The sequence below is a fragment of the Kitasatospora sp. NPDC015121 genome, from assembly GCF_055562955.1.
On the sequence record NZ_JBVHEH010000042.1, the window covers coordinates 1 to 46224 of the forward strand.

42 protein-coding genes are annotated in these 46224 nt (G+C 76.3%); 18 read left to right on the forward strand and 24 right to left on the reverse strand.

Annotated features, from left to right (window positions below; genetic code table 11):
* Nucleotides 1–139 precede the first annotated feature (139 nt).
* Together katG and ACZ3J7_RS36905 are read right to left on the reverse strand one after the other, a co-directional pair.
* Nucleotides 140–2395: a catalase/peroxidase HPI gene (katG, locus tag ACZ3J7_RS36900; protein ID WP_465627635.1), complete on the reverse strand. Its 2256-nt coding sequence runs from the start codon at nt 2393–2395 to the stop codon at nt 140–142.
* Between the two features lie 319 nt (nt 2396–2714).
* Nucleotides 2715–3542 carry an alpha/beta fold hydrolase gene (locus tag ACZ3J7_RS36905; RefSeq protein ID WP_465627636.1) on the reverse strand — a complete coding sequence of 276 codons (828 nt, stop codon included), beginning with the start codon at nt 3540–3542 and terminating at the stop codon, nt 2715–2717.
* 486 nt (nt 3543–4028) lie between these two features.
* Here ACZ3J7_RS36905 and ACZ3J7_RS36910 point away from each other — a divergent pair, with 486 nt between their 5' ends.
* From ACZ3J7_RS36910 to ACZ3J7_RS36940, 7 genes are all read left to right on the forward strand, one after another.
* Nucleotides 4029–5285, forward strand: coding sequence for a hypothetical protein (locus tag ACZ3J7_RS36910; protein ID WP_465627637.1), 1257 nt, complete (start codon nt 4029–4031; stop codon nt 5283–5285).
* A 30-nt stretch (nt 5286–5315) separates the two neighbouring features.
* Nucleotides 5316–6383 (forward strand): hypothetical protein, encoded by a 1068-nt coding sequence (locus ACZ3J7_RS36915; RefSeq protein WP_465627638.1) that lies wholly within the window; start codon nt 5316–5318, stop codon nt 6381–6383.
* Between the two features lie 704 nt (nt 6384–7087).
* Nucleotides 7088–7234 carry a hypothetical protein gene (locus ACZ3J7_RS36920; RefSeq protein WP_465627639.1) on the forward strand — a complete coding sequence of 49 codons (147 nt, stop codon included), beginning with the start codon at nt 7088–7090 and terminating at the stop codon, nt 7232–7234.
* Between the two features lie 152 nt (nt 7235–7386).
* Nucleotides 7387–8652 carry a beta-ketoacyl-[acyl-carrier-protein] synthase family protein gene (locus ACZ3J7_RS36925; RefSeq protein WP_465627640.1) on the forward strand — a complete coding sequence of 422 codons (1266 nt, stop codon included), beginning with the start codon at nt 7387–7389 and terminating at the stop codon, nt 8650–8652.
* On the forward strand, nt 8649–10298 hold the full coding sequence (locus ACZ3J7_RS36930; protein ID WP_465627641.1) for a CoA transferase subunit A: 1650 nt from the start codon (nt 8649–8651) through the stop codon (nt 10296–10298). The genes ACZ3J7_RS36925 and ACZ3J7_RS36930 overlap by 4 nt, the downstream gene beginning before the upstream one ends.
* Nucleotides 10295–11086, forward strand: a complete 792-nt coding sequence (locus tag ACZ3J7_RS36935) for an enoyl-CoA hydratase/isomerase family protein (protein WP_465627642.1) — start codon at nt 10295–10297, stop codon at nt 11084–11086. The genes ACZ3J7_RS36930 and ACZ3J7_RS36935 overlap by 4 nt, the downstream gene beginning before the upstream one ends.
* Nucleotides 11083–11886, forward strand: a complete 804-nt coding sequence (locus ACZ3J7_RS36940; RefSeq protein WP_465627643.1) for an SDR family NAD(P)-dependent oxidoreductase — start codon at nt 11083–11085, stop codon at nt 11884–11886. The genes ACZ3J7_RS36935 and ACZ3J7_RS36940 overlap by 4 nt, the downstream gene beginning before the upstream one ends.
* 559 nt (nt 11887–12445) lie before the next feature.
* On the opposite strand, the gene ACZ3J7_RS36945 is transcribed toward ACZ3J7_RS36940, so the two are convergent.
* A complete protein-coding gene (locus ACZ3J7_RS36945; RefSeq protein WP_465627644.1) occupies nt 12446–12982 on the reverse strand; it encodes a hypothetical protein in 537 nt (178 codons plus the stop codon).
* A 993-nt stretch (nt 12983–13975) separates the two neighbouring features.
* Here ACZ3J7_RS36945 and ACZ3J7_RS36950 point away from each other — a divergent pair.
* Nucleotides 13976–15070 carry a hypothetical protein gene (locus ACZ3J7_RS36950; RefSeq protein WP_465627645.1) on the forward strand — a complete coding sequence of 365 codons (1095 nt, stop codon included), beginning with the start codon at nt 13976–13978 and terminating at the stop codon, nt 15068–15070.
* 32 nt (nt 15071–15102) lie between these two features.
* On the opposite strand, the gene ACZ3J7_RS36955 is transcribed toward ACZ3J7_RS36950, so the two are convergent.
* The gene (locus ACZ3J7_RS36955; protein WP_465627646.1) at nt 15103–16446 is read right to left on the reverse strand and encodes a tetratricopeptide repeat protein; all 1344 of its coding nucleotides are present in this window, start codon (nt 16444–16446) and stop codon (nt 15103–15105) included.
* Nucleotides 16447–17013: 567 nt separating this feature from the next.
* On the opposite strand from ACZ3J7_RS36955, the gene ACZ3J7_RS36960 reads away from it, so the two are divergent.
* Together ACZ3J7_RS36960 and ACZ3J7_RS36965 are read left to right on the forward strand one after the other, a co-directional pair.
* The gene (locus ACZ3J7_RS36960) at nt 17014–17619 is read left to right on the forward strand and encodes a TIGR03086 family metal-binding protein (RefSeq protein ID WP_465627647.1); all 606 of its coding nucleotides are present in this window, start codon (nt 17014–17016) and stop codon (nt 17617–17619) included.
* Nucleotides 17620–17796: 177 nt separating this feature from the next.
* Complete coding sequence (locus tag ACZ3J7_RS36965) at nt 17797–18240, forward strand: hypothetical protein (RefSeq protein WP_465627648.1); 444 nt, start codon at nt 17797–17799, stop codon at nt 18238–18240.
* Nucleotides 18241–18378: 138 nt separating this feature from the next.
* Here ACZ3J7_RS36965 and ACZ3J7_RS36970 read toward each other — a convergent pair whose 3' ends face one another.
* The 11 genes from ACZ3J7_RS36970 to ACZ3J7_RS37020 form a co-directional block, all read right to left on the reverse strand.
* Nucleotides 18379–19158, reverse strand: coding sequence for an SDR family oxidoreductase (locus ACZ3J7_RS36970; protein WP_465627649.1), 780 nt, complete (start codon nt 19156–19158; stop codon nt 18379–18381).
* Complete coding sequence (locus ACZ3J7_RS36975) at nt 19155–19388, reverse strand: acyl carrier protein (protein WP_465627650.1); 234 nt, start codon at nt 19386–19388, stop codon at nt 19155–19157. The genes ACZ3J7_RS36970 and ACZ3J7_RS36975 overlap by 4 nt, the downstream gene beginning before the upstream one ends.
* A 16-nt stretch (nt 19389–19404) precedes the next feature.
* Nucleotides 19405–19671 (reverse strand): MoaD/ThiS family protein, encoded by a 267-nt coding sequence (locus ACZ3J7_RS36980; protein ID WP_465627651.1) that lies wholly within the window; start codon nt 19669–19671, stop codon nt 19405–19407.
* Nucleotides 19668–20513: a hypothetical protein gene (locus tag ACZ3J7_RS36985; RefSeq protein WP_465627652.1), complete on the reverse strand. Its 846-nt coding sequence runs from the start codon at nt 20511–20513 to the stop codon at nt 19668–19670. Before ACZ3J7_RS36985 ends, ACZ3J7_RS36980 begins: the two co-directional genes overlap by 4 nt.
* A gap of 18 nt (nt 20514–20531) precedes the next feature.
* Nucleotides 20532–21518, reverse strand: coding sequence for an HpcH/HpaI aldolase/citrate lyase family protein (locus ACZ3J7_RS36990; RefSeq protein ID WP_465627653.1), 987 nt, complete (start codon nt 21516–21518; stop codon nt 20532–20534).
* A complete protein-coding gene (locus ACZ3J7_RS36995; RefSeq protein WP_465627654.1) occupies nt 21515–22783 on the reverse strand; it encodes an acyl-CoA reductase in 1269 nt (422 codons plus the stop codon). The genes ACZ3J7_RS36990 and ACZ3J7_RS36995 overlap by 4 nt, the downstream gene beginning before the upstream one ends.
* Nucleotides 22780–23865: a LuxE/PaaK family acyltransferase gene (locus ACZ3J7_RS37000; RefSeq protein WP_465627655.1), complete on the reverse strand. Its 1086-nt coding sequence runs from the start codon at nt 23863–23865 to the stop codon at nt 22780–22782. Before ACZ3J7_RS37000 ends, ACZ3J7_RS36995 begins: the two co-directional genes overlap by 4 nt.
* 88 nt (nt 23866–23953) lie before the next feature.
* Nucleotides 23954–25384: an AMP-binding protein gene (locus ACZ3J7_RS37005; protein WP_465627656.1), complete on the reverse strand. Its 1431-nt coding sequence runs from the start codon at nt 25382–25384 to the stop codon at nt 23954–23956.
* On the reverse strand, nt 25381–26121 hold the full coding sequence (locus ACZ3J7_RS37010) for an SDR family NAD(P)-dependent oxidoreductase (RefSeq protein WP_465627657.1): 741 nt from the start codon (nt 26119–26121) through the stop codon (nt 25381–25383). The genes ACZ3J7_RS37005 and ACZ3J7_RS37010 overlap by 4 nt, the downstream gene beginning before the upstream one ends.
* A gap of 173 nt (nt 26122–26294) precedes the next feature.
* Entirely contained in the window at nt 26295–26927 is a 633-nt protein-coding gene (locus ACZ3J7_RS37015; protein WP_465627658.1) for a helix-turn-helix domain-containing protein, read from the reverse strand.
* Between the two features lie 16 nt (nt 26928–26943).
* Nucleotides 26944–28134, reverse strand: coding sequence for an FAD-dependent monooxygenase (locus ACZ3J7_RS37020; RefSeq protein WP_465627659.1), 1191 nt, complete (start codon nt 28132–28134; stop codon nt 26944–26946).
* Between the two features lie 108 nt (nt 28135–28242).
* Between ACZ3J7_RS37020 and ACZ3J7_RS37025 the strand changes: the two genes are divergently transcribed.
* The 3 genes from ACZ3J7_RS37025 (at nt 28243) to ACZ3J7_RS37035 (ending at nt 29759) form a co-directional block, all read left to right on the forward strand.
* The gene (locus tag ACZ3J7_RS37025; protein ID WP_465627660.1) at nt 28243–28959 is read left to right on the forward strand and encodes a TetR/AcrR family transcriptional regulator; all 717 of its coding nucleotides are present in this window, start codon (nt 28243–28245) and stop codon (nt 28957–28959) included.
* The gene (locus tag ACZ3J7_RS37030) at nt 28956–29126 is read left to right on the forward strand and encodes a hypothetical protein (RefSeq protein ID WP_465627661.1); all 171 of its coding nucleotides are present in this window, start codon (nt 28956–28958) and stop codon (nt 29124–29126) included. Before ACZ3J7_RS37025 ends, ACZ3J7_RS37030 begins: the two co-directional genes overlap by 4 nt.
* Nucleotides 29127–29195: 69 nt before the next feature.
* Nucleotides 29196–29759 (forward strand): DUF4291 domain-containing protein, encoded by a 564-nt coding sequence (locus tag ACZ3J7_RS37035; RefSeq protein WP_465627662.1) that lies wholly within the window; start codon nt 29196–29198, stop codon nt 29757–29759.
* Nucleotides 29760–30084: 325 nt separating this feature from the next.
* Here ACZ3J7_RS37035 and ACZ3J7_RS37040 read toward each other — a convergent pair whose 3' ends face one another.
* From ACZ3J7_RS37040 to ACZ3J7_RS37055, 4 genes are all read right to left on the reverse strand, one after another.
* Entirely contained in the window at nt 30085–30258 is a 174-nt protein-coding gene (locus ACZ3J7_RS37040) for a hypothetical protein (protein WP_465627663.1), read from the reverse strand.
* Nucleotides 30259–30420: 162 nt separating this feature from the next.
* Entirely contained in the window at nt 30421–31206 is a 786-nt protein-coding gene (locus tag ACZ3J7_RS37045; protein WP_465627664.1) for a heme ABC transporter ATP-binding protein, read from the reverse strand.
* Nucleotides 31203–32270, reverse strand: coding sequence for a FecCD family ABC transporter permease (locus tag ACZ3J7_RS37050; RefSeq protein WP_465627676.1), 1068 nt, complete (start codon nt 32268–32270; stop codon nt 31203–31205). The genes ACZ3J7_RS37045 and ACZ3J7_RS37050 overlap by 4 nt, the downstream gene beginning before the upstream one ends.
* Before the next feature lie 8 nt (nt 32271–32278).
* Nucleotides 32279–33298 (reverse strand): heme/hemin ABC transporter substrate-binding protein, encoded by a 1020-nt coding sequence (locus tag ACZ3J7_RS37055; protein WP_465627665.1) that lies wholly within the window; start codon nt 33296–33298, stop codon nt 32279–32281.
* 171 nt (nt 33299–33469) lie between these two features.
* On the opposite strand from ACZ3J7_RS37055, the gene ACZ3J7_RS37060 reads away from it, so the two are divergent.
* Nucleotides 33470–34939: an HtaA domain-containing protein gene (locus ACZ3J7_RS37060; protein WP_465627666.1), complete on the forward strand. Its 1470-nt coding sequence runs from the start codon at nt 33470–33472 to the stop codon at nt 34937–34939.
* Nucleotides 34940–35033: 94 nt separating this feature from the next.
* The gene (locus tag ACZ3J7_RS37065; protein WP_465627667.1) at nt 35034–36638 is read left to right on the forward strand and encodes an HtaA domain-containing protein; all 1605 of its coding nucleotides are present in this window, start codon (nt 35034–35036) and stop codon (nt 36636–36638) included.
* Nucleotides 36639–36714: 76 nt separating this feature from the next.
* On the opposite strand, the gene ACZ3J7_RS37070 is transcribed toward ACZ3J7_RS37065, so the two are convergent.
* Both ACZ3J7_RS37070 and ACZ3J7_RS37075 read right to left on the reverse strand, forming a co-directional pair.
* Nucleotides 36715–37014, reverse strand: coding sequence for a hypothetical protein (locus tag ACZ3J7_RS37070; RefSeq protein ID WP_465627668.1), 300 nt, complete (start codon nt 37012–37014; stop codon nt 36715–36717).
* 134 nt (nt 37015–37148) lie between these two features.
* Nucleotides 37149–37823 (reverse strand): biliverdin-producing heme oxygenase, encoded by a 675-nt coding sequence (locus tag ACZ3J7_RS37075; protein WP_465627669.1) that lies wholly within the window; start codon nt 37821–37823, stop codon nt 37149–37151.
* A gap of 136 nt (nt 37824–37959) precedes the next feature.
* On the opposite strand from ACZ3J7_RS37075, the gene ACZ3J7_RS37080 reads away from it, so the two are divergent.
* A complete protein-coding gene (locus ACZ3J7_RS37080) occupies nt 37960–38772 on the forward strand; it encodes a methyltransferase domain-containing protein (RefSeq protein ID WP_465627670.1) in 813 nt (270 codons plus the stop codon).
* Between the two features lie 112 nt (nt 38773–38884).
* On the forward strand, nt 38885–39679 hold the full coding sequence (locus ACZ3J7_RS37085) for a hypothetical protein (protein ID WP_465627671.1): 795 nt from the start codon (nt 38885–38887) through the stop codon (nt 39677–39679).
* 46 nt (nt 39680–39725) lie between these two features.
* On the opposite strand, the gene ACZ3J7_RS37090 is transcribed toward ACZ3J7_RS37085, so the two are convergent.
* A complete protein-coding gene (locus ACZ3J7_RS37090) occupies nt 39726–40676 on the reverse strand; it encodes a lactonase family protein (RefSeq protein WP_465627672.1) in 951 nt (316 codons plus the stop codon).
* Between the two features lie 123 nt (nt 40677–40799).
* Nucleotides 40800–42980 (reverse strand): M4 family metallopeptidase, encoded by a 2181-nt coding sequence (locus ACZ3J7_RS37095; protein WP_465627673.1) that lies wholly within the window; start codon nt 42978–42980, stop codon nt 40800–40802.
* A gap of 275 nt (nt 42981–43255) precedes the next feature.
* Here ACZ3J7_RS37095 and ACZ3J7_RS37100 point away from each other — a divergent pair, with 275 nt between their 5' ends.
* Nucleotides 43256–45931, forward strand: a complete 2676-nt coding sequence (locus ACZ3J7_RS37100; RefSeq protein WP_465627674.1) for a helix-turn-helix transcriptional regulator — start codon at nt 43256–43258, stop codon at nt 45929–45931.
* Nucleotides 45932–45958: 27 nt separating this feature from the next.
* Here ACZ3J7_RS37100 and ACZ3J7_RS37105 read toward each other — a convergent pair.
* Nucleotides 45959–46224: transaldolase family protein (locus tag ACZ3J7_RS37105; protein ID WP_465627675.1), on the reverse strand; the 266-nt coding region annotated here is incomplete at its 5' end.

Below are 46224 nucleotides of genomic sequence, written 5' to 3' on the forward strand. Positions count from 1 at the left end.
GGGGGGGGGGGGGGGGGGGGGGGGGGGGGGGGGGGGGGGGGGGGGGGGGCGGGGGCGGGGGGGGGGGGGGGGGGGGGGGGGGGGGGGGGGGGGCGGGGGGGGGGGGGGCCCCCCCCCCACGCCGGGATCGTGCCGCCGCTCAGGCGCTGCGGTGTGCGGGGAGGTCGAAGCGGTCGAGGTCCATGACCTTGGCCCAGGCGGCGGCGAAGTCGGCGACGAACTGCCCGGCCCCGTCGGCGCTGGCGTAGACCTCGGCGAGGGCGCGCAGTTCGGCGTGGGAGCCGAAGACCAGGTCGGTGCGGCTGGCGGTCCAGCGGACCGTCCCGGTGGCGTCGCGGCCCTCGAAGAGCGCCGGGTCGTGGGCGGCGGGGGTCCAGGTGGTGCCCTGGTCGAGGAGGTTGACGAACCAGTCGTTGGTCAGCACGCCGGGGGTGCGGGTGAGCACGCCCAGCGGGGCGTTCTGGTAGGTCGCGCCGAGCGTGCGCAGGCCGCCGACCAGGACGGTCAGCTCCTGGGGGCTGAGCCCGAGCAGGTCGGCCCGGTCGACGAGGCGGTACTCGGCGGGCAGGGTGTCGTCCTTGCCGAGGTGGTTGCGGAAGCCGTCGGCGGACGGCTCCAGGTAGGAGAACCCCTCCACGTCGGTGTGCTCCTGCGTCGCGTCGACCCGGCCGGGCGTGAAGGGCACCCGGACCTCGTGCCCGGCGTCGGCGGCGGCCTTCTCCACCGCGGCGGTGCCCGCGAGCACGATCAGATCGGCCAGCGAGACACCGTGCCCGGCGGGGCGGGAGGAGCCGAACGCCTCGCGGATGCCCTCCAGTTGGCCCAGGAGGGCGGAGAGCCGGTAGGGCTCGTTGACGGCCCAGCCGTTCTGCGGCTCCAACCGGATCCGGGCGCCGTTCGCGCCGCCGCGCTTGTCGCTGCGCCGGTAGGTGGACGCGGAGGACCAGGCGAGCCACACCAGGTCGGCCAGCGGGATCCCGGCGGCCAGCACGCGCGACTTGAGCTGTTCGACGGCGTCGCCGTCGAGCGGGGCCTCGGTGGGCTCGGGCAGCGGGTCCTGCCAGAGGAGCTGCTCGGCGGCGACCTCGGGGCCCAGGTAGCGGGTGACCGGGCCCATGTCGCGGTGGGTGAGCTTGTACCAGGCGCGGGCGAAGGCGTCGGCGAACTCCTCGGGGTGCTCCAGGAAGCGCCGGCAGATCCGGGCGTAGTCGGGGTCGACCCGCATGGCGACGTCGGTGGTGAGCATGGCGGGGGTGCGGCGCCTGGCGGGGTCGTGCGGGTCGGGGACGGTGTCCTTGCCCGCGTCGCCCTTGGGCCGCCACTGGTGGGCGCCACCGGGGCTGGTGGTCGGCTCCCACTCGTAGCCCAGCAGGATCTCGAAGTAGCGGTTGTCCCAGCGGGTGGGGGTGTCGGTCCAGATCACCTCCAGGCCGGAGGTGATGGTGTCGTTGCCGTGGCCGGTGCCGAAGTCGCTCTTCCAGCCCAGGCCCTGCTGTTCGAGCGGCGCGGCCTCCGGCTCGGGGCCGAGGTGCTCGGAGCCGGCGGCGCCGTGGGTCTTGCCGAAGGTGTGGCCGCCCGCGCACAGCGCCACGGTCTCCTCGTCGTTCATCGCCATCCGGGCGAAGGTCTCGCGGATGTCGGTGGCGGACGCCATCGGGTCCGGGTTGCCGCGCGGGCCTTCGGGGTTGACGTAGATCAGGCCCATGGTGTCGGCGGCCAGCGGCGCCAGGAGCTCGCCGTCGTCCTTGTGCCGCTCGTCGGTCAGCCAGACCGTCTCCGGGCCCCAGTAGACCGCCTCGTCCGGGCCCCAGACCTCCTCGCGCCCGCCGCCGAAGCCGAAGGTGGCGAAGCCCATCGACTCCAGCGCCACGTTGCCGGACAGCACCATCAGGTCCGCCCAGGACAGCGCCCTGCCGTACTTCTGCTTCACCGGCCACAGCAGGCGCCGGGCCTTGTCCAGGTTGACGTTGTCGGGCCAGGAGTTGACGGGCGCGAAGCGCTGCAGCCCGGCCCCGTTGCCGCCCCGGCCGTCGGTGACCCGGTAGGTGCCCGACAGGTGCCAGGCCATCCGGATGACGAACGGGCCGTAGTGGCCGAAGTCGGCGGGCCACCAGTCCTGCGAGGTCGTCAGCACCTGCTCGATGTCGCGCTTGACCGCCGCCAGGTCGAGCGCGCCGAACGCGGCGGCGTAGTCGAAACCGTCCCCGTGGGGGCCGCGGGTCGCGGCGTGGCGGCGCAGCACGTCGAGGTTCAGCCGCTCGGGCCACCACTGGTGGATGCCGTCGCCCTTCATCGGGTCAGCGGCGCTGTCCTTCACGGGACAGCCCTCGGCGGCCGGGTTCGTGTTCTCGGGGAACGCGTTGGTGACCTGTTGCACGTCGTCGTTGTCGGGCACGGGAGGGGCCTTCCTGGTGAGGTGGTCGAAGGAGCCGGACGGGCGGGCGCCGGACGGGACACGGGGGCGCCCGCGACCGCGGGGGTCGGCCAGGTCGACAGCGCACCGCACGCGCCGACCGCGACCGGGGCCTGCACCCGCGCCCGCAACGTGCCGCGTCTCCAGGGCGACGCCCAGCAGCAGGCAGGCGAGGACGCTGACGGCGAACGTGCCGACCGGGAAGGGCCTCCCGCCGGTCGACCTGCCCCGCACCCCGGCCCGGAAGCACGGCGGCGGGAGGAGCGGGGCGGGCACGCCCGGCGGGGCGGGGCCCGGGGGGTCAGGACTTGAGGAACTCGATCAGGTCCTGGTTGAACTTCTCCTTGTCGCCGGGCACCAGCGCGATGCCGTGCGAGCCGCCCTCGTAGACCTTGAGCTGCGCGCCGGGGACGAGGGCGGCGGTCTTGCGGCCGGTGGCGTCGATCGGGACGACCTGGTCGTCGTCGCCGTGGACGACCAGCAGCGGGACGTCGAACTTCTTCAGGTCCTCGTGGAAGTCGGTGTGCGCGAAGGCGTCCACGCAGGCGACGCCGCCCTCGATGGTCTCGGCCATCGCCATGTACCAGAAGGCGTCCTTGTTGCCCTCGGTGACCTTGTTGCCGGGGCGGTTCGCGGAGAAGAACCCGACCGCGGTGTCCTTCCAGAACTGCGAGCGCTCCTTGAGGATGCCCGCCTTGATGCCGTCGAAGACGGACTGCGGGACGCCCTCGGGGTTGTCCGGGCCCTGCAGCATCAGCGGCGGGATCGCGGAGAGCAGCACCGCGGACTTGATCCGCCCGGTGCCGTGCCTGCCGATGTAGCGGGCCAGTTCGCCGCCGCCCATCGAGTGCGCGACGAGCGTGACGTCGCGCAGGTCGAGGCTGGTGAGCAGGTCGTTCAGGTCGTCGGCGAAGGTGTCGAAGTCGTAGCCGTCCCAGACCGGGGTGGAGCGGCCGTGGCCGCGCCGGTCGTGGGCGATGCCGCGGAAGCCCGCGTCGGCGACGGCCTTCAGCTGGTCCTGCCAGGCGTCGCCGTTCAGCGGCCAGCCGTGGATGAAGACGACCGGGCGGCCGCTCCCCCAGTCCTTGTAGAAGATCTCCACACCGTCACGGGTGGTGCAGTAGGGCATGAGTGACTCCAGACGCTGCTTCAGGGGACAAGCCGGACGCTCCGCCGGCCCGAGGAACGCACCGGCTGCCGTACGGGGCAACCGACAGCCTCACCGGCGCCCGTGCGGCACGGGGGCGGGACGGCGCCCGGTGCGGGCACCAGCCAACAGCAGGGTCACCGCGCTCCGCATCCGACACACCGTGCCGCTGGACCGAGCAGGTGACCCCCGGACCGGAGCGGCTACCCTCGCGCCCGGGCCTCCTCGCGCGGGTCACGGGCCCGGCGGGGCCCCGCCGGGCTCGGGGGCGTGCGCACCGCGTTTCGCGCACCCCGGCGCGCGACCTCGGCTCGGCCGTCACCCCGCGCGCCCGCAACCGGTCGGGACCGCGCACCGAACAGCACGAGGGTCACCGCATCGGAGCCGGGCGGTGGGAGACACCGATCCCGGTCTTTTCGGGAGGACGGCGTGCAGACGCATCGGCGGAGCAACCCTCAGCTGAGACGGTTGATCGACGAGACAGGGCTGAACGGAGAGCAGTTTGCCAGCGAACTCAATGCGGTGGCGGCGGAGAACGGGGTCCGCCTGCACTACCAGCGGGCTTCGGTCAGCCAGTGGCTCCACGGGGTGAGGCCCAGGCGTCCCGCGCCCGCGTTCATCGCCGAGGTGCTCTCCCGCAGGCTGGGGAGGACCGTGACGCCGCAGGACGCCGGCCTGGCGGACGAGGGTGCCGGCCGCGAGGCGGCCGACGGCGATGCACCCGGTGCCGCCCTCTCCGTCCTGCTGCGCCAGGACGCCGTCTACGTCCTGGCCGGGGACGGAGGAGCCCTGTCGGACCGTTCCCGGCCGGCGGGCGTTCCGCGGCCGCGCGAGGGGTCCGCTCCGCGGGCCGGCCGGGCCGAAGTCGGGTGCATCCGCGAGCTCACCGCCCACCTGTCCCGCAGCGACCACTTCAACGGTTCCAGCAGCGCCCTGCCGTCCCTGACGGGTTTCACCACCGTCGTCGCCCTGCCGATGCTGCACCGGGCTTCGACTCCTTCGGTGCGCCGGTCCCTGCTGTCGGCCTGCTCCCACCTGGTGGGACTGGGCGGGTTCCTCCACCTGGACCAGGGCCGTCACGGACAGGCGCAGCGCTGGTACGAGTGGGCGGTGCGCCTGGCCCGGGAGAGCGGTGACCCGGCCGCCGCGGCCGTGTCCATGCGCGCCCTCAGCGTCCAGGCCCACGCCCTCGGACACCACCGCCAGGCGCTGGTCCTCGCCCGGGAGGCCGCGCGTCTCTGCGACCACGGGGAGGAGCGCCTGCGCGCCCACGTCGGAGGGCAGCTGGCGCTGGCGCTGGCCGCGAACGGCGACGGCCCGGCGGGGCTGCGGGCGATCCGCGCCGCCGAGCGGCACCTGGAGGGCTGCGCGGGCCCGCCGCCCGCGCTCGGCGCCTACCACCAGGCCGCCCTCGCCTACCAGCGGGCCGAGGTCCGCCAGTACCTGGGCGACGTCCGGGGCGCTCTGGAGGACCTGCGGCTCGCGACACGGCTGCGGCCCGAGAACGAGCGGCGCGGGCAGGCACTGGTGCTGGCCCGCACCGGAGAGCTCAACCTGGCCGCGGGGCGGCTCGACGCGGCGTGCGCGGCCTGGGAGCGGTTCCTGGAACTGCGCCGCACCATCGGCTCGCGCCGCGTCGACGACGCCTACCGGACCATGCGCACCGCTCTGGCCCCCCGTCGCAAGGACCGTTTCGTGTCCCACCTGCTCACCCCCGACGTGTAGCCACCGGCCTCCACCAGGAGAGGGAGAACCATGCACCGATCGCGACGCACAGAAGCCTTCCGCGCCACGGCCCACGACGGCCTGCGGGTGGCGTCGTCCTTCGACCACCCCGGCCGGGGCAGAGTGGAGTGCCCGGCGGCCCCGCTGGTCTCCGCGTGGCTGGACGCCCGGGGAATGCCGAACACCGTCGGTCCGCTGACGGGCGCGCCGGGGGGCACGGGTCCCGCCGGTGCGAGCGAGGGGCGACTGACCGCCACGACCTACCTCGACCTCGACGGCCGGGCGGTGGGAATCGCCGTCCTGGCCCCCTTGCTGCTCGCGGACAGGGCCGCCGCGGCCGTCTCCGTGTGGACGGCGTGCGTACGCACCCGGCGCCTGCTCGTTCCCCTCCTCACCGACCGGTGCGAGGAGTCCCCCACCGCCCTCCCCGGGACCGGGCGCTCCCGGGCCGGCTCGCCCCCGGGCGGGGCGGAGTGCCGGGCACCGGCCCGGGCCCGCGAAGCGGTGCTCCGCTACCGGCGTGAGCGCCAGACGGTCCTGCTGGTCGGCGTGTCGCCCTCCCGGCCGGACGACCCGGCGGCAGGGGTCCCGGAGGGCGTCGTACCGGTGCGCGACGAGGACGAGGCCGCGAAGGTCTCCGTCGAGGACCCGCGCAACGTCGCCTTCGCGGTCGCGCCCTGCGCCGACACCCTGGCCGTGGCGTCCGTTCTGGCGGTCCTGCGGGACCGCTTCCCCCTGCTGCGCGGGCAGCATCCCGACCAGTGGTGCTACCGGAGCACGGACAACCGCCACGCCGTCGAGGCCGCCGTGCGCCACAGCGACCTCGCGCTGTCCGTCGAGGGCGCACCGACCGGCGTCCGGCGGGCGGGCCGCGTGGTCGCCGTGGACGGCTTCGGTGATCTGCGGCCCGCGGACATCGCCGGGGCCGCCACAATCTCCCTCATCGGACCACCGGTACCGCGGCGGGACGCCACGGGTCCGCAGGTCACCGACCTGATCGAGGTCCTGTCGGGCCTGGGACCGGCCAGTGTCGTCCAGCAGCGCTTCCTCAGCGACGTCCGCACGAATGTCCTCGCCGGGGTCCCCCGGGAGCGGTGAGCACCCGCCCGAACCGCGCCGTACGCAAGTGGAACGGTGGGGAGACCCGCGGCCTCCGCGTCAAGGATCGGCGGCGAGGAGCAGGCCCCTCCCCTCCCGCTCTCCGGCCCCTGCTCCGGAAAAGCCCCTGGCAGCGAGCGGGTCGGGGCCCGCCCCGAGCGGGAGGAGGACGGAACGGCAAAGCGCGGCGCCCTCACCCCGGGGAGTGAGGGCGCGTGGACACTCCGAGCCGGGCGGCGCAGGCTTCACGGGTACCCGCCCCGCTCCGGGCCGCAGGCGCACGCACCCGCATCGCGGGCGCCCCGTCTCCTTGCCCCCTCAATCGCACGGGTGCGGCTCCCCACGGCCCGTCAACCCGGCCCCCATCGGCGGACGGAGCGTTCCGCACCGCCCGCCCTCTTCCCTCCGGAGGAACGCATGACCACCCGCGCCGCCCCCGACTCGCCCTGACGGTCGCCGCCACGCCGGCCGCCGCCCTGCTCGTCCCCGTGGCGCCGGCGCACGCGAGACCGTCCGGGTCGTCTGCGGCGGTGACCAGACCACCGCCTACGGCCCCGGCCTGACCCGCACCCCGCAGACCGTCCAGCGCTCGGGCACCCACATCCACACCCCCGCGTCTCCACCCAGCCCAGCCCCCGTGTGCGTTCTCCGGCGTCAACACCTGCACCTACGACCGCACCGTCAGCAACGTCCGGGGCCAGACCGTGGTCACCCCCACCGGCACCATCACCACCGGCGACTTCGCCGGTGCCGACGCCGTGGAGACCGTCACCACCGGCACCCTCGACCTCACCGCCTGCGCCACCCCCAGGGCGTCACCTCCGCCCACGGCTCCTCCGAACCGGACATGACCGGCCCGTGACCGGTCGGACGCGCACGGCACCGCGGGCCGGGAGGACCCGGGCGCCGTACGTCGGCGACGGCCCCCACGAACGAACGGGCCAGGTGGTGGCGCGTTTCCGGCTGGGGCCCACCACGGCCCCACGACCACGAGGCAGCACACATGGAAGCAGTGCACGCACCGGTGCTGATCACCGGCATCGGCGCCGAACTCGCCGGGGCGTCGGGCTCCGGGCAGCTGTGGCGGCGGCTGCGGGCGGGCCTGTCCGCGGCCCGCAGCGTGACCGGTGACGAACGGTTCCACGGCATCGACAACGCGATGGCCGCCCTCGTCGCGGACCACCGCCTGGTCGGCCGCCTCCCGCGCCTCGACCCGCACCGGGCGCCGTCCTACTCGGACGAGACCCTGGTCACCATGGCGGCCATCGAACAGGCCCGTACAGACGCCGGGTTGGAGGAGGGTACCGTCGACCCGCGCCGCGTCGACATCGTGGCCTCCTCCTCCCGGGGCCCCCTCGCCTGGTGGTTCGGTCCCGGCAGCCCGTTCCTCCCCGGTTCCGACCGCCCGGTGTCCAGGGGCGCGGCCCTGTGGAGCCTGGCCGGCACGCCGGCAGCGCTCTACGCCGGGTACGGGAGGGTGCACGGCCAGGTGACCACGCTGAGCGCCGCGTGCGTGGGCGGACACCAGGCCCTCGGGCTGGCGCTCGACCGGCTGCGGACGGCCGCCGCCGACGCCGTGATCGTCGTCGGCCACGAGTTCCCGGTCGTCCCCGCGCTGCTGCGCAGCTACAACGCGCTGGGCGTGCTCAGCCGACGGAAGGAGGACCCGGCCAGCGCCTGCCGCCCGTACGCCGACGACCGGGACGGGTTCGTGCTGGGGGAGGGCGCGGTCGCCCTCGTCCTGGAGCGGAAGGCCGACGCCGACCGGCGCCCGGCCCGCGGGTACGCGGAGGTGCTGGGGCAGCGCTCGGAGAACGAGGCGGGCCACCCCACCCGGATGGACCCGACCGGGAGCAGCGCCGCCGGCCTGATGGCCAGGCTGCTCGCGGACTGCCGCCGGGGCGCGGCCGACCTGTCGTACGTCTGCGGGCACGCCTCGGGCACCGTGCTCAACGACCTGGCCGAGTGCCGGGCGCTGCGCCTGCTCTGCGCCGACCGGCCGGTGCGGGCCTGGCCGCCGATCGGCGGCAACAAGGCGGTGGTCGGCCACACCCTCGGCGCCTCGGGCGTCGTCAACGCCGCCGCCGGTGCGCTGATGATCCACCACCAGGAACTCGCCCGCACGGTCATCCACGGCACCGTCGACCCCGAGTGCGCCCTGGACCATGTCGCGGAAGGACCGCGCAGCACCCCGGTCGGCCACGTCCTGTCGCTCTCCTTCGCGCTGGGCGGCCAGACCTCGGCGCTCCTGCTCGGAGCGCCCGCGTGAGCGCGCCCCGGGTCTTCCCCGACCCCGACACGATGGTGGCGGCCGAGGTGCGTCCCGGGGCGCACCTGCACCTCGCGGCCACGCCCGCCCGCCCCAACGCCCTGCTCCACGCGCTGGCCCGGACCCGCCGCCACCGGCGCGACCTCACGGTCAGCGTCGCGGCCGTCCACTCCAGCGCGCACGCCCTCGTCCTCTCGGGCGCCGTCCGGCACCTGATCACCGGCTTCGTGGGCGACACCTACCCGCTGCCGCGGGCCAACCCGCTGTACGCCCGACTGGCCGCGGGCGATCCCTGCACCGTCGAGATCTGGCCGCTGCGGACGCTCCTGCAGCGCCTGCACGCGGCCGGCACCGGCTGCCCCGCCGCCGTCACCCGCGACCTGGTCGGGACCACCCTCCGCCTGGAGCTGGCCCCCTCCCTGACACCCGTCCGGCTCCCCGACGGCGAGGCCGACCTGCTGCCTCCCCTGCACCCCGACCTGACCCTCGTCCACGCCGTGGTCGCCGACCGGCGCGGCAACCTCGTCCTCGGCACCCCGAGCGGCGAGGGCCCGTGGTCCGCGTACGCCGCGCGGGGCGGAGTGCTGGCCAGCGCCGAGCGGATCGTCGACCGGCTCCCGCCGGAGGCGTCCGGCCTCGCCACCGTCCCCGGCCACCTCGTCCGCGCCCTGTGCCCCGCCGAGCGCGGCGCCCATCCCCAGGCGCTGCCCACGCCGCCGCTGGCCGGGGTGAGCGGCTACGACGACGACTACCGCTCCCTCGCGGAGATCACCGACCGCTGCCGGGCCGGCGACGCAGGGGGGTGGCTGCGCGAGTGGATCACCGGGGTCGCCGACCACCGCGCGTACCTCCGGCGCCTCGACGCCCGCCCCGTCCCGCCCCGCCCCGCCCCCTCCCGGCAGCCCGGGGACGCCACGCCCCGCGAGACGATGACCGTGATCGGCGCCCGCACCGTCGCGGAGCTCGCCGCCGCCCGGGGCACCCGGACCCTGCTCGCGGGGATCGGCCACTCCCACCTGGCGGCCTGGCTGGCCCGGCTGCTGCTGGCCGCACGCGGCGTCGAGGTCCGGGTCTGCGCCGAACTCGGCTTCTACGACATGCGGCCGCGCGACGGCGAGGTCTTCCTGTTCGCCCGCCCGCACCTGCGGCTGCCCGTGGTGGCCGGCAGCACGGCCGAGATCCTCGGCGGAGTGGCCGCCGCGGGCCGGGGCGACTGCCTCGGGGTGCTGTCCGCCGCCGAGATCGACCCCACCGGCGCCCTCAACACCTGCCTGCTGCCGGACGGCCGCTGGCTCACCGGCCCCGGCGGCGCCCCGTCCATCGCCGGCGGCGCCGACTGCGTCGTGCTCGCCCCCGCGGCCCCGCACCGCTACGTCCCGCAGGTCCGCCACCGCACCAGTACCGGCGACCGGATCGTCGCCTGCGCCACCCAGTACGGCCGCTTCGAACGGCTCGCGCCCGACGGCCCGTTCACCCTCACCCGCTGGCTGCCGCCCGCCGACGCCCCCGACACCGATCCCGCCGCGCACGTCGCCCGCACCACCCGGTGGCCCGGCACCCCCGTCGCCCCCCGGCCCGAACCCGCGCCCACCCCGGCCGAACTGTCCGCGCTGCGCGCCCTCGACCCGTACGGGGTCTACCGGTGAGCGCCCCGACCGCCGACGGGCGGGAAAGCCTGCTGGTGCGGCGCGAGGGCGCCGTCCTGGTCCTGACCCTGCACCGGCCGCACCGCCGCAACGCGCTCGACGCGCACCTCGCCGCCGCGCTCCTGGCCGAGCTGGACCCCGCGCCCGGTCCGCGCGGTGTGCGCTGCGTGCTGCTCACCGGTGCGGGCACGGCCTTCTGCTCCGGCGACGACCGCGCCGCCGCCGGGCCGTGGCGGGCGGGCGACTACAGCGGCACGCCCAACGACCCCCGCACCCACGAGCACCTGTACCTCTCGCTGTGCCGCCGGATGCTGGAACTGCCCGTCCCGGTCGTCGTCGCGGTCAACGGACCCGCGGTCGGCGCCGGACTCTCCCTGGTCTGCGCGGCGGACTTCCGGATCGCCGCCGCCGGGGCGACCTTCGCCACTCCCGCCCTGCGCCAGGGCCACGTCGGCGACGCCGCCCTGCTGGCGCGCGCCGTCGGTCCCTCCCGGGCGACCGCCCTGTACCTCTCCGGCCGCCCGCTGGACGCCCGGGAGGCCGCCGTCGCCGGCCTGCTCGACCTGATCGTCCCGGACGGCGAACTCGCCTCCACCGCAATGGAGTTCGCCACCGAACTGGCCACCGCGCCCACCCACTGCGTCGCCGCGTTCAAAGCCCTGCGCGAACGCGTCTGGCACGCCCCCACCGACACCGCCCTGCTGTTCCAAGACCGGGCCCACCACCACGCGCACGCGGCCGCCGACCGGCACCCGGACCCGCTGGAGACCCCGGAGGACGCCCCGTGAACACCCCCGCCCCCGCGACCCGCCCGCACGCCGTCCTCGTCACCGGGGCGAGCGGCGGCATCGGCGGCGCGATCGCCGCCCGCCTGGCCGCCCACGGGGCCCGCGTCCTGCTCTGCGGCCGCGACCACCGGCGGACGGCGGAGCGCGCCGCCCCGCTCGACGCGCCCTGGCTCACCGGCGACCTGAGCGCTCCCGGGGTCGCGGAGCGGGCCGTCCGCACGGCGGTCGCCGAGTTCGGCCGACTGGACGCCGTGGTGGCGGCCGCCGGGAGCCGCGGCCGCACCACCGACCTCGCCGACCCCGTTCCCGGCGAGTACGACCGGGTCCTGGCGGACAACCTGGGCACCATGGCCCGGACCCTCACCGCCGCCCTCCCCGCCCTCGGCGCCACGGGCGGCACCTTCCTCGGCATCTCCTCGCTCGCCGCCCTCACCGGCTACCCGCGCTACCCGCTCTACTGCGCGGCCAAGTCCGCGGCCGTCGGCCTGCTGCGCGCCGCCGCCCCCACGGCGCGCCGCGAGGGAGTCCGGGTGCGGGTGCTCTGCACCTGGTTCACCGACACCCCGCTCATCGCCGACTTCGTCGACGGGCTCCACGCCCGCGGCGTTCCGGTCCACCGTCCCGAGGACGTCGCCGCCGACGCGCTGGCCGTGCTCACGACCGATGCCCCGCACACCGTGTGGACGACCGTCCCGGGGCGTCCCGCCCTCCCGTACCTCCACCCGTCGCCGCCGGAACCGCCGGCCCGGGCCGCCGCGCCGGGACGAGGAGGCGCGCGGCCCGGCCCGGAGCGTACGTGACCTTCGGCACGAGGTGACTCCCCCGTGCCGGCGGTCCATGATGTCGCACCGGATCCGCAGGAGGGCCGCGCCCGAGGCCCCAAGCGGCCGACAGGTGGCGGTCGGAGACGTAGTCGGACACCAGCACCCCCTCGGGTGACAGGGACCGGGCGAGCGCGTCGAGGAACTGCCGGTGGCCCGCCGGGCCTCGCGCACGTCACCCCGGTACGCGACGACCCGGCCGCGCAGATCGCCGGGGACGTTACGGTCGAGCCCCCGGGAGAGGCTCGCCTCGGACGGGTCGACCGGGACGACCTGCCGTGCGCCTTCCTCCAGGAGCGGCGCGGCGTGACGCAGGCTTCCGGCGCACGGCGTGTGCACGAGATCCGGGAGCGGGCCACCGTAACACCCGCCGGACGGCCCGGACTTCGGCCCGGCTGAGCTCGGCGTCGAAGTGGATCTCACCGGCGACGTCCCGGAGCCCGGGCGACCGGCCGGAGCCTGACGACCGCGCCCCCGGACGGTGGGTCCCCGGAACCCGGGTTGTCGTCGTCCGGGTCCGGGCGGGTGGTCCCGGTGGTCACGGGCCGGTGATGGTCAGTTCGGAGACGCCGTAGGTGGAGGTGATGCCCTGGGGGGTGGCGCAGGCGGTGAGGTCGAGGTTGACGCTGGTGATGGTCTCGACGGCGGTGGCGCCGGTGAAGTCGCCGGCGGTGATGGTGCCGGTGAGGGTGACGACGGTCTGGCCCTGAGCGATGGTGACGGTGCGGTCGTAGGTGAAGGTGCTGGTGCGGCCGGTGGACCAGGCGATGACGTCGGTGCCGGTGTTGGCGGCGGTGAGGCTGAGGCAGGAGAGCGTGGTGGTGGAGGTGAAGCTGGTGGAGCCGGAGAGCGCGTACGGGGGCTGGGTGGAGACGCAGGGGGTGTGGTTGTTGGTGCCGGCGCGCTGCACGGTCTGCGGGGTGTTGGTCAGGCCGGGGCTGTAGGTGGTGGTCTGGTTGCCGCCGCAGACGACCTGGACGGTCTCGGCGTGCGCGGGTGCGGCGGGCACGAGCAGGGCGGCCGCGACCAGGGCGGCGGCCGGCAGGGCGAGGCGGGTGACGGTGCGGGCGGTCATGCGGTCCTCCGGTGGGAGCGTGCGGGGCGGGTGGGTTCGTGGTCCGCGGGCGGGGTGGCGGGGCCCTCCCGCGTTCTGGTCGCGTCAGTCCGTGAAGGTGCGGCACCGGCCCGGGGAAGCAGGGGTCTCGCCGGCGGCGGGGGTGGTGGGCGCGGACAGGGCGGGGGGCGAGTCGACGCACGGGTGTCCTCCGAAGCGTGGAGAGCCGGCGTGGTGGCGGCCCGTGGTGAGGAGGCCGCACGGCCGGGGACCACCGGTCGCCGGGGGCGTCGGCGCGGAAGGGCCGGAGGTCACCCCGGCCGGGGCGGGGCCGGCGGCGCGGTGCGCGTCCGCTTCGGTCCATTGTCGTGGACCGCGTTCCCGTCCCGTCCCCCGCGGACGGGCACCGGCACGTCAAATCCGCTGCGCCGTCAAGAACTCCGCTCCGGTGGCACCGGGCGGCTGGGGAGGCGGCGCACGGGCGGAGGACCGACCTGGACCGCCGGCACGTCGGCCGACGGCCGGTTCCTTCGGCCCCGGCCCCCGCGTGCGCCCGGTGCGCGGTGCGGGGGCCGTTCTGCGGACCGTCCCCGAACGGTGCGGCCGGAGGCAGGATCGTCCGGGGGCGGACGGGACGATCCGGCCAACCTCGCGCGGGGCGTTCCCCGGGGCGTCGCGGGGCGGTGTCCGTCTCCCCCGGTCCGTCCGCCGCCCGCGCCTGCCAGCAGCGGCGTGACCCTCCCGTGCCGAGGACGGGATCCCCCCGCCCCACGGGTCGACACGAGCCGGGCAGCGGCCGAACGCACCGGTCGCAAAGCGCACCGGAACGAGCACCGGCGATCATCCTTCCGGGAACGAAATCGGCTCCGGACGGTCACCGACGAGCCCCGGCGGCAGAGCCGGGTGACCGAAAAACGCCCGGCCCGCTCCGACCCGGCCGACCGATCCCGGCCCCGCGACGAAAAACGGACGAGTTCGGTGAGGACGCCGACCCGAAGAAGGAGACCGACAGCCGTGGTTGCGCGATCGAGGATGACCTGCGAGTTCCCGACGGGACTCGTCCTGAACGACAGGGTGGTGACGCTGTCCGACTTCTGGCACCCCGACAGGGGCCGGGTGCACTGCCCGGCCGCGCCCCTGCTCCAGGCGCACCTGGAGAACGCGGGTGTTCCCTGCGCACTGGGGACGGCCGACCGCGGGGACGTGGGGCAGGCGCCCCCGGCGGGGACGGCGGGGTCGGCGACGCTGGTCGCCACCACCTTCACGACGCCGGGCGGCCAAGCCCTGGGCTTCGCCGTCGCCGCTCCCGCGCGCTGGATCGGCCCGGTGCGGCGGACGGTCTCCGACTGGTCGGCCGCCGTGCGTACGCGCCGACTGTTCGTCCCGGCCGTCGCCCCCGGCTGCGGGGAGGGGAGGAGGGCGGCACCGGGCCCGCTCCCGCGCCCCGCCCGTGGTGGACAGCAGGCGTGTCCGAAGCTGCACCGGGTCGAATCGGCCGCGCGGGCCTTCGCCTCGGACGGCGACACCGTGCTGCTCGTCGGCCCCCCGGAACCGTCCCTCCCCTGTGCCCCGGGCGGCCCCGGGCTGCCGGGGTCCACCGTCCGGTGGGTGCGGGTGCCGGACGTGGAGACGGCACGGCGGATGGCGCTCCCCCCGAACGGCGCGGCGGCGTTCGTCCTGGCGCCGTGCACCTCGGTGCGCGGCGCCTCCGAGATCCTCGCCGTCCTGCGCGCGCGCCTTCCCCGCCTGCGCGGTGTGCACCCCGACCAGTGGTGCTACCGGACGGACGACAACCGCGCCGCGACCGCGGGAGCCGTGGCGGCGAGTGACCTCGTCCTGGACCTGGGGGCCGGGGCCGCCCCGCGGGCAGGGGCCGGCCGGCCCGTGGTCGCCCTGCGGAGCTGGAAGGACCTGGCACCGGAACGACTGCGCGACGCCTCGACCGTCACGGTGCTCAACGCCGAACCGTTCGCTCCCGGCGGGCTCCCGTTGGCCGAGGTCGAGGAGGTCCTGGCCGGGCTGGGGCCGCTCGCCGTGGTCAACCACCGGGTGGTCACCGAGACGCACCTCCACCTCACGGCCGCGACCTCGAAGAGCCCGGCGGCGTGACCGGCTCCCGACGCCCCGCCGCCGCCCCTCCGTCAGCGGGGCGCCGAGGACGACGCGCCGGGTCGCGACGCGGTCTCCCGGTCGAGTTCCAGCACCCGCGCCGCCCAGCGGCGGTTGCGGTACGGAAGCAGGGCCTTGACCATGCCCTCCCCCGCGCGGGCCAGCCGCTGGGACTGCGTGCCGGCCCGGAGCCGGACGAACCCCTCCCACGCCTCGCAGGCCGCGTCGAACGCCCCCTGCGCCATCAGCAGTTCTCCCAGCTCGGCCAGCACCAGGGCCCGGGTGCGGCGCTCCGCCTCCGGCCTGAGCTTCGAGGACAACCGCAGGTCGGCGACCGCGCCCCTGGTGTCACCCAGCTGGAGACGGATCCGCGCCCGCTGGTGGACGAAACCCGCCGGATGGTAGTAGCCGACGGAGGTGGGCGCGGCCGGAGTCGACCGCATGCGCGACTCGGCGTCCCGGAGCGCGCCCAGCGCCTCCGGCCGACGCCCGGCGGCGGCCCGCACCTGGGCCAGCTGTCCCAGCAGGAGGGCCGACGTCGCCGGGTCGCACCCCCCGGACTGGCCGACCGCCCGTTCCGCGAGGCGGACCGCGTGGTCCAGGTGGCCGAGCTCCAGGGCCTGCGCACTCATCGCCCTCAGCGTCACCACCAGCGTCCTGGAGTCCCCGGAGGCCTGCGCGAGCCTCGCGGCCTGGCGGTACCACTGCTGCGCCGCGCCGTGCCTCCGCTGGTCGAGCTGGAGGTACCCGGCGATGTACGCGAACTTGGCGGCCTCGGCCGTCAGGGCGGCGTGGAGCGCCGCGCTGGCCGGCGCCGACAACCAGACGCACACGGCCGAGCGGTAGAAGGAGGTCAGGGCCCTCAGCGAGGAGGAGGACTCGCCCCGGTGGTCCGCGCGGGAGAACTGCTCGGTCATCAGGGCGATGCACGTGACGTGCTCCGGGCCGACCCGGGCCGGTCGCCGCGCGGGGGACCAGGCGGCCCGGTGGAAGTCCTCCCCCAGGACGTCGTCGAGGTCGGCCAGGCTGTAGACGCTGCCCTGCGCCGGTGGACGTGGGAACTCGACGATCCGCGGCTGCTGCGCGGAGGGTTCCGCCCCGCCCGCCTCCGGCGGCCGCTGGCGCGGGAAACCCGCGTCGGCGGGCGTCAGGGGCCGACCCAGACGCCGCGAGAGCGCCTCGGCCACGAGCGCGGGCACCGGGTCCCGGGGCGTCGTTCCGTTCGCCCACTGACTCACCGACGCCCGCCGGTAGTTCAGGTCGAGGCCGATCTCGGCCCCCAGGTCGTTCACGGCACGGGCGAGTTCGGCGCCACTGCAGGAGGCCTGAGCGAGCAGCATCCGCAGCCTGCTGTTGACCGTCGGACCGTGTGTCATGGCGTGCCGTCCAGCCTCCCCCGCCCGATGCCCCTCCGTCCGCGGCGGAGAGTCCCCTGGACTCCATTGTCACCGCCGGACGGGGCTTGAGGAGTCGTGACGACCGCGCTCCGGGCGCGAGTGGGAGTGCGCACCCCTCGCGCGCGCCCCCCAGCGGCACGCACAGCGACCCCGCGAAGGCCCGTTCCAGCGGACGCACCGACAAGAATTCTCGGGCGTCAATCGGTGCCGCCCAGAACGACAGGACCGCATGGAAAAGCCAATTGCACTATGAGAAAAGGGAGTTGACTTGCCCATCCTCCCTCTCGCGGCGCTTCCCCGTGCAGCGCCGGCCACCCCCGCACACTTGAGCGCACGCCACCGGGCGGACCACTGTTGACCCACACCGGGATCGCTCGCCGCAGCGAGTGCCGATCGGCTCCCGACCGGACGAATCCGCGGAGGGGAGCCGAGGCGCCCGGCCCGCGGACACCGGCACCGAGCCGGGCCGCCACTACCACCCCGTCGAGCCCCGACGTCCACGTACGACCACCACCCGACGCACTCCCGCGCGGGGAGGAGCACACGTTGTCCCGCTGTTTCCACGAGCCCGGGGAGCACCTCGCCGTCCTGGTGGTGGTCCGCGACCTGTTCACGGCCGTCACCGAACTCGTCGAGGACGTCCCCGCTTCCTCCTGGGACGATCCGACTCCTTGCAGCCGGTGGTCCGTCCGCGACCTGGTGGGGCACATCGCCTCCGAACTGCTGTGGGTGCCCGCGGCGGTGGCCGGAGAGGAAGTGGCGCGGTCGCGCCGGAGGTTCGCCGGGGACGTCCTGGGGACGAACCCCCGCGGGGTCGTGGCGCACGCCGCGACCGCGGCGGTCAAGTCGCTGGGCCGGCCCGGTGCCCTCGACCGGCAACTGCGCCTCCCCTACGGCCTGCGCGACGGACTCGGCTACGCGCGCGAGCTCGCCGCCGACCTCACCGTCCACTGGTGGGACCTCGCCCAGGCGCACCCCCCGCGCACCGACCTCCCCGAACGGGTCGTCACCTCCGCGCTCACCCAGTTCCGGGGGTACCGGGACATCGCGTCGACCGGCCTCTTCTCCGCTCCGCTGCCCTATCCGGCGACCGACGCCGGAACGATCCGCGAGCTGGCGGCCAGAACCGGACGCCGGACCGGCGCGGTCTGAATCGACCCGCACCCCGGGAGCCTCCCGTGGACGACGCGCCCGCCGGCCGAGGAAGCGGGCGAGCCCGGTACCGGGATCGGCTTCGACGGCCGGTTCCCCGCCGACCGGCGCCCTCCCGCCTTCGTGTGAACGGAACCCGTGATGGAAAGCCCTTCCCTGTCCCGACCAGGAGATCCCGTGCCGTCCCGGCGCCCGGGCGTCGAGCCCGCCGCTCCCCCCTCCCCCGACGAGGTCCTGCGCCGAACCGGCGCCGCGCCCGCGGTTCCACGTGCCCTGGCCGGCTACCCCCATCCTGACGCCGTCGGCGAGGGGGCCCACCTGGTGTGCGACTGGATGTTCCGGTTCTTCCCGTTCGACGACTGGTTCGACGGCCCGCTCGGCGAGGAGCCGGACACCGTGCGGGCCGTCCACGACGTCACCACGCACCTGTTCACCTACTACTCGGAGGCCGTCATGCGTCGCGACCGGGAAGCGGGCGGACTGCGGCACGTGGTCGAGGCGCGCCGCAACGCGACCGGCTACCTGGCCACCATGCGGGCCTGGATCAGCGGCAACAACGCCTGGAGCCAGGAGACTCCGCGCTACGCCGCTCCGGTCGGCGCGGCCGACACCGCCGGGTGATCGAGCGGGACGGGCACACCGTCCTGAAGCCCCTGGTACGAACGGAGTCGTTCCCTCCGGGAGGGCGCGACGCGGTGTCGGTGGCGCCGTCGGTGCAGGGGCTCTGGTGGGGCGCGACGGTGACGGTGAGGGCGGGGGTCAGGGGGCGGTGCCGGTGGCGTGGGCGCCTCCGTCGACGTGGAGGATCTGGCCGGTGGTGGCGGGCAGCAGGTCGGAGAGCAGGGCGACGCAGGCCAGGCCGACCGGGTGGGGGTCCTGGGGGTTCCAGGAGAGCGGGGCGCGGGCGGTGAAGTCGGCGGCGATGGCGGCGAAGTGGGGTTCGCCGGCGGCGGCGACGGTGCGCAGCGGGCCGGCGGCGACGAGGTTGACCCGGATGCGGCGGGGGCCGAGTTCGGCGGCGAGGTAGCGGGCGGCGGCTTCGAGGCCGGCTTTGGCGACGCCCATCCAGTCGTAGCCGGGCCAGGTGCGGGTGGCGTCGAAGTCGAGGGCGACGATCGAGCCGGGGCCGGTCATCAGCGGCAGGACGGCGTGGGTGACGGCGGGCAGGGTGTGGGTGGAGGCGTGCAGGACGGGACCGGCGTGGGCCCAGGGCGCGGCGGCGAAGCCGGGGTAGTCGGGGCCGCGGGGGGCCCAGCCGATGGCGTGGACGAGTCCGTCGATCCGGTCGGTGTGGCAGGACAACTCCTGTGCGAGGGAGGCTAGTTGGGTGGGGTCGGTGGCGTCGAGCGGGACGGTCGGCGGGACCGGGTCGAGCCGTTCGGCGGCCCGCCGGACGGAGGAGTGGCGGGCGTGCGAGGTGAGGACGACGCGGGCGCCGGCCTGCTGGGCGGCGCGGGCGGCGGCCCAGCCCAGGGAGGACTCGTTGAGGACGCCGGTGACCAGGACGGTGCGGTCGGCCAGCAGCGGCGGGGCGGTCATCCGGCGGTCCGGTCGCGGACCAGTGCGAGGGCCCCGTCCCAGGTGTCCATGGCGAGGGAGTCGTCGAGGGGGATCTCGATGCCGAACTCGTTCTCGATGGAGGAGACGAGCAGGATGTGCCCGAGGGAGTCCCAGGTGGGGGTGGTCTGGTAGGCGCTGTCCTCGGGGTGCTGGTCGGGGCGCAGGTCGAGGGCGGCGGTGAAGACCCGGCGCAGGCGTTCTTCGAGCACGGGGGTCCTTTCGGGGTCAGCCGCCGGCTACGGCGGTGAGCAGTTCGACGGTGGTGTCGGCGGCGAGCGGGACGTCGGCGGGGTCGGTGCGGGTCAGTTCGCCGTCGACGCTGAAGCGGACGGTGCGGCGCAGGCGTCCTTCGGCGTCGGTGAGGACGGGGCGCAGTCCGGGGTGGTCGGTCATGAGGCGTTCGAGGGCGTCGGCGAGGTCGGGGGCGTCGTAGCCGTGCCGGCGCTGGTAGGCGGCGTGGCGCAGCAGGAAGCCGGAGAGCTGGAAGTTCACGGGTGCTCCTGGCGGGGGTGGAGGACCTCGGTGGCGCGGCCGGCGGTGCGGCCGTGGGTGTCGAGGAGTTCGTGGTGGGCGTGCAGGCGGCCGTCGAGGGTGCGGGCGGTGGTGCGGACCCGGCCGCGGTCGAGGACGTTGAAGGGGCGGGCGAGGCCGTACTCGACCGAGGCGATCGGGTGGGCGAGGGCGGGCAGCAGGGCGGGGACGCGCTCCAGGTGGGTGGCGGCCAGCGACTCGCGGGCGGCGCCGAGCAGGTCGGGGACGGATGCGAAGTACCACTGGTCGCCGATCTCGCACATGCCGCGGTGGACGGTGAACTCGTGCAGGTGGCCCTCGTGGACGAGGGTGCCGTCGGCCGGCGGCGGGGTGCGGGCCGGGTAGGCGGGCGGGGGCTGGCCGGCCAGGGTGGGGTCGAGCAGGAGCGGGGCGAGCGCCGGGTCGAGGTCGCCGGGCAGGGCGGCCAGGCTGGCGTCGGACTCGATGCGCACGCCGATCTGCTGGAGCGTCACGTGCGCCAGGTCGGTGCCGTGGGCGGTGATCCGGGCCTCGGTCCGCTGGCTGGTGGGGAAGCGGCGGGGCTGCCAGGTGGTGACGGTGGTGGTGACGGTCAGGGTGTCGCCGTCCAGGAAGTCGTACGGCCGCAGGTAGTCGACGCGGACGCCGACGGGGATGAAGCCGGTGCGGTGGCGGGTGATGAGGGTGGCGTGGCTGAGGCCGTGCTCGATCAGCCAGTGGGCCCAGCCGGTGAAGGCGAGGTGCACGGCGGTGCGGGGCTTGAGCTGGAGGGCGGTGAACATGCCGCTGGTGTAGGGGATCCGGTAGGTGGTGGCCTCGGGCACGGTGGCCTCCGGGTGGGGTCAGGGCCGGCGGTCGGTGCCGGCGGTGCGGGTGGTGAGGTCGCGGTCGGGGTCGAAGGCGGTGGTGCGGGCGAGGCCGGCGGCGCGGCCCTTGGCGGCGGTGCGGGCGGCGGCCTTGCGGACGGCCTCGTCGATCATCAGGGCGCCGAGCACGGCGGTGCCGCGGCCGAGTGCCGTGGTGCTGTGGGCGTGGGCGTCGAGGACGAGTTCGGCGTGGTCGTACTGGTGCTGGGTGGGGGTGAAGGCGGTGTTGGCGGGTTCGACCTGGTCGGGGTGGAGGACGACTTTGCCGTCCATGCCGAGGGCGGCGGCGCTGTCGGCGGCGCGGCGGAAGCCGTCGTGGTCGCGGACGGCGAAGTGGGCGCCGTCGATGGCGTGCAGTCCGGCGGCGCGGGCGGCCAGGAGCAGGACGGTGCGCGGCAGGTGGTAGGGGTCGGGCCCCGGGTGGTCGGGGTGGTGGTCGAGGTCGGGGCCGGGCATGCCGGTGGCGGCGGCGTAGTCGGCGGTGCCGAGGACCAGGGCCTGCAGGCGGGGGCTGGCGGTGGCGACGGCGGCGGCGTTGAGGATGCCGGCGGGGGTTTCGAGGTGCGCTTCGATGCCGATGCGGCCCGGCTCCAGGCCGTGGGCGTGTTCGAGTTGGGTGAGGGTCAGGTCGAGCCAGGCGATGTGGCCGGGGTGCTCGGTCTTGGGCAGCATGACGGCGTCCAGTCGGTGGCCGGCGTGCTCGACGAGGTGGAGCAGGTCGGGCAGGGCGAACGGGCCGGTGGGGTCGTTGATGCGGACGGCGGCGACCTTGGTGCTCCAGTCGTCGGCGGCGAGGGTGCGGGCGACCAGGGCGCGGGCGCGGGCCTTGAGGTCGGGGGCGACGGAGTCCTCCAGGTCGAGGAAGACGTGGTCGCAGGGTGCGGTGCGGGCCTTGGCGAGGAAGCGCTCGCTGCTGCCGGGGACGGCGAGGCAGGAGCGGCGCGGGCGCTGCGGGGTGGTCACGGCGGCTCCGGTGCGGTGGGTGCGGTGGCCGGGCGGGCGGTGACCGTGACCGTGCGGGTGTACTCGCGGATCAGGTCGTGGCCGTCCCAGACGGCGGAGAAGGCGAGGGCGTCGCCCAGCGGGACGATGCGGTCGACGCCGAGCGGGGCCAGCCGGTCGGCGAGGTCGGCGAGCTGGCCGGGGGTGAGGCCGTGGTGGGTGAGGGTCTGGTCGACGGGGGTGATCAGGTCGTCGAGCCGGTCGAGCGTCTCAAGGCGCAGGTGGGGGAAGGTGCCGGCGCCGAGCCAGGAGCGCGGGAGCGGGTGGCCGGGGTCGAGGTCGGCGAAGGCCAGCAGTGGCGGGTGGTGGCGCAGTGCGGTGGCGCGCGGGCGGGCCGGGTGGTCGGCGGCGGCCAGCGCGTAGGTGGCGGTGCGCTGGTGCAGGGTCAGGGCGGGGTCGGGGGCGGGGTGGCGGTGGGTCAGGCGGAGCAGGCGGCGTTCGAGGTCGGCGGTGGCGCGGGCGTACTGGGCGGGGGTGGCGAGCCAGAGCACGGCGCGCGGGGAGGCGCAGGCGGCCTGGTCGAACCAGAGCGCGTCGCGCAGCAGGGCCCGGGCGGTGCCGTCCCGGTCGGCGGGGGCGGCGTCCAGGTAGGGGGCGGCGGCGATCAGGGCGTGGGAGGAGCGGTCGGGGAAGGTCAGGTCGCGGGCCCGGGGCGGCAGCGGGTGGGCGCGCAGGGCGGTGACGGTGTCGTCGCCGCCCCACAGGACGCGCAGGTCGCAGGCGGCGGAGAAGGCGGCGGTGACGTCGTCGCGGTGGCCCCAGGCGAGCAGGTGCTGGGTGGCGGCGACGGCGGGGTGGGCGGTGGCCAGGCAGCGGCGGACGTGGTCCAGCAGGGCGGTGGCGGCGGGCCCGGCCCGGGTGGGCAGGCGGACCAGGTTGCGGTTGCCGCAGGCCGCGGCGAGCGCCCAGCCGTAGACGAACAGCGTGTCGACGTTGGCCGGGGGGACGTGCAGGACGGTGCCGCGCGGGGCGAGCCGGCCGGGTGCGGCGGCGGCGCGGTCGGCGAGTTCGCGCTCCAGCCGGGGGCGGCGCAGGAAGGCGCCGAGCGGGGCGAGTTCGGGGTGGGCGCGGGCCGCGTGCGGTTGCAGCAGGGTGAGGGCGAGACGGTCCAGGGCGTCCAGGACCCTGGGGTCGGCGTAGCGCAGCGGCCCGCCGGGCGGGAGCTCCGCCAGCCGGGCGGCCGTCTGGCGGGCGTGGTCGGCGTCGCGGATCTCGGGAGGGGTCACGACGGGTCTCCTGCGGTCTGCGCCGGTGCGGGCGAGGGGATGGCGGACGGGAGGGTGTCGCTGCAGCCGCGGGGCCGGGCGCGCGGGACGCGGCCCAGCACGGAGAACCGGGGTCCGGGCCAGGTGCCGTCGTCGGTGCCGTGCACCACGCCGAGGTCCTCGGTGAGCAGCAGGTGGCCGGGGTGGGCGCGCGGCAGGGTGGAGACGACCTGGATCAACCCCGGCTCGCCGGGCGGGAGTTCGGCGAAGGTGGCGGGGTCGCGGACGATGACGTCGGCGTGCTCGGGGCAGTAGAGGCCGTCGCCGTCCGGTCCCTCCAGGAAGACGGTGCCGGGTTGTTCGGCCATCCCGTAGTAGTCGTGCACCCGGCGGGCGCCGGTGTCGCGGGCCAGGGCGGCGCGGAAGGCGCTGCGGTCGACGGCCTGCTCGGCCAGGCGTTTCCAGCCGCCGGCGTGCAGCACGGTGGCGTTCCGCAGGTCGAAGCCGTGCTCGGCGGCGCAGGCGTGGGCGCCGGTCCAGACCAGGAAGGTGGCGCCGACGAGCAGGAACGGGGCGTGGCCGTGGCGGTGCAGGAAGGCGGCGAACACCTTCGGGTCGGGCCGCAGTTCCTCGTCGAGCAGGAAGGTGTGGTCGCGGCCCAGGTGCATGAGGGTGCGCGTCAGCCCGGTGCGCATCGGGGTGGTGGCGGTGCGGCGCAGCACGGCCGGGGAGTCGGCGATCAGCATCGGCAGCGGGCGCGGCCCCGCCGCCAGCCGCAGGGTGGCGAGGGCGGCGGCCAGGTCGGTGGCGGCCTGGGTCCGGTCGAGGGCGATGGCGGTGCCGCGGCCGGTGGTGGTGCCCGACGTGGTCAGCACCCGGGCGGCGGCACCGTCGGGGAGGCTGCTCATCGGCTGCTCGCCGAGCAGTCGCACGGGCAGCCACGGCAGGTCGGCGGCCCCGGCGCGGGCGACCCGGTCGGGGGTGTGGCCGAGGGCGTCCAGCAGGCGGGCGTAGGGCGGGCAGTGGGTGCGGTGGTGCTCGACGAGGGCGGCGAGCCGCGGGCGCAGGCGTTCCCGGCGGGCCCGGTGGTGGGCGGTGGTCATGCGCGGGTCTCCCGGGGTCGGCGGTCGGCCCGTGCCGGGCGGGCCGTGCCGCGGGGGTACGGGTGGCGGGGGTAGGGGCGGCGGCTTCTCACGAGCGGGCTTCCAGGGCCCGGTAGTCGGTCTTGCCGGAGGCGAGCAGCGGCAGCTCGGGCAGGCCGTGCACGCGCAGGCAGCGGCGGGGGACGCCGATCCGGTCGGCGAGCGCGGCGGCCAGCGCGGCGACGTCGCGGTGCGGGTGGCCGCCGTCGGCGTACCAGACGGTGATCAGGTCCTCGGCGGCGACGGCGGCCGCGGGCGCGGCCAGGCCGGGGGTGAGGTCGGCGAAGTGGCGTTCCACGCCGTCCAGGTCGTGGCGCACGCCGAGGACCTTGGTGACGCGGGTGGCCCGGCCGGTCAGGTACAGGTAGCCGTCGTGGTCGAGGCGGCCGAGGTCGCCGGTGTGCAGGACGCCGTCGAGGGTGTGGCCGAGGAGGAGGTCGGCGGCGCTGTCGGCGTAGCCCATCATCACGTGCGGACCGTGGACGACCACCTCGCCCTCGACGGTGGGCGGTGCGGGCGTGCCGTCGGGGCGCAGGACGGTGATCCGGGTGCCGGGCAGGGCGAGTCCGGCGCTGTCCGGGCGGGCCGGCAGCTGGTCGGCGGGCAGGACGGCGATCCGGGCGGTGGCCTCGGTCTGGCCGTACATCAGGTGCACCCGGCCGCCCCGGTCGGCGACGCGGCCGTGCAGGTGCAGGGCGAGCTCCGGCCGGAGCCGACCGCCGGCCTGGGTCAGCACGCGCAGGGCGGGCCGGTCGGCGGGGTCGAAGCGCAGCCGGTGCAGCATCTCGTAGGTCGAGGGCACGGCGTTGAAGGTGCCGGCGCCCACGGCGTCGAAGGTGTCCCAGAACGCGCGGGTGACCGGGCCGGAGGGCTCCGCGACCACCGTCGCGCCGCGGAACAGGTGGGCGTGGAGCACCGCCAGGCCGTATCCGTAGGCCAGCGGCAGGCCGGTCAGGGTGGTCTGGCCCGGACCGACGGCCAGGGCCCGGGCGATGCCGTCGGTGTTCGCGGCCAGGTTGGCGCGGGAGAGCCGCACCGGCCGGGGCCGGCCGGTGCTGCCGGAGGTGGCCAGCAGCACCGCGGTGTCCGGGTGCACCTCGGCGGGCGGTCCGCCGACCCGCGTCCACGACCCGTCCTCGGGGCCCGGCGCGTATCCGGGCGGGGTGTCCGGGCGGGTGGGGCCGTTGCCCGGGCCGCGCACCGCCGCCGGGGCCAGCCGGGTGCACAGCTCCGCCAGGTCACCGGCGTCGACGCGGGCGTCCAGCAGCAGCACCGGACGGCCCGTCAGCAGCAGCCCCAGGTACCGCAGGACGTCCCCGGCTCCGGTGCCGCACAGCAGCACGGTCAGGCCGGTGGTGGGGGCGCCGGCGGCGGTGCGGCGGGCCGCGTCGGCCAGCCGCGGCCCGCTCCAGGAGGTGCCGGTGGCCGGGTCGAGGAGGGTGCCGGTGAGGGCGGCGTCGTCCAGGGGCGGGGCGTTCACCGCGCCCCGCCGTCCACGGCGATGACCTGGCCGGTGACGTAGGAGGCCAGGGGCGAGGCCAGGAACGCGACGACCTCGGCGACCTCCTCCGCCCGTCCCGGACGCCGCAGCGCCGCCCGGGACGCGAACTCCTCGCGCGCGGCGGGCGGCAGCGCGGCCGACAGGTCGGTGTCGATCAGGCCCGGGGCGACGGCGTTGACCCGGATCCCGCGCGGCCCCAGCTCGGCGGCGGCCGTGCGGGCCAGCGACGCCACCGCGGCCTTCGCCGCCCCGTACGCCGCCTGGCCGGGCGCGCCGTGCTCCCCCGCCCACGAGCCGAGCAGCACCATCGCGCCCGACCGGCGCGGCAGCATCAGCCGGGCCGCCGCCTGCACGCACTCCAGCGTGCCGGCGACGTTGACCCGCCACAGCTCGGCGGCCCGGAGCGGGTCGATCGCGCCCACCGGGGCCAGCGCCATCGCCCCCGCGTTGGCGACCAGCGCGTCCAGTCGGCCGAAGGCCCCCTGAACCGCCCTGGTCAGACCGGACGCACCGCCGGTGTCCTCGGCGTTCCACACCAGGGGCAGCGCCGGAGTGCCGAACTCCTCCCGCAGCCCGGCGGCCAGTTTCTCCACCTCCGGACCGGAGCGGCCGGTGACCGCCAACGCGTGCCCGTCCCGGGCCAGCCTCCGGGCCACCGCGCACCCGATCCCCCTCGTAGCACCGGTGACCAAGGCGACGGAGACGACTTCAGGCATGTGGAACACCCCACGGAAGCGAACGAAGGAACACACGACCCATGCACCCAGGCGCCGGAGCGGACACGGCGGATCGGCACGACCTGGCCCCGCGATCGGGCGGGGACCTCTTCGTCATCGTCCATCCCACCTGACGTAACGTCAACTGCGGGTAAAATAACGGAACTTGATCGTCAGCTTGGGGTCGCCCGGCTCCCGGCCGCCCGGCGGCGCCGGTCCGGGGCTCGTCCCGGACCGGCCCGCGCCCCGCCGTGGCCGGTCCACGGCGGCCGTCGTCCGCAGGTCAGGCCCCGGCAGCGGCCCGCCGGGGGCGGCGCCGGGACACCACCGCCCCCGGCGGGTCCGTCCGCTGCGCTCGCCGCCCGCCCGGCCCGCGCGCGATGAGCGCACGGCGACAGAAGAGGGGGCGCGCAACCTGGTTCGCGCGCCCCCTGGGCCGGTCTCGCGCAGCCGCTCCAGCGTGCCGTCGTCGAGCCGGACGGCCCGGCGGCCGCGGGCGCGCAGCGGGCGGGCAGGCGGGCGGCGAGGGTGACGGCGCGCCCGGCGGCGGCGCGTTCGCGCCGTTCGGCGCGGGTGAGGGTGTCGTCCCCGGCCGGGCGGTAGTGGATGCGGACGCCGTCGCGGCGGGTGGCGACGAGTCCGGCCCGCTTGAGGGTCCGCAGGTGGGCGGAGGCGGTGGTGAGGTCGAGTCCGGCGGTCCGGGCGAGGGCTTCGACGGTGCGCTCGCCGTTGGAGAGGTCCTTGCCGGTGGCGGCGAACGCCTCGTACAGCTCGGTCTTCGCGGCCCGGTCCACCACGGCGGCCACCCCTTGCTCCTGGCTTCTACGGAACGAGGGCGCTCTCCTCCCCCGCCGGCTCGGGCAGTTCGAGCGTGGCGGCGTCCTCCCCGAGCGCGAGCATCCGGTTCAGCAGCGCGGGCCGGCCGAGCAGGGCGTTGCGCACCCACAGCCCGCAGGCGGTGCGCGGGGCGAGGAAGGGGCCGGTGCGGTCGCCGCCGCGCTGGCAGCGTTCGGCGTACGGGCGGACGGTCCGCTCGTAGCGGGCCAGCGCCGTCCGGTGGTCCTCTCCGGCGCGGGCGAGTTCGGTCGCCAGGACGTACGCGGCGACCAGCGCGGTGCCGGTGCCCATGCCGCCGATGGTGGCGCCGCAGGCGGCGTCGCCGAGCAGCGCGATCCGCCCGTCGGACCAGGCGGGGACGTCGGCGCGGCTGATCGAGTCGACGTACAGGTCGCGCGGGTCGGCCTCGTCCAGGGTGGCGAGCACCTGCGGGACGGGGTGCGGCAGGTCGGCGAACCGCTCCCGGAGCAGGGCCCCGAGCCGGGCGGGGTCGTGCCGGTCGAGGGCGAGTTCGGGCGCGGCGAACAGCAGGAAGGCCGCGGCCCGCCCGGGGTCGCCCGGGTCGGCGCCGGCGGCGGCGAGCCGGCCGGGGGTGTTGACGCCGGTGCTGCCGGCGGGCAGGCCGAGGCGGTTGGCGAAGGGCCAGGTCGCGGCGTAGTAGCCGAGGTGGCGCACGTAGTCCCGTTCCGGCCCGAAGGCGAGCGCGCGGACCCGGGAGTGCAGGCCGTCCGCGCCGACCACCAGGTCGAACCGCCGCCCGGGGGCGTGCCGGAAGGTGACGTCCACCCCGTCGGCGTCCTGTCGCAGCGCGGTGACGGTGTCGCCGAACAGGTACGCGGCGCCGCCCTCGCTGCGCCGGTGCAGCAGCCGGACGAGTTCGCCGCGCCGGACCTCCACCTCGCCGCCGGCGAACTCGGCGGGCAGCCGCAGCCGGACCCGGCCCCGGACGTCGGTGAAGGTCATCGGCGTGCCGCCGGTCTGCCGCGGGCGCAGCTCGTCCAGCAGTCCCATCCGCCGCAGCACGTCCAGGTGGGTCGGCCCGCGGAAGTCGACGGCCTGCCCGCCGGCCCGCAGCCCGGGGGCGAGTTCGACCACGGTGGGCCGGTGCCCGTACCGGGCCAGCCAGTACGCGAGCGCGGGGCCGCCGACGCCGGCGCCGGAGATCAGGATCCGCACGGGGTTCCCCTTCCCTCATCTGCGTCCCATGGACGCAGTTCCATGCTGTGTACGGTAGACACAGTTCCGGGTCGCGCACAAGGCCGGCCGGCGACACCAGGAGGGGCCGTGACCGAACCGCACCCGGCGCTGCGACTGCTCTGGGAACCCCCCGCCCGCCCCACCCGGGGCCCGAAACCGGGCCTCACCCTGGAGTCGATCGCCCGTGCCGGCATCGAGATCGCCGACGCCGAGGGCCTCGCCGCGGTCTCCATGCAGCGGGTCGCCGGCCTGCTCGGCCACACCAAGATGGCCCTGTACCGCTACGTCCCCGGCAAGGCCGAACTCCTCGCGCTGATGATCGAACACAGCGCCGGCGACCCCCCGCCCCCCGGCGACGGCCCCTGGCGCGAACGGCTCACCGACTGGACGCACCGGATGTACGCCGTCCTCACCGCCCACCCCTGGTTGCTGGACGCCCTCGCCGCCCCCCGCCCCACCGGCCCCCGCGAACTCGCCTGGCTGGAGAGCGTGGTGGCCACCCTCGACGGCCACGGCCTCTCCGGCGCCGAACGCATGGACGCCGCCGTCCTCCTCGTCGGCCACGCCCGCACCCTCGCCGCCCAGCACCGCCAGTCCGCCACCGGCTCCCCCGAAGCCGAGCTCCTGCACGCCCTCGTCCCCCTCGTCCACACCCACGCCGCCCGCTACCCCGCCCTCGCCGCCGCCCTCGCCGAACCCCCCGCCCCCACCGACCGCGACAACGCCTTCACCTTCGGCCTCGCCCGCATCCTCGACGGCCTCGCCACCCTGATCGCCCACCGCACCGCCACCCCCACCCGGTGAACCCCGCCGTCACGGACCTCGCCGCCCGGGAGGACCACCGCGCCTGGTACCGCTTCGACCTGACCGTCCCGGAGTTCGTCCTCGAAGTGGTCCGCCCGGGCGGCCGCGCCGTCCCGTTCGCGGTCGGCGACCTCGTCCCGCCGTCCTTCCACCCGGCCCGGCCCTGAGCCCCCGCCGGGCGGTGACGGGGGAAATCGGGTGGCCACGGCGGCGGGTCGGGTGGCAGGGTGCGGCGCATGACGCCCCCCTACCAGGTCCGTGCCGACTACGACGCCCGCACGATCGTGGTCTACCAGGCGTACTCGTCCGCAATCGCCGACGCGGCACTGCGGGCGGGCCGCTTCGTCGCGCCGTTCTCGTTCCACCGGATGACGTGGATCAAGCCGTCGTTCGGGTGGCTGATGCACCGCAGCAACTGGGCCCGCAAGCCCGGCCAGGAGCGGATCCTCGCGGTGCGCATCACCCGGGACGGCTGGGAGGAGGCCCTCTCCCGGGCCGTGCCGACGACCGCCGACCCGGCGGCGTTGGCCCGGGCGGCCGTGCACGTCCAGTGGGACCCGGAGCGCTCGCCGCGCGGAGCCGCCCTGAACCACTACAGCATCCAGGTCGGCGTCGGCCGCCACCTGATCCGCGCGTTCACCGACGACTGGACCGTCGAACTCACCGACCTCACCCCCCGGGTCCGCAAGGCCTCGGCACTGCTCCAGGCCGGACACGCCGCCAAGGCGCAGCGGCTATTCCCCGCCGAGCGCGCCTACCCGATGCCCCGGACGCTGGAAGCCGCGCTCACCCCGGCATGACCCGGGGCGAGCGCCGCACGCGACCGGAGGACGAAGCGCGAGCGGAGCCGCCGCCGCAAGCGCGCCCCCGGCGAGCCGGGCGTCGGTTGACCGCCGCTGGACACCGCCGGCCGGGTCGAGCCCCCGCTCCCCGCCCCCGCACCCCGCCCTCGACACCCTTGCCCGCCGAGGGCGGTGGGACGCCAGGAAGCCGGGGCCGCTCGCCGCACGACGCCCCGGGGCGCTCCGGCCCCGTACGACGAGAACCCCCTGCCGCCGGAGGCTCGCGCCTGGCCGGCCGCAGGGGGGGAAGCTCGCGGGGAGCGGCTCGCGGGGAGGGGGCGTCTCAGCGCCCGCCGGGGGTGCCGACCGCCTCCCGCCGCGGCGCGCTCGGCCCGCCGGCGGGTGCGGCGGCTCGCGCGGGTGCGCGGTGGCGGCCGCGGCGGGAGGGGGTGCGGGTGGCGGTGACGGCGGCGGCGAGGATCAGGGGGGCGAGCAGCAGGGCCATGGTGAGTTGCATTGCGGTGCCTCCGGGTGGTCCGGTTCCTGCTGGTGCGGTTACCCGTACCCGGCGCGGCCATGTGTTCGGTCCGGCCGGATCACCCGCCCGGACCGCCGCACGGCCCGGATCTCGCCCGGTCGGTCGTCCACCGTCCGGGGGTCTTCCCGGGCCGACGATCCGTCAATCTGCTTCCCGGGGGCGCTCGGGCAGCACGATCGGCGCGCCTCCGCGCGGGTGCGCCAGGACTTCGACGGGGTGGCGGTAGATCCGGCTGAGCAGGCCGGCGTCCAGGACGTCTCCGGTGGGGCCGACGGCGACGGTGCGGCCGGCGTCGAGCAGGGCGATCCGGTCGGCGTGCGCGGCGGCGAGGGTGAGGTCGTGCAGGACGACGACGACGCCGCGGCCGGTGTCGGCACGCTGCCGGGCGATCCGCAACACGAGTTCCTGGTGGCGCAGGTCGAGTGCGGCGGTGGGTTCGTCGAGCAGCAGCAGGGCGGTGTCCTGGGCGAGGATCCGGGCGAGGGCGACCCGGGCGCGTTCGCCGCCGGAGAGGGCGGTGAACGGGCGCCGGCCGAGGTGGGCGCAGTCGGTGGCGGCCATCGCGGCCGCGACGGCGTCCTCGTCCTCGGCGGCGGCGGGCGTCCCGGCCCAGGGGGCGCGTCCCATCCGGACCACCTCGGCGGCGGGGAACGGGAAGGACACCTCGTGCTGCTGCGGCAGCAGGGCGCGGCGGCGGGCGAGTTCGACGGGCTTGTGCGCGGCCGTCGGGCGGCCGTCGATCCGGACCTCGCCGCGGGCCGGGCGCCGGTCGCCGGCCAGCACGGACAGCAGGGTGGACTTCCCGGCGCCGTTGGGGCCGAGCAGGGCGAGGATCTCGCCGGCCCGGACGGTCAGGTCGACGTCGGCCAGCAGTTCGCGTCCTCCGGCGGCGTAGCCGATGCCTTCGGCCTCCAGCAGTGCGGTCACGCCCAGCCTCCCTGGCGGCGTCGGGTGCGGCGCAGCAGCCAGAAGAAGAACGGGCTGCCGAGGAGCGCGGTGAGGACGCCGAGCGGGAGTTCGGCGGGTGCGGCGAGGGTGCGGGCGGCGAGGTCGCCGGCGACCAGGACGAGGGCGCCGCCGACGGCGGAGGCGGGCAGCAGGAAGCGGTGGCCGGGGCCGGCCAGCATCCGCAGCAGGTGCGGGACGACCAGGCCGACGAAGCCGATGATGCCGCTGACCGCGACGGCGGCGGCGGTGAGCAGCGCGACCACGGTGACCAGCACGATCCGCATCCGTTCGACGTCGACGCCGAGGTGCCGGGCGGGGCCTTCGCCGAGCGCGAGCAGGTCGAGGCGGCGGGCGTAGCGGGGGGCGGCGGCCAGGCCGAGGGCGGCGAACGGCAGGACGGCGAGCACCTTCGTCCAGCTGGCCTGGGCGAGCGAGCCGAGCTGCCAGAACGTCACCTGGCTGATCGCGGCGGTGTCGGCGGTGAACAGCAGCAGACCGATCAGGGCGCCGCAGAACGCGTTGACGGCGACGCCGGTGAGCAGCAGGGTGACGACCTCGGTGCGGCCGCCGCTGCGCGACATGGCGTAGACGACGCCGACGGTGAGCAGGCCGGCGGCGAACGCGGCGGCGGTGACGGTCCAGGAGCCGAGGGCGTCCAGGCCGAGCACGATGCAGGCGACGGCGCCGACCGCGCCGCCGGAGGAGACGCCGATCACGGCGGGTTCGGCCAGCGGGTTGCCGAACACGCCCTGCGCCAGGGCCCCGGCGCAGCCGAGCGCGGCGCCGACCAGCAGGGCGAGCGCGACCCGGGGCAGCCGGACGTTCCACAGCACCGATTCGGGGACCCGGTCCAGCGGGTGGCCGCCGAGGTGGGCGCGGTGGGCGAGCGAGGCGAGGATGTCGCCCAGCGGGATGGCGTACGCGCCGGTGCCGGCGGCGAGCAGGGCGGCGGCGAGCAGGGCGGCGCCCAGGCCGGCCAGCAGCAGCGGTCGCCTGTCGCGGGCGGGCTTCTCGCCGAGCGGGGTCGGGGCGCTCCGGGGCAGGGTGACGGTCACTCTGCGCCCCCGTGCAGCTGGGTGGCGAGGTCGCGCAGCACCTGGGGGGTGCGCGGGCCGTAGGAGAGCAGCCGGCCGTCGTCGATGGAGACGATCCGGCGGTCGAGTCCGGCGGGGGTCTGGGCGACGCCGGGCAGACGGAGCATGCCGTCGACGCCGCCGACCGAGTCCAGGCCCTTGCGCATCACCAGGATCGCGTCGGGGGCGGCCTTGACCAGGGCCTCGCTGGTGAGCGGGGTGAAGTCGCCGGTGAGGTGGGCGGCGGTGCCGGCGTCCTCGCCGCCGGCGGCCTCGATCAGCGAGGGGGCGCCGGAGTCGGGGCCGCCGAGCAGGAAGACCGAGGCGCTGCCGCGCAGGTAGAGGAAGGCGACCTTGGGACGGGTGGCCCCGGCGGGGAGCTGGGCGCGGACTTCGTCGATCTGCCGCCCGGTGCGCTCCTTGAGCCGGGCGCCCGCGTCGGGGACCCCGAGGGCGGCGGCGACGGCGTCGATCCGGGTGTCGATGTCGCCGAGCTCCTTGGGGTCGTCGAGGACGATCAGCGGGACGCCGGCGGCGCGGATCTGTTCGACGGCCTCGGCCGGTCCGGTGCTGCGGTCGGCGAGCACGACGGTGGGGCGCAGCGAGAGCACGCCTTCGGCGGAGACCTCGTGGGCCTGGGTGATGACGGGGAGCTTCGCGGCCTGTTCGAAGGTGGTGGAGACGTCGCGGGCGACGGCGTGGTCGCCGAGGCCGAGGCTGAAGACCAGTTCGGCGAGGCTGCCGTTGAGCGGGATGATCCGCTCGGCGCTGGTGACGGTGACCTGCCGGCCGTCGGCGGAGGGGACGGTGACGGGCAGTCGGGGGACGGGGGTGCCGGGGAGCGCCTCGATCCGGTCCGGGTCGGCGGGGGCGGCGGCGCCGGGCGCGGCGGGGGCGGCCTGGCCGGTGGCGCAGGCGCTCGCGCCGAGCAGGAGTCCGAGGACGGCGAGCAGGACGGCGGGGGCGGTTCTGGTCCGGTCGCGGAGGGTGCGGGTCAACCTCGGGCCTTTCTCGGTGCGTTGACGTCCCGTCGAGGCCGACCCGGGGGGTCGAGGGCGGAACACTTGACTCATATATTAGGTTAGCCTTACCTGACTTCGGCAAGGGGGTCGTCCCCCTCGTACCCCCTGCCACCTGCCCGCTTCCCCTCCGCCGAGGAGTGATCCGCCATGCCCGTCTCCGGACGGCTCCCCGTACCGCCCCGCCGCCCGGCCGACCGGCTCCGCACCCTCCTCGTGCTGCCGCTCGCCCTGCTGCTCGCCCTCGCCTGGCTCCCCGGCCGGGCCGCCGCGGCCGACCCGACGGTCTCCGGCGGCCGGCTCGACTGGGGGATCAAGCAGTCCTTCCTCACCTACGTCACCGGGCCGGTGGCGAACGGCAAGTGGGCCCTGACCGGCGGCGCGGCCACCGTCGGCGGCTCGGTCTTCCGCTTCCACTCCGCGAGCGGCAGCTACGACCCGGCCACCGGCGCGCTCTCCGCCGCCTTCCAGGGCGGCGTCCGCTTCACCGGCCACCCGGAGAACGGCGGCAACGCGCTCGACCTCGCGGTCTCCCGCCTCACCGTCAAGGCCACGGCGGACGGCGGCGCCGCCCTGTACGCGGACGTCAGCTCCAAGTCCCGGCAGACCGGCCGGACCTCCAGCACGAGCCAGGCCCGGATCGCCGACCTCTCGCTGGCCGGCGTCTCGCTCAAGAACGCCTCCGGCACCCTGACCCTCGGCAACGTCCCCGCGACCCTCACCAGCGCCGGCGCGAACGCCTTCGGCGGTTTCTACACCGCGGGCACCGCGCTCGACCCGCTCACCTTCTCGGTCACCCTGAAGGCCCCGGCCGCCACCCCGACCGCCACGCCCACGCCGACCCCGTCCCCTTCGGCGCCGGCGGCCGACCCCGCCCCGAGCGCCACCACCGCCACCCCCACCGCCACCGCTCTCGACCGGGGCGCGTTCGACTGGGGCGTGCGCCGCACCTTCCGCGACTACGTCACCGGCGCGATCGCCAAGGGCGGCTGGCAGCTCGCCGACGGCGCGGCCGACGGCGGGGCCTTCTTCCGCTGGACGCCCGCCCGGGGCAGCTGGGACCAGGCCACCGGCACCCTCGACGCGAGCTTCACCGGCACCGTCCGCTTCACCGGCCTGCGCGAGGGCGACACCGCCGGACTCGACCTGACCCTCGCCAACCCCCGCCTCACCGCCGCCGGTTCCGCCGGCCGCCTCACCGTCGACGTCTCCGGCCGCACCCCCGACGGCGCCACCCGCGCCGCCGCGCCCGTCGAACTCGCCACCTTCGACGCCGGCCGCCTGACCACGGCGAACGGCCTCCTCACCGCCACCGACCTGCCCCTGACCCTCACCCCCGCCGGCGCGAGCGCCTTCGGCCACCTCTACCCCGCCGGCACCGAGATGGACCCGCTGACGGTCAACCTCCCGCTCACCCCCACCGCCGCCGTCCCCCCGCTCCCCGACCTCGGCCCCACCGCGTCCCCGACCCCGACGCCCACCCCGCTCACCACCACCCCGACCGCGGCCGCCGCCACCTCGTCCGCCCCGACCGCCCTGGTCGCCGCCCTCGCCGCCCTCCTCCTCGCCGCCGCGGCGGTCACCACCACCGTCGTCCTCCGCCGCCGCAAGCGCTCCTGACCACCCGAGTCCCCGGGCCCTCCCCAGGGGCCCGGCGAACACGCCCGCGCGTCACCTCCCCCGTCCCACCCCACCGATCCCCGGAGCCGCACCCATGTCCCACTCCCCCGCCCGCCACCGCAACCGCACCCGGCTGGCCGCTCTCGCCGCCGCGACCGCGGGCCTCGGCCTGACCGCCTTCGGCCTGCCCTCCCTCGCCTTCGGTGCCGGAGCACCCGGCACCGTCAGCTACGACACCGGCTCGCTGGACTGGGGCGTCAAGGCGAGCTTCCGCACCTACGTGACCGGCCCGGCCGGTGGCGGAAGCGTCACGCCGAGCGGCGGGGCGACCGTCAACGCGGACGGCACCTACCACTTCGGCCTGGCCGGCGCCGCGAGCTACGACCTGACGAACCACCGGCTGAACGCCGCCTTCGACGGCGGGATCCGCTTCCTCGCCCACGACGGCGCGCTGGACGTCGCGCTGAGCGACCTGCGGATCACCACCTCGGGCACCACCGGCACCCTCACCGCCGACACCGCCTCGAAGGAGAGCATCGGCGCCGCCCAGCCGACGCTCCGCCAGGACGTCCCGCTGGCCACCTTCACCGTCGCCCGCGACACCACCGCCGGCGGGGCCACCCCCGCCACCCTGACCGCCGACGGCGCGAAGGCGTTCGCGGGCTTCTACCCGGCCGGCACCGCCCTGGACCCGCTGTCGATCGTCCTCAAGCAGTCCCCCGCCCCCTCCCCGTCACCCTCCACCTCCGCTTCCGCTTCCGCTTCTGCCTCCGCATCTGCCTCTGCCTCTGCCTCTGCCTCTGCCTCTGCCTCTGCCTCTGCCTCTGCCGAACCCTCGCCCAGTTCCTCCCCCGAGCCGAGCGGCTCCCCCTCGCCGTCCTCCTCCCCGTCCCCCTCCGCCTCCGCGTCCTCGTCCGCGTCCCCGTCCGCCCCGGCCGGGCACGAGCTGCCGATCGTCGACGGCCGCCTGGAGTGGGGCGTGCAGCCGGAGTTCATCGCGTACGTGACGGGGCCGATCGCGGGCGGCAGGGTGGAGTTCGGCGACGGGGCGGCCGACTACCGGTTCGGTTCGGGCAGCGGTTCGTACCGGACGGACACCCACGCGCTGACGGCGGGCTTCGCCGGGTCGGTGCGCTTCCTCGGGCACCAGGGCGCCGACGGCACCCACCAGTTGGACACCACGCTCTCGAACCTGCGCCTGCGGGTGGACGCCTCCGGCGCGTACCTGGTGGCCGACGTGCACGCGGCCTCGCGCGGCGGGGCGCCGGTGCAGCTGACCGGCGCCCGGATAGCGAAGCTGGACGTCTCCCGGGCCGACTTCACCCCGGTGGACGGTGTGGTGACGCTGCGCCAGGTGCCGGCCACGCTGACGGCCGAGGGCGAGCCGGTGTTCGGCCAGTACAAGGAGGGCAAGGCACTGGCCCCAGTGACGGCGGTCCTCTCCTTCGACAAGGACGCCGTCCTGCCGTCCAGCACCCCCTCCGCCAGCGCCCCCTCCACCGGCGCCGCCACCGGCCCGGGCACCGGCACGACCGGTGGGGCCACCCTCACCACCTCCGGCGCCACCGGTGGTGAACTGGCCTTCACCGGCGGCGGCACCGACACCGTGCCGCTGCTGGCCACCGCCGCCGGACTGCTGCTGGTCGGCGGAGCGACCACCGTCCTGGTGCGCCGCCGCTCCTCCGGCAGCGCCGGGTAAGGCGCCCGGAACCGCGTCGGGCCCGTGCGGACGGGGATCCGTACGGGCCCACCGGCGTGCCCGGCGTCGGCAACGGCTAGCGCGCGCCGGCCAGTTCGGCGAGTTCGCGCAGGCGGGTGAAGTAGTCGGCGGCCTCGGGGTCGTCGGCGAGTTCGGGCAGCAGCCGGTCGACGGAGGCCATGCCGGTGCGCAGGGCGGTCCTGCGGCGCTGGTCCAGCGGGCCGGTCAACGCGGCGGACACGCAGCCGGCGAGGTGGCTCTCCAGCAGTACCAGGTCCTCGCCGGCGGCCGAGCGCCGGTAGCAGCTCCGCGGGAAGGGCAGGTGGAGGAAGTCCTGCCAGAGGATGGCCAGCCGGTCGTCGTGCGTGTCACTCATGCGGACGATGATGCACGAGCGCACCGGCACCCCGACACCCGCCCCACCCCCTCCCCCACGGGCGCGGACGACGGCGAGGCCCGGTGCGGAAGCGGTTCCGTACCGGGCCTCGCGGCGGTCGTGCCGTCCGGGCGTCAGGCGCTGAGCGGGTACCGGCCGCCGAGCTCGTCGAACACCGCGCCGTTGAGGACGAAGGCGCGCTTGCACTCCTCGGCGACCCGGCGGCGCTCGACCTCGTCCATCAGCTCGCCCGCGGCGTCCAGCTTGGCGCGGTAGTCGCGCTTGAACGCGGCGGGGTTGTCGATCTCCTCGAAGACGTAGAACCGGACGCCGTCACCCTTGCGCTCGAAGCCCCAGGTGCGCTCGGCGACGCCGCGGATGATCTGACCGCCCGACAGGTCGCCGAGGTAGCGGGTGTAGTGGTGGGCGAGGTAGCCGGCCGGCCAGGTCAGGGCGAGCTCCTCGATCCGGGCGGCGATCGCCTCGGTGGCGGGCAGCGGGGCGATCGTGCGGCGCCAGTCGGGGCCGGCCAGGTGGTCGAGGTCGCGTTCGATCGCGGCGGTGCGCAGCAGGGCGCGGTCGGCCAGCGGGCCGGCCACCGGGTCGGCGGCGAGCGCGTCGAGGTGGGCCTCCAGGGCGCGGTAGACGTACCAGAGCTGGCCGGTGAGGTCGGTGTAGGCCTGGACGCCGAGCCGTCCGCCGAGCAGGTCGCTCATGAAGGAGGAGTGCTCCGCCGCTTCGTGCTCCTCGGCGCTGGCGGTGCGGAGCAGGGCGGAGAAGGTGGCGGGCCGCAGGTCGGGGCTGGACATCGGGGAAGGCCTCCAAAGATCGAATCCACCTGATTATTTAGGTAAGGCTCACCTAAGTCAACCCCTTGCCGACATCCTGTCGGGAAGTTCCCACACCTCATTAAACCCCTCGGCACACCGGCTCCGACGTGCTTGGATGCTCCTCATGGACCGATCGACGAACCCGGCGGCGGCGGGCCCCGTGGCGGGCCGCTCCTTCGACTCCCTGGTCGACGAGGCCGCGGCCGCGCCCGTCGACGGCTGGGACTTCTCCTGGCTGGACGGCCGGGCCACCGAGCAGCGCCCGTCCTGGGGCTACCAGCGGCTGCTGGGCCAGCGGCTCGCGGCCGCGACCGCCGCGCTGGACGTGCAGACCGGCGGCGGCGAGGTGCTCGCGGGCGCGGGGGCCGCGAACTTCCCGCCGACGCTGGTGGCGACCGAGGGCTGGGCGCCGAACGCCGCCCGGGCGACCCGGCTGCTGCACCCGCTGGGCGCGGTCCTGGTGGCCTCGCCGGCGGACGCGCCGCTGCCGTTCGCGGACGGCGCGTTCGACCTGGTGACCAGCCGCCACCCGGCGACGGTGTGCTTCCCGGAGCTGGCCCGGGTGCTGGCCCCGGGCGGGACGTACTTCGCGCAGCACGTGGGCGGGCGCACCAACGTCGAGCTGAGCGCGTTCTTCCTCGGGCCGTTCCCCGTCCCCACCGACCGCGAGCACGAGGTGGAGGCGGCCCGGGCCCGGGCGGCCGGCCTCGACGTGGTGGACTGCCGCAACGAGCGGCTGCGGCTGGAGTTCACCGACGTCGGCGCGGTGGTCTGGTTCCTGCGCAAGGTGCTCTGGACGGTGCCGGACTTCTCGGTCGACCGCCACCGCGAGCGGCTGCGCGACCTGCACGAGCTGATCGGGCGCGAGGGCGCGTTCGTCTCCACCATGTCCCGCACCCTCCTTGAGGCCCGCAAGCCCGCCGCCTGACGACCCTTCGCCCGTCCGGCGCAATCCGCCACCCGCGACGGTGACCCGGCGGGACGGGCCCCGCCGGACCGGCTATGCATCCCGCCTGACGACGGGACGGGAGGCGGCTGCGGTGGCGGAGCGGGCGGAGCAGGGGACGGACGAGCGCACCGAGCTGGACCGCAAGGGCGGGCCGGGCCACACGGTGCTGCTGGCACTGCTCGCGGCGGTGCCGCTGGTGAAGGTCGCCTGGACGGTCGGCGGCGGCTCGCACACCCGCGAGGTGGTCACCACCATGGGCGTGCCGAACCTCGGCGAGGTGCTGGTCGGCATGGTGACGACCCGTCCGCTGCTGGGCTGCCTGGTCGCGGTGGTCACCTCCCGGGTGGTGTTCGCGCTGTTCGCGGCGCGCGGCGCCGTCCCGCACGGGCGCTCGGTGGGGACGGTGGCCCGGACGGTGGCGCTGGCGCTGCTGAACCCGGTGGCGATGGGCGTGCTGTGCTGGGTGTTCTACGGGCCGTGGTGGGGGCTGGCGGTGACGCTGACCGCGGCGGTGCTGCGCCAGGGGCTGGTGCAGGAGTACCGGGCGGGCCGTCGCCCGCACCCGCACCGGCGTGCGGACGCCGTCACCCTCGCGCCGTGGCAGCTGCGGCTGGTGGCGGCCGAGCAGTGGGCCGCGCTGCTGCTGACCGTCGTGCTGCTGCCGCTGGTGGCCTTCGCGGCCGCGCTGGACGGGCGGGCCTGGGACACCGTGCTGCGCTGCGAGGTGACGGCGGGCGCGCACACCGAGCAGTCCCGGCTGATCGAGCTGGACCGCAAGGGCAACGGCGTGGTCGGCTGGGACCTGGACAGCCAGGAGGTCGTCAACGGGCTGGGCTGCGTCAAGGAGGAGTCGCTGCGGGTCCGCCCGGCCTGGTGGAACTCCTGAGCCGTCACGCTCGACCCGTCACGGCCGGGCCGCTACGGCCGGACCGCTACGGCTCCAGGACGCGGCGCACCGGGCGGCCCGTCTCGTCGGTGGTCAGCCAGCCGCCGTCGCCGAGCGGGCGCAGGTCGTGGCAGTCCCGGGCGCCGGAGGCGAACGCGCCGAGGACCCGGCCGGTGCGCGCGTCGACCCGGTGGCTGCGGAACCACTCCTGTCCGGTCTCCTCGTCCTCGCCGTACAGCACCACCGCGAGGGTGTCCCGGTCCAGGTAGCCGCCGCTCCACTCGACCACCGCCTCCCCCTCCCGGGCATCGGGGCCGAAGTCGTCGACGGTGAGGGTGAACACCGCCTCGCCGCCGGGCCAGGCGTGCACGGTGGCGTCCGCCTGGCCGTGGTCGACGGTCAGGAAGTGCCGGCCGTCCGGGGCGAAGCCGATCACGCAGCGGTCGTCCCAGGGGTACTCGAACAGTTCCAGGGCGCCGTCGGTCAGCGTGCCGCGGAAGACCGCCGTGCCGTCCTGGCCCTCGCCGACGCCCAGCAGCACCGCCGTGCCGCCGGGGTGGACGAAGTGCTCGCCGCCGTGGCCCTCCGTGCGCAGCACGGCCTGGGCGAGGCGGGTGCCGGTGGCGGCGTCCAGCACCGCCCAGTGGTCGTGCGGGCCGCGGCCGGCCAGCGCGTCGGGCCGGTACCACCAGAGCAGTCGGCCGTCCCGGGAGAGCGCGCAGTCGGAGTGGTGGCCGGGGTCCCCGGTCCGCTGCGGCTCGGCGGTCGCGCGCCACCGCTCGGTGCCGTCCGCGCCGACGCAGACCGCGCCGTCCGGGGTGGTGTAGTAGGCCCGCGCCAGGTCGGGTGCCACCGCGTGGCCGCGGACCTCGTCGCCCGCCCTGGGCCGGAACACCGCGACGGGCTCCAGCGGACCGGTGGCGGCGGCCGGGCGGTAGGCGTGGATGGCCCCGCCGAGCAGACGGGTGAGGGGCGGGCGGGCGGGCTCGGCGTTCATGTCCCGGACCCTAACCGGCCGCTCCGACAGTCCGGGTCCGCGGCTTCTCGACGGCGGTCACCAGCGCCGCCCCTGCGACCGGCCCCACCCCGGTGGGGCCGGTCGCAGGAGTTCGGGGCGGGGTCAGCCGATGGCGACGTCGTCGACGAGGAAGACGGTCGCCAGGTAGGCGTCCTCGGCGCCGGCGAACTCCAGCTTCACGCTCCGCCCCTTGTAGGCGGACAGGTCCACGGTCTTCTGGACGTACCCGGCGGAGGCGTTGGCGTTGGAGTAGGTGGCCAGCGTGCTGCCGTTGACGTTGACCTTGAGGGTGTCGTAGGCGGTGAGGCCGGACTCCTGGGTGCTGACCTTCAGCCAGAAGGTCAGCTTGGGGCTGCCGCTGGAGGGGACCGCGATGTTCGACTGGGAGAGGGACTCGACGGCGGAGGTGCCGTAGCCCATCATCCAGGCGTACCAGGAGCCGCCGTGCGCGGCCTGGAGGGTGGAGTCGGTGATGTCGCTGTCGCTCTGGGTCCAGCCGGCGGTGCCCTGCTCGAAGGTGCCGTTGGTCAGCGCGTTGCCCGGGTTCGGGGTGGAGGTCGGGGTGGCGGTCGGCGAGGCGGTCGGGGTTGCGGTGGGAGTGGGGGTCGGGGTGGGGGTGCCGGTGCCGGGGTCGGGCAGGGCGGTGCCGACGCTGACGGCGGCCCAGGCCTTGGAGATCAGGTACCGCTCCTGGGAGTTGGCGCCGTACAGGTCGGAGGCGGCGTTCAGGGTGGCGGTGCGGGCGGAGGCGTAGGTGGTGGTGGAGGTCATGTAGGTGGTCAGGGCGCGGTACCAGACGGCGGCGGCCTTGTCCCGGCCGATGCCGGCGAAGGTGTCGTTGTTGCAGGTGGCGCCGTTGTGCGCGCGTCCGCCGATGGTCTTGGCGCCGGTGCCCTCGGCCGCCAGGTAGAAGAAGTGGTTGCCGATGCCGGAGGAGTAGTGGACGTCCACCGAGCCGGCGCTGGAGCTGTAGCAGGACAGCGAGTTGCCGTCGAGCGAGGGGTTGTCCATCCGGCGCATGTAGCCGCCGGACATGCTGAGCTTCTCGCCGATGAAGTAGTCGCCGGGATCGCCGGCGTTGCCGGCCGAGAACTCGACCATGGTGCCGAAGATGTCGGAGGTGGCCTCGTTGAGGCCGCCGGACTCGCCGGAGTAGGTGAGGTTGGCGGTGGCGGCGGTGACGCCGTGGCTCATCTCGTGGCCGGCCACGTCGAGCGCGGTGACGGGGGTGTTGCTGTTCTGCGAGGAGCCGTCGCCGAAGAACATGCAGAAGCAGTCGTCGTCGTAGAAGGCGTTCAGCAGGCCGGTGTCGACGTGCACGTAGGCGGGGGCGCCGCGGCCGTCGTTGCGGATGCCGGAGCGGTTGAAGGCGTTCTTGTAGTAGTCCCAGGTCTTCGCCAGGCCGTAGGAGGCGTCCACGGCGGCGCTCTCCCGGCTGGAGGCGGTGCCGGTGCCCCAGGTGTTGGTGGTCTTGGAGAACGCCCGGGCGTTCTGCCTCGGGTTGGACTGCGGGCTGTTGTAGGCGTCGTAGACGATGGTGCCGCCGTGGGAGGCGTCGGTGAGGGTGTAGCCGCTGCCGGTCTGGGTGGTCTCGATGGAGACCTGGCCGACGGTGACGCCGTTGCCGGTGCCGGTGGCGCCCTGGTGCAGCTCGTACTGGTCCAGCGGCGCGCCGCTGGCCGCGTCCACGATCACCGCCTCCCGGGAGGCGGGGCCGGCCTCGCCCTCGCCGGTGACGGTCGAACGGTACGCCAGGACCGGGACCTTGCCGACCGCGTACACCACCAGGGTGCTGCCGTCCGCGGCGGCGGACTTGGCGTTCTTGACGTGCTTGGCGTGCCTGGCGGCGGCGGCCGAGGCGTCGGCCGCGCTGAGCTTCGGCGTGGTGCCCGCGACCTTGATCGCTCCCTGGTGGGCCTGGTCGGAGCCGGTGGCCCGGCCGTCCTTGCCGTAGTGCACGACCAGGTCGCCGCCGATCACCGGCAGGCCGCGGTAGGTGCGGTCGTAGCGCACGTGCCGGGCGCCGTCGGTGTCGAGGAGCACGTCCTTGGCGACCAGGCGCTCGTCCGCGCCGAAGCCGAGCGACTTCGCGACGGCGGCGGCCTCCCGGTCGGCGGTGCGCAGCGCCTCGGTGCGGGCGTCGGCGCCCATCGCCCGGAACCCGGCGCCGGGCCGGGCGCTGGAGCCGGTGGCGGCGGCGGTGGACTGGGTGGCCACCACGGTCACGGTGCCCAGGGCGAGGGCAGCCGCGACGGCGGCCGCGAGGGTGTTCTTGCGGGACATCACATTCCTCCCGCCGAGCCGGGGTTGAGGGGGAAGACGGCAGCCGGACGTCGTCTGGGGGGTGGGGGCGTCCGGGGCCGGTGGCAGCTCGGCTGTGGCGATGAGGCTAGGGAAGGCCGGGGGGTGGTCGAAATCGGGGAAACCCCTTGACCTGGCGCGCAGCCGCCCCGAGGGCGCACCATGGGCCGGTGCCAGACTCCGCGGCGCGGGTGCGCCCGCTTCATGACCCGCCTCAGAACCCTCGCCGGGACCCGCTGCAGGAAACGGCCGGCACGGTGCTGCCGGTGCTGCCGGGCGACGTGCCCGGCATTCGCCGGGTGGTGCTGTACGGGCCGCCGGGCATCGGCAAGACCGCCGCCGCCGGGGCGCTGGGGCGGCAGCTGGGCCGACCCGTGCTGCGGCTGGCCCCGGGGCCGGGGGACGCCCCGGTCCCGTACACCGGGCTGCTCGAACTCGCGCTCGCCCTGCGGCCGTCGCCGGCCGCACGGGAGCTCGCGGCGGCCCTGGACGAGGCCGCCGGCCCGCCGGACTCCCCCGGGGGTGCCGGGTCGGCGCTGCGGCTGCGCCGGCTGACCGCCGCCGTGCTGCGGGACGCGTCGCCGGTGACGCTGGTGGTGGACAACGCCCAGTGGCTGGACCCGGCCAGCGCGGCGGTCCTGGGCTGGGCCCTGCGGCTGGCCCCCGACCTGCCCGTGATCGCGGCCGAGCGGGTCTGGCGGCCGGGGGACGGCGGCCACTGGTGCGGCGAGGACGCGCACCCGGTACGCGTCCCGCCGCTGACGCCCGGTCAGGTCGCGGCGCTGCTCGCCCCGTACCGGACGGACCCCGACCGGGCCGCCCGGATCCACGCCCGCAGCGGCGGGAACCCGGCGCTGGCGCTGGCCCTGGCCGGGGCGCCGGAGCAGGACGACGAGGACGGTCCGGCGCTGCCCCCGGCGGCCCGCCGGCTGGTGGAGGAGTGGCTGGGCGGCGTGCCGGCGGAGGTCCGCGAGCTGCTGACGTTCGCCGCGCTCGACGACCGGCCCGACCGCGCGCTGCTGGGCCGCCTGGCCGGCCCGGCCGCCGACCACCTGCTGGCCCGGGCCGAGGCGGCCGGGCTGCTCGACCCCGGGCGGTCCGACGGGCGGGTCCGGTTCACCGCCACCGCGATCGGCGCGGAACTCGCCGCCCGGCTCCCGGACGCCGAACGCCGGCTCCGGCACGCGCGCCTGGCCGAGGCCGGCCACGACGACCTGCGCCGCGACCGGCACGCCGTGCTGGCCGCCGACACCGCCGACCCCCGCGCCGCCCGGCACAGCGCCCGGGCCGCCGCCCGGGCGGCGGCGGCCGCCCGGCTGTGCGGTGAGCACGCGCTCGCCGCCGAACTCTCCCTGCTCGCCGCCGAACGCACCCCGCGCGAGGAGGCCGCGCTGCTGACCGAACGGGCGCTGGCCGCGGCGCGCGACGCCGCCCACTACGGCGACCTGCGCCGGGGCCGGGCCGCCGCCCGGCTCGTCCTGCGGCAGGACACCGGCCCCGAGCGGCGGGTCGAGGCGCTGGTCGCCCTGATCGACGCGAGCGGCCGGCACCTGCACGGTGCGGACCTGCTGTTCGCCGACGCGCTCCACGCGGCGGCCGGACGGGCGGAGTTGACCGCGCGGGTCCTCGTCCGGCAGGCCATCTGGGCCAACGTCAACGCGGGCGACCCGCACCGGGCGTGCGCGCTGGCCGAGCGGGCCGCCGCCCTGGCCGGGGCGGCGGGCGACACCGAGACCACCGCGATGGCGCTCACCCTGCAGGCCCGGTTCCAGCGCATCCTCGGCCACGCCGGCGCCGGGAGCACGCTCGGCCGGGCGCTGTCCCTGCCCCGGGCCGCCGCCGTCCCCGCGAACGCCACGCCCCAGCACCTCGCCGCCCGGCACGCCCTCTTCGACGACCGTCCGGACGAGGCGCGCGGCGCCCTGCTGCCGCTGCTCGTCGAGGCCGAGCGGGCCGGGGACGCCGAGGCCACCGTGGACGTGCTGCGCGGCCTCGCCGAGGCCGAGCTGCGCGCCGGGCGCTGCGGCCGGGCCCTGGAGCACGCCCGGCGGGCCCAGGCCCTGACCGACCGGACCGCACTGTCCCCCGCCCCGGCCTGCTACACCTCCGCCCTGGTCGAGGGCGCGGCCGGGAGCACCGGGGCCGCCCTGGCCCACGCCCGCCGGGGCGTCGACGCCGCCCGGCGGGAGGACAACCGGGTCTTCCTCTCCCGCAACCTGTTCGCCCTCGGGCACCTGCTGCTGGCGGCCGGCCGCCCGAAGGAGGCCCTGGGGCCGCTGGAGGAGGTCCGGGCCCTGGAGGCGCTGCAGCAGGTCCGCGACCCGTCGGTGCTGCGCTGGCACCCCGACCTGGCCGAGGCGCTGGTCGCCGTGGGCCGCCTGGAGGAGGCCGACGACCTGCTGTCCGACACCCGCCGCACCGCGACCGACCTCGGCCGGGCCGCCGTCCTGCCCGCGCTGGAACGCGCCCGGGCGCTCCTGGACGCCGCCCGCGGCGACCACGACCGGGCCGCGCGCCGCCTCGCCGACGCCGCCGACCTGCTGGTCGGCCTCCCGCTGGAGCGCGGCCGGACCCTGCTGGCGCTCAGCCACACCGAACGGCGCGGCCGCCGCCGGGCGAGCGCCCGCGCGGCGGCCCGCGCCGCCGCCGACCTGTTCGCCGCCCACCGGGCGCACGCCTGGGCCGAAGCCGCCGCGCACACCCTGCGCCGCCTGGAGCAGCAGCAGCCGGACGACGGCGTCCGCCCCCGCCTGACCTCCGCCGAGGAGCGCTGCGCCCGGCTGGCCGCGGACGGGGCGAGCAACCGCGACATCGCCTCGGCCCTCACCGTCAGCGTCAAGACGGTCGAGGCCACCCTGACCCGGGTCTACCGGAAGCTGGGCGTGCGCTCGCGCGCCCAGCTGGCCCGCGTCCTCGTCCCGGCGGTCCGGTGAGCGGGGGTCGGTTCCGTGGGCGGGGGGTCAGTTCTTCTGGTGGGCTTCGAGGGCCGCGGTGACGGTTTCCAGCAGCTCGGTCCAGGAGGCCTCGAACTTGCTTACGCCCTCGTCCTCCAGGACCTGGACGACGTCGTCGTAGTCGACGCCCGCGGCGGCGACGGCGTCCAGGACGGCCTTCGCGTCGGCGTAGTTCGAGGTGATGGTGTCACCGGTGACGGCGCCGTGGTCGTCGGTGGCGTCCAGGGTGGCCTCGGGCATGGTGTTGACGGTGCCCGGGGCGACCAGCTCGG

What these genes read in the sequence shown, in the direction of transcription:
- ACZ3J7_RS37095 (WP_465627673.1), bottom strand. Translation starts at nt 42,980, where the DNA reads ATGTCCCGCAAGAACACCCTCGCGGCCGCCGTCGCGGCTGCCCTCGCC.
- ACZ3J7_RS37080 (WP_465627670.1), top strand. Translation starts at nt 37,960, where the DNA reads ATGCTCCTCATGGACCGATCGACGAACCCGGCGGCGGCGGGCCCCGTG.
- ACZ3J7_RS37075 (WP_465627669.1), bottom strand. Translation starts at nt 37,823, where the DNA reads ATGTCCAGCCCCGACCTGCGGCCCGCCACCTTCTCCGCCCTGCTCCGC.
- ACZ3J7_RS37040 (WP_465627663.1), bottom strand. Translation starts at nt 30,258, where the DNA reads ATGCAACTCACCATGGCCCTGCTGCTCGCCCCCCTGATCCTCGCCGCC.
- ACZ3J7_RS37000 (WP_465627655.1), bottom strand. Translation starts at nt 23,865, where the DNA reads ATGACCACCGCCCACCACCGGGCCCGCCGGGAACGCCTGCGCCCGCGG.
- ACZ3J7_RS36945 (WP_465627644.1), bottom strand. Translation starts at nt 12,982, where the DNA reads ATGACCGCCCGCACCGTCACCCGCCTCGCCCTGCCGGCCGCCGCCCTG.
- ACZ3J7_RS37065 (WP_465627667.1), top strand. Translation starts at nt 35,034, where the DNA reads ATGTCCCACTCCCCCGCCCGCCACCGCAACCGCACCCGGCTGGCCGCT.
- ACZ3J7_RS37090 (WP_465627672.1), bottom strand. Translation starts at nt 40,676, where the DNA reads ATGAACGCCGAGCCCGCCCGCCCGCCCCTCACCCGTCTGCTCGGCGGG.
- ACZ3J7_RS36955 (WP_465627646.1), bottom strand. Translation starts at nt 16,446, where the DNA reads ATGACACACGGTCCGACGGTCAACAGCAGGCTGCGGATGCTGCTCGCT.
- ACZ3J7_RS36915 (WP_465627638.1), top strand. Translation starts at nt 5,316, where the DNA reads ATGCACCGATCGCGACGCACAGAAGCCTTCCGCGCCACGGCCCACGAC.
- ACZ3J7_RS37060 (WP_465627666.1), top strand. Translation starts at nt 33,470, where the DNA reads ATGCCCGTCTCCGGACGGCTCCCCGTACCGCCCCGCCGCCCGGCCGAC.
- ACZ3J7_RS37070 (WP_465627668.1), bottom strand. Translation starts at nt 37,014, where the DNA reads ATGAGTGACACGCACGACGACCGGCTGGCCATCCTCTGGCAGGACTTC.
- ACZ3J7_RS36905 (WP_465627636.1), bottom strand. Translation starts at nt 3,542, where the DNA reads ATGCCCTACTGCACCACCCGTGACGGTGTGGAGATCTTCTACAAGGAC.
- ACZ3J7_RS37010 (WP_465627657.1), bottom strand. Translation starts at nt 26,121, where the DNA reads ATGCCTGAAGTCGTCTCCGTCGCCTTGGTCACCGGTGCTACGAGGGGG.
- ACZ3J7_RS36970 (WP_465627649.1), bottom strand. Translation starts at nt 19,158, where the DNA reads ATGACCGCCCCGCCGCTGCTGGCCGACCGCACCGTCCTGGTCACCGGC.
- ACZ3J7_RS37035 (WP_465627662.1), top strand. Translation starts at nt 29,196, where the DNA reads ATGACGCCCCCCTACCAGGTCCGTGCCGACTACGACGCCCGCACGATC.
- ACZ3J7_RS36925 (WP_465627640.1), top strand. Translation starts at nt 7,387, where the DNA reads ATGGAAGCAGTGCACGCACCGGTGCTGATCACCGGCATCGGCGCCGAA.